At 36.1% G+C, this 51599-nt stretch carries 49 protein-coding genes and 1 pseudogene; 37 read left to right on the top strand and 13 right to left on the bottom strand.

Translation table 11 applies throughout. The annotated features are described in order from the left end of the window. Nucleotides 1–54: 54 nt before the first annotated feature. Nucleotides 55–447, top strand: a complete 393-nt coding sequence (locus KQI69_RS01770) for a TadE/TadG family type IV pilus assembly protein (RefSeq protein WP_216563565.1) — start codon at nt 55–57, stop codon at nt 445–447. A gap of 2 nt (nt 448–449) precedes the next feature. After that, nucleotides 450–1475, top strand: a complete 1026-nt coding sequence (locus tag KQI69_RS01765) for a DUF6382 domain-containing protein (protein ID WP_216563564.1) — start codon at nt 450–452, stop codon at nt 1473–1475. Here KQI69_RS01765 and KQI69_RS01760 read toward each other — a convergent pair. Then, the gene (locus tag KQI69_RS01760; RefSeq protein WP_216563563.1) at nt 1468–1905 is read right to left on the bottom strand and encodes a protease complex subunit PrcB family protein; all 438 of its coding nucleotides are present in this window, start codon (nt 1903–1905) and stop codon (nt 1468–1470) included. The two genes, KQI69_RS01765 and KQI69_RS01760, sit on opposite strands and share 8 nt — an antisense overlap. A 236-nt stretch (nt 1906–2141) precedes the next feature. Here KQI69_RS01760 and KQI69_RS01755 point away from each other — a divergent pair, with 236 nt between their 5' ends. The 3 genes from KQI69_RS01755 to KQI69_RS01745 all read left to right on the top strand — a co-directional run bounded on the left by KQI69_RS01755 (nt 2142) and on the right by KQI69_RS01745 (nt 6625). Further along, nucleotides 2142–4604 (top strand): glycogen/starch/alpha-glucan phosphorylase, encoded by a 2463-nt coding sequence (locus KQI69_RS01755; protein ID WP_216563562.1) that lies wholly within the window; start codon nt 2142–2144, stop codon nt 4602–4604. A 247-nt stretch (nt 4605–4851) separates the two neighbouring features. Then, nucleotides 4852–5871 (top strand): signal peptide peptidase SppA, encoded by a 1020-nt coding sequence (gene sppA, locus KQI69_RS01750; RefSeq protein WP_216563561.1) that lies wholly within the window; start codon nt 4852–4854, stop codon nt 5869–5871. After that, a complete protein-coding gene (locus tag KQI69_RS01745) occupies nt 5861–6625 on the top strand; it encodes an RDD family protein (protein WP_253288950.1) in 765 nt (254 codons plus the stop codon). Before sppA ends, KQI69_RS01745 begins: the two co-directional genes overlap by 11 nt. 243 nt (nt 6626–6868) lie before the next feature. Here the strand turns inward: KQI69_RS01745 and KQI69_RS01740 are convergent, their stop codons facing one another. After that, nucleotides 6869–9511 carry an ATP-binding protein gene (locus tag KQI69_RS01740; protein ID WP_216563560.1) on the bottom strand — a complete coding sequence of 881 codons (2643 nt, stop codon included), beginning with the start codon at nt 9509–9511 and terminating at the stop codon, nt 6869–6871. 402 nt (nt 9512–9913) lie between these two features. Between KQI69_RS01740 and KQI69_RS01735 the strand changes: the two genes are divergently transcribed. The 8 genes from KQI69_RS01735 (at nt 9914) to KQI69_RS01700 (ending at nt 20919) form a co-directional block, all read left to right on the top strand. After that, on the top strand, nt 9914–10360 hold the full coding sequence (locus tag KQI69_RS01735) for a MarR family winged helix-turn-helix transcriptional regulator (RefSeq protein WP_216563559.1): 447 nt from the start codon (nt 9914–9916) through the stop codon (nt 10358–10360). 35 nt (nt 10361–10395) lie between these two features. Further along, nucleotides 10396–12717, top strand: coding sequence for an ABC transporter ATP-binding protein (locus KQI69_RS01730; protein WP_216563558.1), 2322 nt, complete (start codon nt 10396–10398; stop codon nt 12715–12717). Next, nucleotides 12710–14563: an ABC transporter ATP-binding protein gene (locus tag KQI69_RS01725; RefSeq protein ID WP_216563557.1), complete on the top strand. Its 1854-nt coding sequence runs from the start codon at nt 12710–12712 to the stop codon at nt 14561–14563. Before KQI69_RS01730 ends, KQI69_RS01725 begins: the two co-directional genes overlap by 8 nt. Before the next feature lie 178 nt (nt 14564–14741). Next, nucleotides 14742–15509, top strand: a complete 768-nt coding sequence (locus tag KQI69_RS01720; RefSeq protein WP_216563556.1) for a MurR/RpiR family transcriptional regulator — start codon at nt 14742–14744, stop codon at nt 15507–15509. Between the two features lie 61 nt (nt 15510–15570). Continuing rightward, complete coding sequence (locus tag KQI69_RS01715; protein ID WP_216563555.1) at nt 15571–16326, top strand: MurR/RpiR family transcriptional regulator; 756 nt, start codon at nt 15571–15573, stop codon at nt 16324–16326. Between the two features lie 141 nt (nt 16327–16467). Further along, nucleotides 16468–17319 carry an HAD family hydrolase gene (locus KQI69_RS01710; RefSeq protein WP_216563554.1) on the top strand — a complete coding sequence of 284 codons (852 nt, stop codon included), beginning with the start codon at nt 16468–16470 and terminating at the stop codon, nt 17317–17319. Then, on the top strand, nt 17319–18980 hold the full coding sequence (locus KQI69_RS01705; protein WP_216563553.1) for an alpha-glucosidase: 1662 nt from the start codon (nt 17319–17321) through the stop codon (nt 18978–18980). The genes KQI69_RS01710 and KQI69_RS01705 overlap by 1 nt, the downstream gene beginning before the upstream one ends. A gap of 22 nt (nt 18981–19002) precedes the next feature. After that, nucleotides 19003–20919, top strand: a complete 1917-nt coding sequence (locus tag KQI69_RS01700; RefSeq protein WP_216563552.1) for a PTS transporter subunit IIBCA — start codon at nt 19003–19005, stop codon at nt 20917–20919. A 121-nt stretch (nt 20920–21040) separates the two neighbouring features. Here the strand turns inward: KQI69_RS01700 and KQI69_RS01695 are convergent, their stop codons facing one another. Then, complete coding sequence (locus tag KQI69_RS01695; RefSeq protein ID WP_216563551.1) at nt 21041–21394, bottom strand: hypothetical protein; 354 nt, start codon at nt 21392–21394, stop codon at nt 21041–21043. Between KQI69_RS01695 and KQI69_RS01690 the strand changes: the two genes are divergently transcribed. From KQI69_RS01690 to KQI69_RS01675, 4 genes are all read left to right on the top strand, one after another. Beyond that, nucleotides 21376–22023 carry an MFS transporter gene (locus KQI69_RS01690; RefSeq protein WP_253288949.1) on the top strand — a complete coding sequence of 216 codons (648 nt, stop codon included), beginning with the start codon at nt 21376–21378 and terminating at the stop codon, nt 22021–22023. The two genes, KQI69_RS01695 and KQI69_RS01690, sit on opposite strands and share 19 nt — an antisense overlap. Next, nucleotides 21989–22666: an HAD family phosphatase gene (locus KQI69_RS01685; protein ID WP_216563550.1), complete on the top strand. Its 678-nt coding sequence runs from the start codon at nt 21989–21991 to the stop codon at nt 22664–22666. Before KQI69_RS01690 ends, KQI69_RS01685 begins: the two co-directional genes overlap by 35 nt. Nucleotides 22667–22948: 282 nt before the next feature. Beyond that, complete coding sequence (locus tag KQI69_RS01680) at nt 22949–23884, top strand: peptidoglycan DD-metalloendopeptidase family protein (protein ID WP_216563549.1); 936 nt, start codon at nt 22949–22951, stop codon at nt 23882–23884. Between the two features lie 353 nt (nt 23885–24237). Continuing rightward, a complete protein-coding gene (locus tag KQI69_RS01675) occupies nt 24238–24918 on the top strand; it encodes a TIGR00266 family protein (protein ID WP_216563548.1) in 681 nt (226 codons plus the stop codon). A gap of 120 nt (nt 24919–25038) precedes the next feature. On the opposite strand, the gene KQI69_RS01670 is transcribed toward KQI69_RS01675, so the two are convergent. Next, nucleotides 25039–26088, bottom strand: coding sequence for a PD-(D/E)XK nuclease family transposase (locus tag KQI69_RS01670; RefSeq protein ID WP_216563547.1), 1050 nt, complete (start codon nt 26086–26088; stop codon nt 25039–25041). Between the two features lie 257 nt (nt 26089–26345). Between KQI69_RS01670 and KQI69_RS01665 the strand changes: the two genes are divergently transcribed. The 14 genes from KQI69_RS01665 (at nt 26346) to KQI69_RS01600 (ending at nt 38835) form a co-directional block, all read left to right on the top strand. After that, a complete protein-coding gene (locus KQI69_RS01665) occupies nt 26346–27665 on the top strand; it encodes a Na+/H+ antiporter NhaC family protein (RefSeq protein ID WP_216563546.1) in 1320 nt (439 codons plus the stop codon). A 132-nt stretch (nt 27666–27797) separates the two neighbouring features. Beyond that, nucleotides 27798–28322: a YcxB family protein gene (locus KQI69_RS01660; RefSeq protein WP_216563545.1), complete on the top strand. Its 525-nt coding sequence runs from the start codon at nt 27798–27800 to the stop codon at nt 28320–28322. A gap of 243 nt (nt 28323–28565) precedes the next feature. Continuing rightward, nucleotides 28566–29015, top strand: a complete 450-nt coding sequence (locus KQI69_RS01655; protein WP_216563544.1) for a MarR family winged helix-turn-helix transcriptional regulator — start codon at nt 28566–28568, stop codon at nt 29013–29015. Then, nucleotides 29008–30363, top strand: a complete 1356-nt coding sequence (locus tag KQI69_RS01650) for an MATE family efflux transporter (RefSeq protein ID WP_253288948.1) — start codon at nt 29008–29010, stop codon at nt 30361–30363. Before KQI69_RS01655 ends, KQI69_RS01650 begins: the two co-directional genes overlap by 8 nt. Nucleotides 30364–30868: 505 nt before the next feature. Further along, nucleotides 30869–31861, top strand: a complete 993-nt coding sequence (locus KQI69_RS01645; protein ID WP_216563543.1) for a Fic family protein — start codon at nt 30869–30871, stop codon at nt 31859–31861. Nucleotides 31862–32078: 217 nt separating this feature from the next. Next, a complete protein-coding gene (locus KQI69_RS01640; protein WP_216563542.1) occupies nt 32079–32714 on the top strand; it encodes a hypothetical protein in 636 nt (211 codons plus the stop codon). 271 nt (nt 32715–32985) lie between these two features. Further along, the gene (locus tag KQI69_RS01635) at nt 32986–33654 is read left to right on the top strand and encodes a response regulator transcription factor (protein ID WP_216563541.1); all 669 of its coding nucleotides are present in this window, start codon (nt 32986–32988) and stop codon (nt 33652–33654) included. A 2-nt stretch (nt 33655–33656) separates the two neighbouring features. Next, complete coding sequence (locus tag KQI69_RS01630; RefSeq protein WP_216563540.1) at nt 33657–34721, top strand: HAMP domain-containing sensor histidine kinase; 1065 nt, start codon at nt 33657–33659, stop codon at nt 34719–34721. Between the two features lie 137 nt (nt 34722–34858). After that, nucleotides 34859–35395, top strand: a complete 537-nt coding sequence (locus tag KQI69_RS01625) for a hypothetical protein (RefSeq protein ID WP_371818696.1) — start codon at nt 34859–34861, stop codon at nt 35393–35395. A 260-nt stretch (nt 35396–35655) separates the two neighbouring features. Beyond that, nucleotides 35656–35940, top strand: coding sequence for a hypothetical protein (locus KQI69_RS01620; protein ID WP_216563539.1), 285 nt, complete (start codon nt 35656–35658; stop codon nt 35938–35940). 120 nt (nt 35941–36060) lie between these two features. Beyond that, complete coding sequence (locus KQI69_RS01615) at nt 36061–36429, top strand: hypothetical protein (RefSeq protein ID WP_216563538.1); 369 nt, start codon at nt 36061–36063, stop codon at nt 36427–36429. 43 nt (nt 36430–36472) lie between these two features. Further along, on the top strand, nt 36473–37855 hold the full coding sequence (locus KQI69_RS01610) for an MDR family MFS transporter (protein WP_216563537.1): 1383 nt from the start codon (nt 36473–36475) through the stop codon (nt 37853–37855). Between the two features lie 403 nt (nt 37856–38258). After that, the gene (locus KQI69_RS01605) at nt 38259–38684 is read left to right on the top strand and encodes a cation transporter (protein WP_216563536.1); all 426 of its coding nucleotides are present in this window, start codon (nt 38259–38261) and stop codon (nt 38682–38684) included. Then, entirely contained in the window at nt 38653–38835 is a 183-nt protein-coding gene (locus KQI69_RS01600) for a winged helix-turn-helix transcriptional regulator (RefSeq protein ID WP_216563567.1), read from the top strand. The genes KQI69_RS01605 and KQI69_RS01600 overlap by 32 nt, the downstream gene beginning before the upstream one ends. Here KQI69_RS01600 and KQI69_RS01595 read toward each other — a convergent pair. The 4 genes from KQI69_RS01595 to KQI69_RS01580 all read right to left on the bottom strand — a co-directional run bounded on the left by KQI69_RS01595 (nt 38777) and on the right by KQI69_RS01580 (nt 42072). Beyond that, nucleotides 38777–39157 (bottom strand): helix-turn-helix transcriptional regulator, encoded by a 381-nt coding sequence (locus tag KQI69_RS01595; RefSeq protein WP_253288947.1) that lies wholly within the window; start codon nt 39155–39157, stop codon nt 38777–38779. The genes KQI69_RS01600 and KQI69_RS01595 overlap by 59 nt on opposite strands. Further along, nucleotides 39154–39795: a nitroreductase family protein gene (locus KQI69_RS01590; RefSeq protein ID WP_216563535.1), complete on the bottom strand. Its 642-nt coding sequence runs from the start codon at nt 39793–39795 to the stop codon at nt 39154–39156. The genes KQI69_RS01595 and KQI69_RS01590 overlap by 4 nt, the downstream gene beginning before the upstream one ends. 312 nt (nt 39796–40107) lie before the next feature. After that, nucleotides 40108–40677: a sugar O-acetyltransferase gene (locus tag KQI69_RS01585; protein ID WP_216563534.1), complete on the bottom strand. Its 570-nt coding sequence runs from the start codon at nt 40675–40677 to the stop codon at nt 40108–40110. Between the two features lie 153 nt (nt 40678–40830). Then, nucleotides 40831–42072 carry a tyrosine-type recombinase/integrase gene (locus KQI69_RS01580; protein ID WP_216563533.1) on the bottom strand — a complete coding sequence of 414 codons (1242 nt, stop codon included), beginning with the start codon at nt 42070–42072 and terminating at the stop codon, nt 40831–40833. 116 nt (nt 42073–42188) lie between these two features. Here KQI69_RS01580 and KQI69_RS01575 point away from each other — a divergent pair, with 116 nt between their 5' ends. The 3 genes from KQI69_RS01575 to KQI69_RS01565 all read left to right on the top strand — a co-directional run bounded on the left by KQI69_RS01575 (nt 42189) and on the right by KQI69_RS01565 (nt 45377). Beyond that, nucleotides 42189–43043 (top strand): hypothetical protein, encoded by an 855-nt coding sequence (locus KQI69_RS01575; protein WP_216563532.1) that lies wholly within the window; start codon nt 42189–42191, stop codon nt 43041–43043. 152 nt (nt 43044–43195) lie between these two features. Beyond that, entirely contained in the window at nt 43196–44563 is a 1368-nt protein-coding gene (locus tag KQI69_RS01570) for an MATE family efflux transporter (RefSeq protein WP_216563531.1), read from the top strand. After that, nucleotides 44556–45377 (top strand): MerR family transcriptional regulator, encoded by an 822-nt coding sequence (locus tag KQI69_RS01565; RefSeq protein ID WP_253288946.1) that lies wholly within the window; start codon nt 44556–44558, stop codon nt 45375–45377. The genes KQI69_RS01570 and KQI69_RS01565 overlap by 8 nt, the downstream gene beginning before the upstream one ends. A gap of 156 nt (nt 45378–45533) precedes the next feature. Here KQI69_RS01565 and KQI69_RS01560 read toward each other — a convergent pair whose 3' ends face one another. The 5 genes from KQI69_RS01560 to KQI69_RS01540 all read right to left on the bottom strand — a co-directional run bounded on the left by KQI69_RS01560 (nt 45534) and on the right by KQI69_RS01540 (nt 49367). Continuing rightward, entirely contained in the window at nt 45534–45770 is a 237-nt protein-coding gene (locus tag KQI69_RS01560) for a DUF6061 family protein (protein ID WP_216563529.1), read from the bottom strand. Nucleotides 45771–46201: 431 nt separating this feature from the next. After that, nucleotides 46202–46831, bottom strand: a complete 630-nt coding sequence (locus KQI69_RS01555; protein ID WP_216563528.1) for an AraC family transcriptional regulator — start codon at nt 46829–46831, stop codon at nt 46202–46204. Nucleotides 46832–46945: 114 nt separating this feature from the next. After that, nucleotides 46946–47113 carry a hypothetical protein gene (locus KQI69_RS01550; RefSeq protein WP_216563527.1) on the bottom strand — a complete coding sequence of 56 codons (168 nt, stop codon included), beginning with the start codon at nt 47111–47113 and terminating at the stop codon, nt 46946–46948. A gap of 15 nt (nt 47114–47128) precedes the next feature. Beyond that, on the bottom strand, nt 47129–47497 hold the full coding sequence (locus tag KQI69_RS01545; protein ID WP_216563526.1) for a metalloregulator ArsR/SmtB family transcription factor: 369 nt from the start codon (nt 47495–47497) through the stop codon (nt 47129–47131). Between the two features lie 163 nt (nt 47498–47660). Continuing rightward, entirely contained in the window at nt 47661–49367 is a 1707-nt protein-coding gene (locus KQI69_RS01540; RefSeq protein ID WP_216563525.1) for an AAA family ATPase, read from the bottom strand. A 360-nt stretch (nt 49368–49727) separates the two neighbouring features. On the opposite strand from KQI69_RS01540, the gene KQI69_RS01535 reads away from it, so the two are divergent. The 3 genes and pseudogenes from KQI69_RS01535 (at nt 49728) to KQI69_RS01525 (ending at nt 51378) form a co-directional block, all read left to right on the top strand. Then, entirely contained in the window at nt 49728–49946 is a 219-nt protein-coding gene (locus KQI69_RS01535) for a cation transporter (protein WP_216563524.1), read from the top strand. Between the two features lie 189 nt (nt 49947–50135). Beyond that, nucleotides 50136–50981, top strand: a pseudogene (locus KQI69_RS01530) (heavy metal translocating P-type ATPase); the annotation flags it as partial. A 79-nt stretch (nt 50982–51060) separates the two neighbouring features. Continuing rightward, nucleotides 51061–51378, top strand: a complete 318-nt coding sequence (locus KQI69_RS01525) for a hypothetical protein (protein WP_216563523.1) — start codon at nt 51061–51063, stop codon at nt 51376–51378. Nucleotides 51379–51599 lie beyond the last annotated feature (221 nt).

Raw genomic sequence — 51599 nt, 5'->3', positions numbered from 1 at the left:
CACTTGACACAAACTTGATATGCACAAAAAACATGTGCAGAAATGAGGATTAATATGAATAAGAGATACAGGATTTCTGCAAATTATACGGTCGAGGCAGCATTTATTGTTCCGATGATACTGGGAATTATTTTTGCAATGATATATATGTTATTTTTTTTGCATGACAGGGTGATACTGCAGGAAAATCTTAGGTGCAGTTTAATATGTGAAGAAAAGATAAATAAAAAGGATGTTTCACAAAATTTGAGAATACTTAAAATTACAGATATAAAATGTGATGTTGGGAAGATATATATAAAGGCAGAAGTTAGTGCTGTTTCAAAATTTGAAATTCCTGTTGTACATTATTTTATGAAAAGGACGAAGAAAATTTGCATTAAGACAAAGTATTTGAAGGTTAAACCGGATATTATGATTAGGTACAGGCAAAGAAATGAGGACTGACGATGGAAAGTAAAATAGAATATAAAAGAAAAGATGGCGTTTCAGGTTCTTATATTGTATTTGAAATTGATTGTATTTATGAAGAGTCAGTTGAGGTGAAAATGCTTCAGAATAACAATATTTCAGGTATACTTTCATGTGATTTCAGGTATGAGGACAACAGACTTTATCTTTATTATGATACTACTGATAAGACGGTAGTTTCTGATATTATGAAGGGGCAGGAAATGACATATGATCTGTTGTATGGATTATATCAGGCATTTATAAAAACGATGAAAAGATGTGAAAAATATCTTATATCAGCCGATTCAATTTTATTCAGAAAAGATCTGATATTTGGAAATCGAAAATGCAGGGAACTTGAATTTTGTGTTTTGCCAGGAATGAACAGCTCATTCAGGAAGCAGCTTAAAAGTCTGACGGAAGAATTTATGAAAATATCAGACCACGAGGATAGAAAGTGCGTTGAATTTATTTATGGCATATACGATATCGTGTCAGAAAATAATTTTCATGTGAGTGACATGGAGAATTTTCTGAATGAACAAGGCATTTTAGATACTGATGAGAAAAATAGAGTGAGTGGCAGCAGCAATGTTATAGAAGCTGAAAGTGACGATAGTTCTGAGATTAGATATAAAGATACGGAACAGAATATGGACAAAATATCTGATTATGATACAGGTGAATGTTTTTGTCTTGTAAAGAGAAACACAAAAAATATTTTTATTAAAGAATTTGTTCCACATATGATAAATGTAAAAAAATCTATATCATTTGGATGCGGTGCAAAAGATATTGTTCATATAGGGCGCAGTTCTGAAAATGAAGTTATGTTTCCACAAAATTACATAAGCAGAAGTCATGCTATACTTGAAGCAGATGAAAATTTTTTGTATGTTACGGATAGAGGTTCGCTTAATGGTACTTTTGTAAATGGAGAAAGAATTGCCACAAATGTAAAAACAAGATGCAGGGTGCATGATGAGATTACATTTGCGGATATATGTTTTGTTGTTACTTAAAGACGATTGATTTGTTAATATATTCTGTTTTTACAACAATGTATGGATAGCTTTTCGATTTGGACTTTGTTTCTTTTTTTGGTCCATACAGTTCAGTATCAAACACGATATATTTGTCAGAGAGATAAAGTTCATTGACAGTTATGCTAAATTCAGGAGAAAGCTGCTTGCCATATCCTTTGACGATATACAATTCGCCGTTACATGAGAAACTTAGCTGAAAGGCGGAATCTTTGCGTTCTTTTATCATTTTACGCAGCTCTTTTGGAATTTCGTTTCCGGTTACAACGGTATAGTCTATATCTTTTGTTTTGGGATAATCATCGGTTTTGGCACAGCCATTTAAACAAAATAGAGTGGAAATCGTTACTATAATGGTAAATATGACAATTTGAATTCGGTGAAATGAGGTTTTTTTTCGATTAAACATAAGGCTGCCTCAGTTTTATTTATCATTTAATAAATATGAATAAAAACAGGTGTTTATGTATGTTTTTAAGGAATTTGAGTAGTTAATTACAAAGAAGAAAGTGATATTTATTGAAAAAAATGTAGGGAATAAATATCCTACAGTGTTAGGAGATTCATTGATTTTTAAGGGTGTGTGGTTTATAATAGTAACTGTTAGATATAGTCGGTTGCAATAGCAGGAGGATAATAAAAAGTATGAAGGAATTGAATAAGGTAGAGTTCAAAAAGGAAGTTGAGGATTATTTAAAAGTTTTATTCAGAAAATCCATAAGTGAGGCTGATGACCAGCAGAAATTTCAGGCTGTAGCATATGCAGTTAAAGATTTTATAGTAGATCAGTGGATGGCTACACACAGAACTTATGAGGAACAGGATGTCAAAACAGTTTATTATTTATCTATGGAGTTCCTTACAGGTAGAGCTCTAGGAAATATCATCATTAACTTAAAAGGAAATCAGGCGATTAAGGAGGCAATTGAGGAACTTGGCATGGATCTTGATGTTATAGAAGATCAGGAACCTGATGCAGCACTTGGAAATGGTGGTCTTGGAAGACTTGCAGCATGTTTCCTTGATTCATTGTCAACACTTGGTTATCCGGCATATGGATGTGGAATTCGTTATAAGTATGGAATGTTTAAGCAGGTTATTGAAAACGGTTATCAGATTGAGAAACCTGATGATTGGCTCAAATATGGAAATCCATTTGAAATTAAGAGACCTGAGTATGCTGTTGAAGTTAAATTTGGCGGTTATGTTACTATCCGTAAAGATGAGTGTGGAAGAGATAAGTTTGTTCAGGAAAATTATCAGTCAGTAAGGGCCGTGCCATATGATCTTCCAATCGTAGGTTACAACAACAATGTTGTAAATACATTGAGAATATGGGATGCTGAGCCTATCGACACATTTAATCTTGATTCATTTGACAAGGGTGATTATCAGAAAGCTGTAGAGCAGGAGAATCTTGCAAGAACTATCTGTGAGGTACTTTATCCAAATGATAATCATATGGCAGGTAAAGAGCTCAGATTAAAACAGCAGTATTTCTTTGTATCTGCAAGTATTCAGCGTGCAGTTAAGAAGTATATGGAAAAGCATGATGATATCCATAAGATTCATGAGAAAGTTGTATTCCAGTTAAATGATACACATCCTACAGTTACTGTTGCGGAACTTATGCGTATACTTATGGATGAGTACAATCTCTCATGGGACGAGGCATGGGATATTACTACAAAGTCATGTGCTTACACAAACCATACAATCATGTCAGAAGCACTTGAAAAATGGCCTTTGGAACTTTTCTCAAGACTTCTTCCAAGGATTTATCAGATTATCGAGGAAATCAACAGAAGATTCGTTCTTAAGATTCAGGCTGCATATCCTGATGACAACAGCAAGGTTGAGAAGATGGCTATCATTTATGACGGACAGGTTAAGATGGCACATCTTGCAATCGCAGCAGGATTTTCAGTTAATGGTGTTGCAAAACTCCATACAGAGATTCTTAAACATCAGGAACTTAAAGATTTCTATGAGATGATGCCTGAGAAGTTCAACAACAAGACAAATGGTATCACACAGAGAAGATTTTTACTTCATGGAAATCCATTACTTGCACAGTGGGTTACTGATAAGATTGGTGATGAATGGATTACAGACCTTAAACATATAAATGAGCTTTCAGTTTATGTTGATGATGAGCGCAGCCAGAAAGAGTTTATGAACATCAAATACAAGAACAAAGTAAGACTTGCAAAATATATCAAAGAGCACAACGGAATCGAAGTTGATCCTCGTTCTATCTTTGATGTACAGGTAAAGCGTTTACATGAGTATAAGCGTCAGCTTTTAAATATTCTTCATGTAATGTATCTTTACAATAAATTAAAACAGAATCCGGGAATGGAATTCTATCCTAGAACATTTATATTCGGTGCAAAGGCATCAGCAGGATATAAGAGAGCAAAATCAATCATTAAACTTATCAATAGTGTTGGAGATGTTATCAATAATGATGCATCTATCAATGGAAAGATTAAGGTTGTATTTATTGAGAACTACAGAGTTTCAAATGCTGAGATAATATTTGCGGCAGCAGATGTTTCAGAACAGATTTCAACAGCAAGTAAAGAAGCATCAGGAACAGGAAATATGAAGTTTATGTTAAATGGTGCACTTACACTTGGCACAATGGACGGTGCAAATGTTGAGATAGTTGACGAAGTCGGTAAGGAGAATGCGTTTATCTTTGGTCTTTCATCAGATGAAGTAATCGCATACGAGCATAATGGACAGTACAATCCAAGAGATATCTACAATTCAGATTCAGATATCCGTGCCGTACTTACACAGCTTGTAGACGGAACATATTCACAGGGCAACTTTGAAGAGTTCAGGGATATTTACAACTCGCTTCTTGACGGACAGGGCGGCAGACCTGATATGTACTTCATTCTTAAAGATTTCAGATCATATGCAGAGGCTCAGGAAAGAGTTGAGGAAGCATACAGGGATGAAAAGAAGTGGGCTCGTGCGGCTATGTTAAATACAGCAAAGAGCGGTAAATTCTCATCAGATAGAACTATCGAAGAGTATGCAAAAGAAATCTGGCATCTTAATAAAGTTAAGGTTGAGGTTACGGATGCAGACTAGTGTATTGTATTAAAGCTTTAATTTTCGTTGTACTAATTGCAGAGTATAGATACAGGAAACTTCCCCGTTTTGACTGTGAGAAGCAGCATGCGGGGGAGTTTTTTTATTGTAAAGATAATTAGTGTAAAAAGGAGGCTTATATTTGTTTTTTTGACCGAAATGCTTTGTTGTGGTAAAATTAACCATGTTGCATACAATAATGCGTAAAAGTGCATACAGCAGGGATTAGTAGGGAAAGGAAAAAGTTATGAAAACAAAACAGATTATCAGCATCGTGGTTACAGGGGTTGTTGTAATAGCGGTTGGAATCACAGGTGTTGCATCAAATGTATTAGGTTCAAAACTTATGCAGAAAAACAAAGCAGAAACAAGCAGTATAGTAAAGGAAATGCTTTCTTCTGATGTTGGGGCAAGTATTGATTTGCCTGAGAAAGATTTTATAGGTGTCATAAACATTGAGGGGGAAATCGGTGCATCTTCATCTAATAGTCTTACATCAAGTAATACTTATAATCATGACTTGTACTTAAAGTATATTGAAAAGATGGAAAAATCTGATAAAAACAAAGGAATACTACTTTTTGTTGACAGTCCTGGAGGAGCTGTTTATGAGAGTGATGAAATGTATCTGAAACTTATGGAGTACAAAGAAAAGACTAAAAGACCTATATGGGCATATTTTGCATCACAGGCATGCTCAGGCGGATATTATATTTCTATGGCAGCGGATAAGATTTATGCAAATAGAAACTGTTGGACCGGTTCTATTGGTGTAATAGTTTCACTTACAAATTGTAAAAAACTTTATGATAAACTTGGTATAAAAGAAATTGATATAACAAGTGGAAAAAATAAAGCAATGGGTTCTCAGGGACTTGATCTTACGAAGGAACAGAGAGATATTCTTCAATCGCTTGTAGATGAAGCTTATGATCAATTTGTTGGTATTGTGGCCGAAGGAAGAAATATGGATACTGACAAAGTAAAAGAAATTGCTGATGGCCGTATTTATTCAGCAAAGCAGGCAAAAGAAATAAATCTTGTTGATGAAGTTGGTTCTTTTGAGGATGAGAAGAAGGCCTTTGCAAAAGAAGCCGGATTTTCAGAGGATATAACTTATTATACGCCGGAAAACAATTCACTATCAGGAATGTTTAGCAGTTTATTTGGTGCTGTAAAAGACATTGTTCCTAAGTCAGATATTGATCTTGCTGAGGATATTGTCGAGAACAATGGAAATGGGGTGCTTAAATATTATGCAAAATAGACCGGATAATCGCATATATGCAGGATTTTTCGTTCGTCTTGCAGCGTATATAGTCGATATTATAATTGTTTGGGCAGCTATGTTGATAGTCAGGATTCCGGTTTGGATTACTACTGTTGCAAGCCCCGATAATTTTTTGGTAAAAGATTTTATATTTCAATATTCAATCAAAGATATATTATTTTACCTGATGCAGGTGGCATATTTTATTCTGTTGACATATTTTACGGGTTCAACACTAGGAAAAAAACTTTTTCAGATAAGGGTAGTAAGTGCTGAGGATAGGAAAATGACATTTTTTGAAGTAACATTCAGGGAAACAGTAGGAAGATTTTTATCTGCACTTATACTTTCCATTGGATATATAATGATTGCCATTGATAAGAAAAAAAGAGGACTGCATGACATATTGAGTGATACAAATGTTGTATATTACCATGAAAAAAAGGTGTATACGCATGCAGATGTACATTACAGAAATATGGTTGATTCAAATGTGCAGGGTTCGCAGCCACACAATCCATATGAAAAAAGCGCAGGGCAGTCACAGAACATCAATCCATACGAAAAAAGTGAAATCAGAAAACAGCAGTCACAAAATGTTGATACAAATGAGGAGATATCAGAAGCTATAATGACAGATATCGAAAAGCCACAGATGAAAACGGTTCAGCCACAAAATATGCCAAGTGGATATTTCGCGGATAGTGACAAAACGGATGAGAAATCAACATTAAATGACGATTTAAAGTAAATAGATTTCATGATTGAAAATTAAAATAAAAATGGAGTTGTCATAAAAAGGAAATTTAACACTATCAAGGAAGTAGCAGAGCGGATTGCTAATATCCGCTTGACTACAAAATAAGGATGTTTAATAGTAACTATCCTGTGTTCTGTATCGATTTCCGTTAATGTGACAACTCCATTTTATATTTTTTGCTTTCTGCTATATTCTTGTCCTTTGGCCAATAAGTATCCATTATTTTCAGTTAGGTTAGTTATTATTTCTGAATTCTGATAATACTTTTAAAAGTTTGAAGATATCCACAGGTTTTGATAGATATTTATTCATTCCTGCATTAAGGCATTTCTCAATATCTTCCTTGAAAGCATTTGCTGTCATTGCGATAATAGGAATACTGTGTGCTTCTGAACTATCAAGGTTTCTTATTGCAGTTGTTGCGTAAAGTCCGTTCATAACGGGCATCTGCATATCCATGAGTATGGCATCATAAGTATGGCGGCTGGCAGATTTTAACATCTCGACGCATATTGAACCGTCAGCGGCGTGCTCACAGGTTATATTGTGCATTTTTAAAAGTTCGGATATAACTTCAAAATTTAATTCATTATCTTCTGCTATAAGCAGATGCATTCCTGAACAGATTTTTGAGTAATCATCTATCGTCAATGCTTCAGGGGCGATTCTTGAGCGTTCTTTAAGATATGGAATTTCCAAAGTTACTGTAAAAGTTGAGCCTTTTCCGAGTTCGCTTTCAACATCAATACGGCCATTCATTATGTCTGTAAGATATTTTACTATCGACAGACCGAGTCCATATCCCTGAACTTTATTTATTCTTGAATCTGTTTCTCTTGTAAATTTAGAATACATATTTTCAATATATTCTTTGGACATACCTATTCCGGTATCACTTATTTTAGCGATAAGGAATACATTTTTGCTGTTAGGTATCGTTTTCTGGTACAGTTCAAAAGTAATATCTCCACCGTCAGGAGTATATTTTACTGCATTAGATAAAATATTTGTGTATATCTGTTTTATGCGCAGCGGATCTGCAAATAATTCAGTGTAGGCAATATCATGTTTTATGCATTTTATATTAAGGTCTTTTCCAAATTTCATCTGTTCGAGTGACGGAGGAAATTCATCAAAAAGCTCAGAGATATTTACTTCTCTAGGATTGATTTTCATTTGTCCATTTTCGATTTTTGAAATATCAAGGACTTCATTTACAAGTTCAAGTAAAAAGTTTCCTGAAAGTTTTATTTTATCAAGTCCGTATTTCACTTTTTCAGGATCATTTATATGCTTTGATGTAATTTCAGTAAAACCCATGATAGCATTCATTGGTGTCCGTATATCATGTGCTATCTGTGATATGAACTCTGTTTTTGCTACATTAGCTTTGTTAGCTTCTTCTGCTATTGTTATCCAGCTTTGTTCACGGCGTTTGCTTGCACTTATTATCTGTGTAACATATAACACATCCGTAACCACATTATCTGAATTTCGCCGTCTTACTATAAATCTTGCGGTGTGCCAGTTGTTGTCTGTGGTAAGATATTCGGTTGCTATAGTTTCCTCATTTTTCAGACGCTCAGCAAGTGTTGAAATATCAAAGAATTGTCTAAGCCTTTCCTGGTATTCAAGTACTATAAATTCATTGCACAGTTTGTTCATCTCATAGGAGGCACATCCACTCTTTCCAGCGAGGCGGTGTGTACCACCTTCTCCTGATATTTCTTTGTATTGGTCTTTTTCAAGGTCTATAAGAAATATTGCATAATATATCTGGCTTAAAGCAGATATAACTTCATTTTTAAGGTTAGCTTCCGTTAACGCCTGTTCAAGTTCAAATTGTTTTTTCTGTTCAAGTGCAACTATATCGTCAATATGTCTGAAACCTAACAGAATCTTATAATTGTTATCATCAGATTCAGGCATTTTTATAATAAGTGTTTCAAAATACTGTTGTCTTAAAAGATTTGGTATACTCCTGTATCTGAAAGCAAATCGCTGTTTATGTCCCAGTTCTTTCTTTAGATTTTCAATATCCATTGTTTTTTTGAAAAAATCAATGCTTTCCGGTGCAACATAATTTTTAAGATATAACTGTATTGTTTGTGTGTAATCAAGTGCCTGAGAGCTTTTAGGAGAGATAAATGTGGCAGCATTTGCTATAGTATCGATCTTCAAAGGTATTGCAGTCTGGGAAAGTAAGTCAGCATAAAATACAGAGGTATAATCCTGACAGAGTACATCAAGAAATTGTTTTTCTCTTTCAAGTTCGGACTTATTTTCGTTAATTATATGCTGGCGCTGCATAAGTAGAAAATCCTTGTCAATATTTTCCCATATGCATCCAAGATGCATGCTTACTGTCTGCATGAGTCTTAAATGTGCAGGTGATACAGGAACTAAAAGATTATCAAGTCTTATATATCCAAGCAGATTACCAGCATATGAGATAGGAAATGCAGCGACTGAATTTACATTATAATGCAGAAGCTTTTTATATTCATTAGTCATACCGTCATCTGGTAAGTTTATATCAGGGACAATGATAAACTCATGATTTAACAGTCTTTTGTGCCAGTTATCGACTTCTTTGGTGGAAAACATAATAGGGTGTGTCTTTAACAAGGATGCATCATTCTGTGAGTGTTTAAATTTTAATTCGTATGTATTCTTGTTTACCAGTTCAAATATAAAAGCGGCACTGCTGTTTGTGCAATCGCAAAGCTTTGTAAGTATTGTTTCTATAATGGAAGTTTGGATTTCATTTGGTGACAGTTGTTCTAATTTGATCAATTCATTCATTATAGCATCATAAATGAGTTGAAAATCATTATTTTTGGAATACTCGCGCTCACTTTTTATATGTGTGTTCATAAAATTGGTTCTCCCTCAGTTCATTGCAAATAAGAATATTGTTTATTATTAAGCTTGTGCTGTATCAGCTTAAAAGTAGCATTATACAACCATTTTAACATTAAATAGAGTAAAGTCAATGATTTGCGGAGGCTGAAATCTTGTAAAATTTAGTTCTTAGTGCATAGCCTGACTGCTGGTGTCAGGTTTGCGGATGGACAGTAACCAATAATATTTCTGTCTGTGGAAATGATGAATTTGTAGTTGACATTTTTTGATTACAATGTTATTATTTCACATACACAATATATAACAATGTTAAATATTGTGTATGTTACATGATATACAATGTTATATTTTACATGTTGTCAGCATTACATTATAAGTGTTTTGCAATATAATGATTTTTTGTGAGGTGAGATGATGAATGATAAATTTGAAGAACTTTTTAAGGCTATGCATCAGTTTCATAAACTGAGACTTGGAGATATGATGCCGAATGTCAGCGGTGCTGATTTTTGGGCGATGCGAAATATTGTGGATAAGGGCGAGGATGGAAAGATAACGGTTTCTGAACTTGCCAAAAAGACAAATGTACTTCCGTCTGCAATATCAAGAACTATCAGAGGTCTTGAGGACAAAGGGTATGTTGAAAGGACTATAAATAAAAACGACAGGAGAAATACCTATGTTGAGATGACGGACAAGGGCAGGGAAGTTATGCAGATAGTCAGGGAAAATATGCATGATTTCGGAGAGGCAGTTTTGTCAAAACTTGATGGGAATGAACTTTCACAACTTATAGCATATCTGAATAATATATATGATATTGCTCAGAAGGAGATTGAGATCAGGAAAGTCAAGAAATAAAACTGAAAATTAAAAAGATAGAGAGGAAATGCAATATGGGTAAAATATTCAAAAACATGCTTCCGTACTGGAGGACGGTTATTATCATTATTGCTCTGCTGTTTGTGCAGGCGTGGTGTGATCTGTCGCTTCCGTCTTACACATCTGATATTATCGATGTGGGTATTCAGAACAGCGGTGTTGAACATATCGTGCCTGAGAAACTTACAAAGAGTGAGTTTGAGACGGTACAGTTTATTATGACGGATGATGAAGCAGATTTGTGGAAAGGTCTGTATAAGGCAGATGGGAAGTTTTATAAACTTAAGGATAAGTCAGATAGGGAACTTGATGAGGCTGACGAAAAACTTACCTTGCCGCTTATCATGAATTATCAGATGAGCACTTTAGAGGTCAGCAGTTTTAAAAAGACTATTGCAAGTCAGATGGGTAAGAAAGAGTCTGAACTTGAAAATATGAGCGTCGAGCAGCTTGGCAAGTCGCTCGGTGTTAAGCTTAAGAGCTTCAAACAGGAAAAAGAGGATGATGACGGAAACAAAGTCAAGGTTGACTGTGTTGATGCAAGACCGCTTTTTGTCGGAATGATGCAGAACGGTCAGATGGATAAAAAGAGCATTTTGTCTATGAGAGATAAGATGAGTGATACCATAGATGCTATGGGAAGTTCTCTTGTTAAGTCGATGGGTGTTGCCTATGCGGTTTCCTGTGATAAGGCGGCAGGCATCGATGTTGACCATATTCAGAAATCATACCTTTTGTTTGCGGGATTAAAGATGCTTGGAATGGCACTTCTCATGGGTGTTGTGACGGTGCTTGTCGGTTTCTTTGCTTCAAGAGTCGGAGCTGGAATCGGTATGACACTCAGGGAAAAAGTATTTAAAAATGTTGTCGGATTTTCAAATGCCGAGATGGATAAGTTTTCAACGGCATCACTTATCACGAGAAGTACAAATGATATTCAGCAGATACAGATGGTATCAGTCATGCTCTTAAGAATGGTTGCATATGCACCTATTCTTGGAATAGGTGGTGTGTTAAAGGTTATGCAGACAGGGGCAGGCATGGGATGGATAATCGTGCTTGCGATAATCGTGATACTCGGATATGTGATGATACTTATGTCAGCCGCCATGCCTAAGTTTAAACTTATGCAGAAGCTGGTCGACAATATCAACCTTGTTTCAAGAGAAATCCTTACGGGACTTTCAGTTATCCGTGCATTCGGCAGGGAGAAAAAAGAAGAGGAAAGATTTGATGTGGCAAATAAAGACCTCACAAAAACAATGCTTTTTACAAACAGGGTTATGACATTTATGATGCCGGGCATGATGATGATAATGAATATACTTACGGTCGGTATCGTGTGGTTTGGTGCTAAAAAGATTGACGGCGGAAATATGCAGGTCGGTGCTATGACTGCATTTATAACATATGCGATGATGATAGTCATGTCATTCCTTATGCTTACGATGATGTCGATAATGCTTCCTCGTGCGGCTGTCGCAGCAGAGCGTATTGACGAGGTTGTACGCACAGAATCTTCTATTAAAGATATTGACGAGCCCGAAAAACTTACAAGCCATGACGGTGTAATATCATTTGAACATGTAAACTTCAAATATCCGGGAGCAGAGGAAGATGTACTCCACGATATTGATTTTGTTGCAAAGCCGGGCGAAACAACAGCTATCATAGGCAGTACAGGATGCGGCAAATCAACATTGGTAAATCTTATTCCGAGATTATATGATGTTTCGGATGGAAAGATATTGCTTGACGGAAAAGACATAAGAAATATTTCAATGTCAGATCTCAGGGAAGAAATCGGTTTTGTACCTCAGAAAGGAGTTCTTTTCTCAGGAACTATAGCTTCAAATCTCCGTTTTGGAAATGATGATGCGACTGATGAAGAGATAAAAAAGGCTGCCGAGATAGCACAGGCAACAGAATTTATCGAAGCAAAAGATGATAAATATGAGAGTTCAATAGCACAGGGCGGAAGTAATGTTTCCGGGGGTCAGAAACAGCGTCTTGCAATAGCGAGGGCAATAGCCAAAAATCCAAAGATATTTATATTTGATGACAGCTTTTCAGCACTTGACTTAAAGACAGACGCGGCACTTAGAAAAGCATTATCTGAAAATGTAAAGGACAGTACGGTTATCATAGTTGCACAGAGGATAAGTACAATATTACATGCAGAGCAGATACTTGTTCTCGATGATGGAAAAGTAGTCGGAAAAGGCACACATGAACAGCTTCTTAAAAACTGTGATGTGTATCGTGAAATCGCAAAATCCCAGTTGTCAGCTAAAGAGCTTGGCATGGATGAAAGTGAGGTGTCAGACAATGAGTAATGAGGAACATTTTAAAAAGCCACAGCCACGCAGGAGAGGGCCTATGGGCAGAGGTATGCAGCCGGGCGAAAAGCCTAAGAACCTCAAGAAGTCATTAAAAACACTTGTAAAATATATCGCAAAATATAAGGCAGGAATATTTGTCGTAATGTTTTGTGCAGCCTGCTCAACAGTCTTTACGGTAGCGGGACCAAAGATATTAGGTAAAGCGACAACAGCATTATCTGAGGGACTTATGGCAAAGATAAGCGGGACGGGAAGCATTGATTTTGACAGGATAGGACGCATACTTCTTGTTGTACTTGGTCTTTATCTTTGCAGTGCTTTGTTTAGCTTTATTCAGGGCTGGATAATGACGGGCATCACGCAGAAAGTATGCTATAAACTTCGTCAGGAAATATCTGAGAAGATAAACAGGATGCCGATGAAATATTTTGAAAGCCGCACTTACGGTGAGGTGTTATCACGCATTACAAATGATGTAGATACGCTTGGACAGGGACTTAACCAAAGCATAACAACGATAATCACATCTGTTGCAACGCTTATCGGTGTCCTTGTAATGATGCTCAGTATTTCGCCACTTATGACACTTATCGCACTTATCATACTTCCTATATCACTTGCACTTATAAGCCTTGTGACAAAGAAATCACAAAAATTCTTCCGTGCACAGCAGGAGTATCTCGGTCACATAAACGGTCAGGTCGAGGAGGTTTACGGCGGTCATCTTGTAATAAAAGCATTTAACCGTGAAAAAGATACTATTGAGGAATTTGAAAAAACAAACAAGATTTTGTATGACTCAGCATGGAAATCGCAGTTCCTCTCAGGAATGATGCAGCCTATAATGATGTTTGTCGGAAACTTGGGATATGCGTCAGTTGCACTTGTGGGTGGTATGCTTGCGATAAAAAATGTAATTACGATAGGTGATATACAGGCGTTTATACAGTATGTAAAGAACTTCACACAGCCGATACAGCAGATAGCACAGGTAATAAACATGGTTCAGTCAATGTCTGCTGCATCTGAGAGAGTTTTTGAATTTCTTGACGAGGAGGAAGAACAGCAGATAGTAGAAAATCCTGCCGACATTTCAAAAGTAACAGGCGAGGTCACATTTGAGAATGTTCATTTCGGTTACAATCCTGAGCAGATAATTATTAACGATTTTAGTGCAAAGGTAAAACCGGGACAAAAGATAGCGATTGTAGGACCTACCGGTGCAGGAAAGACAACTATGGTAAAACTTCTCATGCGTTTCTACGATGTAAACAGCGGTGCGATAAAATTAAACGGCAGCAATATAAAAGACTTTAACAGGCGTGAACTCCGTGACGCATTTGGAATGGTGCTTCAGGACACATGGCTTTTTAAGGGAACGATAATGGAAAATATCCGTTACGGAAGACTTGATGCGACAGACGAGGAAGTAATCGCAGCGGCAAAAGCGGCGAGGGCGCATCACTTTATTCAGACACTTCCGGGCGGTTACCAGATGGAACTTAACGAGGATGCGAGCAATGTGTCACAGGGACAGAAGCAGCTTCTAACGATAGCGAGAGCCATTCTTGCGGACAATAAGATACTTATCCTTGACGAAGCAACATCTTCGGTTGACACAAGAACTGAGATAGAGATACAGAAAGCAATGGATAATCTTATGAAAGGACGCACAAGTTTTGTAATAGCACACAGGCTTTCAACAATCCGTGATGCCGACCTTATACTTGTCATGAAAGACGGAGATATAATAGAGCAGGGAAATCATGATGAACTTCTTGCGGCAAACGGATTTTATGCAAATCTTTACAACTCACAGTTTGAGGATGTTGTGGCGTAGGGAAGTTTTATTATCACTAATATTGATTGATATAAAAAGAGAAATGATAGTTCAGATTTATTTATGTACTGTCATTTCTCTTTATTGTTTCTGTGTTTTTATAGGAATAATATTTTATTATAAGTATGTGCAGATTTATGGTACAATAAAAGTGATTATAGATATGGAGTGAGGAAAGATGAATTTTAGCAGAATGGTAGATATGAATTATTTATATTTAACAGAAACAGAAAAAAATGCAGTCCGGAAAATAAGGCAGAATAAAAATGACATTCAACAGAAAAACAGTACGGAAACAGCAAAGCTGTTGGGAGTATCGAGAGCTACTCTTATAAGGCTTATAAAAAAACTTGGAATGTCATCTTATATGGAATTTCAGATTGTATTAAAACAGGAAATGGATATGACGGCAAAGAGCCGGGTTGATATGGAATCTGTTGCAAAAGATTATCATAATATGATAGAAACTATCAAAAAATATGATTATAACGAGATATGCGGGCAGATTTATATGGCAGATACAATATATCTCTATGGAACAGGAAATGAGCAGAAAGCTATTGCTGAGGAATTTAAACGCATTTTTCTTATAATGGGAAAATGGTGCGTTGATCTGTTTGATTATGGTGAGATAGAGTTTGCTGCCAAAAAATTTTCAGATAAAGACCTGTTTATTGCTATTTCCCTGTCAGGAGAAAATAAGGAAGTGCTTGACATTATGGGGATGGTATGTGAAACGAAAATTCACACGCTTTCTGTTACAAGGTGGAATAACAATTCACTTGCAAGGATAACCGAAAATAATCTCTATGTAGGAACAAAACTGTTAAGTAAAGATGAACAGGATTCATATGAGATGATTACGGCATTTTATATATTGCTTGATATATTGTCAGCTAAATATCTGGAATTAAAAGAAAACAAAACCAGTACAACGAAAAATTAATTATTCGTTGTATTAGTGCCGGAAATGATTTTAAGTGTATGGATAAGGATTGAGGTATTATATGAGGATTGAGGAACTGATCAATTTAAAATATAAAGATTTAAGTGAAAATGAGCGTTATATTTGTCAATATTTTTATGAGCATAAAAAAGAGTTTTGTAATTGTCCGATTGACAATATTGCTAAGAACTGCGGAGTATCAAAAACTATGATGGTTCGATTTGCGAAACATCTCGGTCTGTCAGGTTTTAAGGAATTAAAGGCGATGGTTCAGATGGAAGAACATGATACAGGGCATAGTGAAGATGATACGATAAACAGAATGACTGGGAGTTACCACAAGATGATAGATGATTTTAAAAAGCATGATTATACAAAAATATTTGATGCTTTATATAATGCAGAGCGTATAATCGTCTATGGAAGTGGTTCTTCACAGGCTCATGCCGCAAGTGAAATGAAACGCATTTTTCTGCCGCATAAAACATTTATAAATCTGCATGGACATGATATGGTAAATGCCATAGAAAAAAACATAAACAAAAATGATGTTGTATTTCTGTTTTCTTTATCGGGAGAATTGGAATATATGATAAATCTTGCTAAAAAACTTAGCATTAAAGGAGCATTTGTTGTATCAGTTACAAGGATGAGCAATAATACGCTGTCGACCTGCTGTACGGAAAATCTGTATATAGAGTCGGTCAGCATGAATATTAAAAACTATGGTGAATATGAATCGTCTACGCCATATTTTATTCTTATTGAACTGTTTTATATTGCATATAGAAATTATCTGGCAGCAAAACAAGTGTGAACAAAGTTTCAAAAAATGAAATATTGAACAAAATATGCACATACTTTTTAAAAGAGGCAATTTTATTGAATTGCCTCTTTTATTTTGCTACTATGACCTCAGATAAAATAAAGACAGCAAATAAAGGAGTGAACAGACGGTATGAAAATTATATATTTTGATATTGACGGAACATTAAGAGATGAAAATTCAGGCGTATCAGAAAAGACAAAGTATATGATAAATGAATGTAAAAAAAATGGCATATTCACGGTTGTGTGTACCGGAAGAAATGTCGGAAGTATTCAGCAGGATATATTTAATCTTAAAACAGACGGTTTAATATATGGCGGAGGATGTTGTGTAACATTTAAGGATAAACTTCTTAAAGAAAATGTTTTACCTGTTTCACTTGTCTTAAATATGCTTGATAAGATTGAGCGAAAACAGCTTAAAGGAATGACGATTGAAACTAAGGACAATGTTTATATGAATGAGTGGGCTGCTAAAATACATAAAAATTCATTTAATCAGAAAACAATGCAGCTTTCACAAAAAGAAAAAGAGAATGTTATGAGTGCAAACAGATTTTTGTATGAAAATAACATAAAAAGTTTTGAACCTTATGGTGAAGATGTATTTAAGATGTGTCTGGTAGATGATAGGGATACATTTGCTGAATTGAAAGAAGAATTGGAAGGCAGATGCAATGTTGTTCAGTTTATAAAGATTGATACGGAATGGCTGCTTGAGTGTACACCTCTTGATTGTGACAAGGGAAGTGCAATAAATTTTTTGAACGAATTTCTTGGTATTAAAAAGAATGAAAGTATGAGTTTTGGAGATGGCGAAAACGATATTACAATGTTTGAAGCAACGGGAACAGGAATTGCAATGAAGGACAGCAGTTCTAAAACGCAAAGTGCGGCTGATGCAGTCTGCGGTTCTGTTAAGGAAGATGGAATTTATAAAGAACTTGTAAACAGGAAATTGATAAAGGAGTGTGAGGAATAATGAGAGAAAAGAAATGGTGGCAGGAAGAAGTTGTTTATCAGATTTATCCAAAAAGTTTTTGTGATGGTAACGGTGATGGAATCGGAGATCTGCGTGGAATTATTTCAAAACTTGATTATTTAAAAGGACTTGGAATAACAATGTTGTGGATATGTCCTTGTTATCAGTCCCCTATGGACGATAACGGATATGATATATCAGATTATAAGCAGATTGCTGCTGAGTTTGGCTCTATGGAGGATATGGACGAACTTATAAAAAAAGCTAAAGAATACGGAATAAAAATAATTCTTGATTTGGTTATAAACCATACATCAGATGAACACAGGTGGTTTAAAAAAGCGGTGAGTGAGCCGGAAAGTAAATATCATGATTATTATATCTTTAAAGATGGAGCAAAAGAGCCTAACAATTGGCGTTCGGTGTTTGGTGGCAGTGTTTGGGAGAAAATACCTGACAAAGATGAATATTATTTTCATGCATTTGGAAAAAAACAGCCTGATCTGAATTGGGAAAACAGGGAGTTGAGAGAAGAATTATATAAGATGGTAAATTGGTGGCTTGACAAAGGTATAGCCGGTTTCCGGATTGATGCAATAACATTTATAAAAAAAGATTTGACATGGTCTGACAGAGAACCGGATGGTGCGGACGGTCTTGCAAAATGTACAAAAGCATCAAGAAATCAAAAGGGGATAGGCACATTTTTAAATGAATTAAAAGAAAACACATTTGACAGATATGATTGTGTCACAGTCGCTGAAGCCCCCGGTGTTTCATATGATGAATTGGATGAATTTATCGGGGATAACGGATATTTTTCAATGATTTTTGATTTCAGATATGCAGATCTTGATATTGCATCAGGAAGTGAATGGTTTAAGAGGATTTCGTGGACGATTAAAGATTTCAACAAAAAAATCATGGAGAGCCAGATGGCATTGCAAAAATATGGATGGGGAGCAAATTTTATTGAAAATCATGACCAGCCGAGAGCAGCGACAAAATATTTAAAAGAAAATCAGAACAATCCTGATGCAGTAAAAACATTGGCAGCAATGTATTTCTTTCTCAGGGGAACGCCATTTATTTATCAGGGGCAGGAACTTGGAATGGTTAATTTTGACAGAAAAGATATAGGAGAATTTAATGATATATCAAGCATTGACCAGTATTATCGTTCAATTGATGAAGGGTTGTCCGAAAAAGAAGCATTAAAAGTGATAAATCTCAGAAGCAGGGACAATTCGAGAACACCATTTCCATGGAATAATGAAAAATATGGCGGATTTTCAAAGTGTGAACCTTGGCTTGCGATGACGGAGGAATACCCGGATATAAATGCAGAAAAACAGATGTCACAAAAGGAAAGTATATATTCATTTTATAAAGATATGATCAGCTTCAGACAGAACGGGGCATACAGAGATTGTCTGATATATGGTGATATAGAACATGTTGAAAGTTCTGAAAATGTGATTGCATATAAAAGATATACTGATGATATTTCTATACAATGCTGGTTTAATTTTAGTTCGGAAACTGTTACAGAAAAAATCGGCAGAGAAGAAATTGAAGTTGTCTGGGAAAATATGCAGGAGGTTGAATTTAAAAATGGTTATTTAATTTTAAAACCGTTTCAGACGGTGCTGTTTAGATAGATAAAGAGAGGAGATTGAGGTTATGAATGAAAATGATTACAGAAATGCGGCAGAAGATATAATAAAAATCGTAGGAAAAGAAAATATAATATCAATTACTCATTGTGCTACAAGACTGCGTATAATAGTAAAAGATAAAGATTCCATAGATGTAAAAAAGCTGGAGAAACTGGCACTTGTTAAGGGAACTTTTTTCAATGCAGGGCAGTTTCAGATAATTCTTGGAACGGGAATTGTCAATAAGGTATATGAAGAAATAGAAAATCTGGGCATTAACACACTTACAAAACAGGAACAGGATGAAGTTATAAAAAAGCAGCAAACGGGAATAAAGCGTTTAATGCGTGTTCTTGGTGATATATTTATTCCTATAATACCGGTTATAGCAGCGACGGGATTGTTTCTCGGTTTAAAGGGATGTGTATTTAACGATAATGTGTTAGGTGTATTTGGAGCATCAACTGATGTGATTCCTGACTATATAGTTACGCTGGTAAATGTATTGACAGAAACTGCATTTTCATTTTTGCCGGCAATCATATGCTGGTCGGCATTTAAAGTGTTTGGAGGTACACCTGTGATAGGTATGGTACTTGGACTGATGCTTGTATCTCCGATACTTCCAAATGCGTATTCAGTGGCAAATCCGGACAGTGGTGTAAGTGCGGTTATGGCATTTGGCAAAATACCTATCGTTGGATGTCAAGGAAGTGTGCTGACAGCTATAGTTACGGCTTTTATAGGTGCAAAACTTGAGAAGAAATTAAGAAAGATAATGCCTAATGCACTTGATCTTATAATGACACCATTTGTAGTTATGCTGGTTACATTTTTAGTAGTTATACTTGGTGTCGGACCTGTAATGCACATTGTAGAATTAAAACTCGTAAGCATTGTGGAGTTTTTAGTACATCTTCCATTTGGAATCGGAGGATTTATAATCGGAGCAACATATCCGTTACTTGTTATAACAGGACTTCATCATACATATACAATGATAGAAACATCATTACTTGCAAATACTGGATTTAATCCGGTTATAACTTTATGTGCAATGTATGGCTTTGCAAATGTTGGAACCTGTCTTGCATTTTTCGTAAAATCAAAAAATACAACTGTCCGTCAGACAAGCATTGGTGCAATGCTGTCACAGTTGTTTGGTATAAGTGAACCTGTGTTATTTGGTATTCAGTTAAGATATAACTTAAAACCTTTATTGATAATGTTATGTACATCGGGTTTGGGAGCTGCCGCTTTATCAATATTAAATATACAGTCAAATTCTTATGGACTTGCAGTATTACCTTCTTACCTTATGTACATTTATGAGGGAAGACAATTGTTATGGTATCTTATTATTTCAATCGCTTCAGTGGCTCTTTGTTTTACTTTGACTTATATGTTTGGAATACCGGAGGAGGCATTAGCTGCGGACGAAGATGTGAACGAATTTAGCGTAAGCGGTGAAAAGACAGAAGAAATCTTAGAAAATAAGACGGCTGACGAAATAAAATCACCTGTTTCAGGAAAAATCATAGCATTAGAAGATGTAAAAGATCCTACATTTTCGGCAAAGGTACTTGGAGATGGATTTGGGATTGAGCCTGAAAATGGAGTGATAAAATCACCGGTTGATGGAACTGTTCAATTAATGTATGATACAGGTCATGCTGTTGGTCTTATGTCGGAAAATGGAACTGAAATCTTAATACATATAGGAATTGATACGGTTGATATGAATGGTACAGGATTTCGTGCAATTGCAAAAAACGGACAGAAAGTAAAATGTGGAGATGAACTGGTACAGGTTGATCTGCAAAAGGTAAAAGAAGCAGGCAAACAGACAACTGTTATTGTAGTAATTACATCAGGCGAAAATGTTGAAATTATTAAAATGGGAGATGTTTGCGATGGAGATAATGTTGCAAAGATAAAATAATAATCAGTCAGACGACAATGAATATTTAAATCCCCCTCTTGTATTGCGTAGAGCAATAGAAGTGGGGGATTTCTTTTTGAATATTTTTCAGCTTGAATAAAGTCTGCCTTATGTCTGAAATTTACTCACTCAAAAAATCCTGAATATACGGAAGTGCCGCACCTATAGTTATATTATGCTTTGGCATCTTGCTTATCTGCAAAAAGTCAGGAGATTCAGGAAATGGTGTCATTTTTCTTATCTCCTCATGGATATATGAAATATCTTTTTCCAAAAGATAAGGAGCAAGATAGCCGCCCAAAATAAAGTCGGTATCATAGATGAGATGGAGCATATTTATGGATTTTGCCAGATTATACAGGTATGTCTGCCAGCGTTTTGATGCTTCTTCGTCATCGTTTCTTACTTTTTCAAAAAAGCTGTCAAGCGATTCATCTTCATTAAGGAGTGCATTTATTGAGCATAAAGTGTCCATACAGCCATGTTTTCCACAGTAACATAACTGTATTATATTACTTTAAATATAATCTCGGAAGAACAGAGTGGCTTTCATTAGTTGGAATACTTGGAATCTTATCAGGACTTCCAATGTTACTTGCACTTCCTTCACTTGAAAAGAAATTCAGTAAGAGAAACCTTATGTTTATGAGCGTTGCATTATATATAGCAGGCGACCTTATGATATTTATCGGAAAAAATTCTGCCGTATTTTTACTTCTTGGACTTGTTATCACAGGTCTTGGAATATATGGAATATTCGGTATAACATTCTCGATGCAGCCTGATGTCATTGATTATTCAGAGTATAAGAAAAATTCAAGCGTTGCAGGTCTTATCGCTGCTTTTCAGGGATTTTTTGTAAAAGGTGGTATGGGACTTACAAGTTTTATTATCGGTGCATTTCTCAAAAATGGAGGATATGTGGCAAATGCAGTTCAGACAACAAAAGCACTTTCTTATATAGAAATCTGTTTTATATGGATTCCAATCGTGCTCTGCGTGATAATAGCAGTATTGACATATTTTTACAAACTTGATAGTATTCGTGATACGATGACACAGGAATTAGATGAGAGGAGAAGCAAACTGGCATATGAATCATAAAGGTGCGATTTTTGATATGGATGGACTGATGTTTGACACTGAAAAGGTTTTTCAGCAGACATGGCATGAGATAGCGGATGAAAACGGAGTAAAACTTAGTGATAAATTCGTAAAGGATATTTCGGGAACAAATGGAGAATATATGTGTCATGTAATAGAAAAACATTATGGTGTTGCAGATGGCAGTATCATCATGAAAGATTGCATGAGCAGAGTAAGAAAGAAGCTGGAAATATATGTGCCTAAGAAAAAAGGCATTGATGAAATTCTTGATTTTTTTCAGAAAAAACATGTTAAACTTGCAGTTGCAAGCAGCAGCTCAAAAGAACAGATAAGACAAAATCTCGTTAATTCAGAGCTGGAAAAATATTTTGATGAAATTGTAAGCGGAACAGATGTAAAACATGGAAAACCTGAACCGGATATATTTTTGCTGGCGGCAGAAAAAATCGGATGCAGGCCACAGGATTGTTATGTTTTTGAGGACAGTGAAAACGGAATACGCGCAGGTGTGGCAGCAGGCTGTATAACGGTAATGGTTCCCGACCTTATCTCACCGTCAGAGCAGATAAGAGAAATCTGTGGACATATATGTGATGATCTTATTGAGGCAATCAATATTTTAAACAATGATTTTGAATAAAAAAAATAAATCTGTTAATAATAATAACAGATACTATCAGACAACTTGATGGCATTGAGTTATTGTTCATTCGTATGCCTGACATTAGCTGTCAGGCATACGCCAATGAATGGGCTTTAGAGGATTTCAGCCCCATGCATCGAGGATGCATTTTGATTGGGCTGAAATCATTACTGGTCACACTGCAAGGGTGAACAGTAATGGCATTAAGGTGTCTGTTTTCTTAAATCGTTGCCAGTCACACCGTAGGTGTGAACAAGTAACTAATGGAGGGATTGCCGTATGTATGATAATAAGGAAAACAACTTTAAGAAAAAAGGGCTTTGTGTGTCATTATGTGCTGCACTTGTATGCGGCCTTGGAATAGGCGGGGTATATTACAAGATGAATAAAGCACCGCAGAATGACGGGACAAAGCTTTTTTCGGACTCATCAACAGGTACAAAATCAGCAGATACAAATGATAAGACAAAAACTTCATCAGATAAAAAAGATAATGCAGCAGGCAAAAGTACAGAAAATAAAACGGTAGCGGCAGGTTCGGGAGCTGTTAAAAATATTAAAAAGAAAACTGATATTAAAAGTGCAAGAGAAAAATTAAAAGATGCAAAAGCAGAAAGTAAAGCGGACAAGGACAACAGTAATGCTGGTGCAGATGATAAAAATGTAGCAGCTAAAACAGATGACAAAAAGAAAGGCACAGACGCAAAAGGTCAGGATAATAACATAAAAAATAATGAAGATACAAAGAAAAATAAAGCGGTAAGCACGATGTCAAAAGATGATTCTATTAAGTTTGACGCAGAAAAAGGTATGATATGGCCTGTCGGAAGCAGTGAAAAGGACATAATCCTTAAATTCAGTGACAGCAATACCGTTTATTTTAAGACACTTGCACAGTATAAAGTAAATCCTGCCATAGTTATATCAGCAAAAGCTGACGAAAATGTAAAAGCTGCGGCAGCAGGTGTTGTAAAAAGCATAAAGACAAGTGATGAAACGGGAACAACGGTAACCGTTGATATCGGAAACGGATATGAAGCCATATACGGACAGCTTAAAAACTTAAATGTAAAAAACGGTCAGAAAATTGCCAAAGGTGATATAGTAGGTCACATAGCAAAACCTACGAAATATTATACGGTAGAGGGAACTAATCTTTATTTTCAGGTTAAGGAAAACGGAAAGAGTGTAGATCCACTGCTGCTTTTGAAGTAAATAATTTTTTGGATTTTATAATATTTCTAACTGTTGCATTGTATATATTTTTTATGTACAGTGCAACAGTTATTTTTAATTGTGTCTAATTTTACAAATTTATTTATTTAGGCAAAGATTGACAGAAAATATAAGATTTGTGATTGAATGGTACTAATAAATATAATTTGGCAGGCATTTTATAAATCTCTTTTCATAAATGTTAATATCTGTTAATATAATAAAGAAGTTGGTTGAAAAAAGTTTCCATATATTGTGTTTGTTAGGCAGTAGATTATAGCCTGATAAAATCTACAATAATATTATTGGAAATAAAAATTTGATGCACTTAGAGTGCGGAAAGAGAGGGAGTTATGCAGTACAGATTAGTAGGAAACACAATGCCGGCAGTGGAGGTGCTTTTTGATTCACCGGGAGAGTCTATGTATACACAGTCAGGAGGTATGGCATGGATGACAGAGGGGATTAAGATGGACACAAATACGAAGGGCGGTCTTTTAAAAGGCGTTGGTCGTATGTTTGCAGGTGAATCATTATTTATGGCAACATATACAGCAACTAAAGCGGGAGCAGAGATTGCATTTGCATCGACAGTTGCAGGTGAGGTTCTTCCTATAAATATCGGTGAAACAGGTGGATTTATCTGCCAGAAAGGAGCATTTCTTTGTGCTGAGCCTACAGTAGACCTGTCGGTTGCATTTACAAAGAGATTTTCGTCAGGTTTCTTTGGAGGTGAAGGTTTTATACTTCAGGACATCACCGGAACAGGTATGGTATTTCTTGAAATTGATGGTGATAAAGTTATCAAGGAACTTGCACCGGGTGAAGTTATAAAAGTTGACACAGGTAATGTGGTAGGCTTTGAGAAGACTGTAACATATGAGATTGAGACAGTAAAAGGTCTTAAAAACATATTCCTCGGGGGAGAGGGCCTTTTCCTCACAAAACTTGTAGGACCTGGAAAAGTTATACTCCAGACGCAGAACTTTAATGATTTTGCGGGAAGGATTGCAAGCAGGATTCCGTCTAAGTAGTTTTTGTGGAGTTGGTATCTGTTAAAAAAAACTGCGGATTTTTATCTTTTAAGATTTTTAAAAGATAATTAAGTCCACAGTTTTTTAATTAGGGTATGGGGGTATTACAAAATAGTTATTTTAATCAACCGAAACTGGAATTTTGCCGGCTATGATAGCTTTTACATCATCAATTTTTTTGTTGGTAAAAGCAGCTATCTGTTCAGGAGTGAGTCCGTTGTTATGCATGTTTAGGACTATTTTGGCTTCAGCAGTTGCTTCGCCCTCAGCCCTGCCCTCAGCCCTGCCCTCAGCCCTGCCCTCAGCCTTGCCGATGGCAATGCCCACTTCTTTTATACCTTGACTTAAGTTGCACATAACATTCACATCCTCTCTTAAATTATTTTCGACAAGAATATCATATTCATTTCCTATAATGTCTAATTTTTCATTTACTGATAAATCTATTGAAAGTAATGCACTTAAAAGACGGTGCATTTCGTAAGTCTCATCATGCGGTGGGAGATCATTTGACAAACCAATCATAATTATATTTAACAGGTCAAGGTTTCCCTGCCAGTTGTGATTGGCGATTAGGTCATCTTTTGTAAGATGAATGTGGCTCATACTGTTTTCAGGCATATTCATGCAAACCCAGATTGAATAGACCTGTTTAATATTATTATAGTCTGAATTTTCAAAATCACGCTCTTTTTGCGAGGAAATCATTCTGCTAACATAAAAGATTGCCCTGTTTAAAATGTCGTATTTCTTTGGCTCTGATTTTTGAGCTTCTACATTTATGATTATTTGTGATAATTTGTTTTCTTTGTCTGCTGTATTTTTGTCTGTTGCGTTGTTTTTTGACGGCATCCGTACATAAAAAATAATGTCAAATCTTATCATGCCCTCGTTGATTTCTGCATTTTCACTGTTTAGACCTACAATGCGTTCACCGTTAATTTCTTTTTCGGTGTTTGTAAGTCCGATGTCAACAGGAACTGAGCTGATATACGGCTCGCCCTCTATGAGAGGGACAATATCTGTAGGTTTCATGTATGTAAATTCAGGGACTGTTTTTGCTAATATATGTGCAAGAATGATTTTCTGACCAAGTAGTCTTTTTGCACTTTCATCGTACTGAGCTTCTTTATCAGTAGCAGTTATTGAATTTTTAAGTTCTGTATTCAAAAATGACCTCCTCCCTTGTAGTTATTTAATAATAATATACACAAAAATTAAATTTAAGGCAAGAAATATCAAGTTTTGTGTATGTCTAATCTTACTAAACACGTTTTGTTATCGTCTGATTTCGATATTTGTATAGTTTTGAGATATTTGGCATAGATGGTTCTTTTTGTAATATCGCATCCTTGACAGAACAACCTAAAAATAGTTAAATATAAAAACGGAAATATATAAATTGTATTTAGAAATGAGGATAGAACATGAAAAGGAAAGCAAATCCTGTGGCACTTTTGCCGATTTTTGTATTTTTGGTATTATATCTGGGGCTTGGAATCGTATTTGAATATATCATGAAAATTCCTATGGGATTTTATAATATTCCGATAATCGTAGCTTTTTTGGTGGCGATTTTAACTGCCTGTCTGCAAAACAGAGAAGTATCTTTTGATGAAAAACTGGAGATTATGGCGCAGGGAATGGCAGACAAAAATATAATAACAATGCTGCTTATATTTCTGACAGCCGGAGTGTTTGTTGGTGTTGTAGGGCGGGACAGTGCGGAAAGTGTTGCATATTTTATGCTGCAGTTGATTCCTGCACGATTTGCAGTGATTGTTCTTTTTATTGTGGCATGTTTTGTGTCTGTCGCAATGGGAACTTCCGTTGGGACGATAACACTTATAACACCGATTGCAGTTGCGGTTGCGGACGCTTCAGGTTTTTCAGTGCCGCTTTGCGTGGCTGCGGTAATGGGTGGCTCTATGTTTGGAGATAATCTGTCATTTATTTCAGACACGACTATTGCAGCATGTAATGGACAGGGCTGTGCTATGAAAGATAAATTTAGGCAGAATTTCTGGATTGCATTTCCGGCGGCTGTTGTGACTGTTATTCTCATCGGATTTTTATCGTTGAATACCGATATAAACGGAAGTGTACATCATAATTACAATCTGGTACAGATAATACCGTATGTACTTGTATTGATAGGCGGGATAATTGGCTGGAATGTGTTTGTTGTACTGCTAACAGGTATCGTATCAGGGGCATTTATAATGTTAATTACGGGACAGACTTCTGCTGTGGAACTTGTTACAAATATGGGAAATGGTGTATCGGGTATGTTTGAAACCTGTATCGTGGCGGTTCTTGTAGCTGCTCTATGTGCGTTGATTCGTGCATATGGCGGTTTTGATGCTCTTTTAGAGGGAATACATCATGTATTCAAGGGAAAACGGGGCGGACAGCTTGGCATGGGAATTTTAGTCGGTGCTATGGATATAGCGACTGCTAATAATACAGTGGCTATCGTAATGGCAAATCCTATCGCAAAAGAAATGGCACAGACATATGAGATCACACCGAAAAAAACGGCATCACTGCTTGATACATTTTCCTGCATAACACAGGGGATTTTGCCTTACGGAGCGCAGATGCTTGTTGCAATATCGGCAGTTACGGAACTGGGAAAAAGTATATCAGCATTTGATATTATTCCATATATGTTCTATCCACTTTTTCTTTTAATTAGTTCTTTGATTTGGATTGGGATTAAGGTCCCTTCTGATATGCTGCGGTAGCAGCTAATAGTGTTATGAGCAGTAGCAGAGCGGATTGAGAATATCCGCTTGATTGGGGATTTTATCTCCATAGATTGCTGGCTGCTATTGAACCTTACAATAATATAAAAAACGAAAGCAGGGAGGTTTTTTATGAAGTATAACATTGATTTAAATGACAACGATTATATTGAATTTAATTACTCATATCTGAAACATTCAAAGATAGGAAAGTATTCTCTTTTAGCTACAAGAATTTCTTTTCCTGTTGCTATGTTTGTTTTTGTTTTGGCATTGCTCATTATCAATATTGAAACAGGGCTTATACTGACAGTGATTGGTATTGCGGTTTTAGTAGCTGTTTTATGGTGGTTTTTCGTGCCTTTGATGATGCGTAGGAATATCAGGAAGAATATCATAAAAATGAAAAGTGACGGAAAACTTCCTTATCATGATAAGGCTGTAATTGAGTTTTTGGATGATAATATCGTTGAGACTTGCGGACAGGATAAGACTGTAGTTAAGTATAATGATATTGTTAGTGTTTATGAGGAGAGAGGTTATATCTACATATTTTATGGTGCAATGCAGGCATTTATACTGCCTGAGAGATGTTTTGAGGATAATGAATTGAGGGATATTAAGAAAAAATTATCGCAATCATTTGTTAGGGCGTAAAATTAAATTCAATATGGAGATTCAAGGCTGAGCTGTTGCAATTTATTTAAAAATTAAAAAGTTTGTATTGACAAAATAAGAAAAAGTCAATATAGTTATCTATGGTAATTAACAGAGGTAATTATATTGGCTTTTTGTTTTTAAAAGACACATAGCATAACAGCAGAAGTACAGCTTGTTGATGAACGGTAATTAAAAAATTACGCTATGGATATTAAAAAAGCATAGGAAAGAGGTTTTATCATGACTATCGAAAAGATAAAAGCAATGTTTGATGCGTGCTATCTGGCAAAGCGGTCAAGAGATTTACTTCCTCCACTTCCAAAGGGGGTTACACCGTCATATATCCACTATCTGGATGTAGTTGAGTCATTGGGACAACAGGGTGTAAGTGTAAAGGTATCAGATATAAGTGATGCACTTGATATTCCGCGTCCGGGTGTGACACGCACTGTAAAAGAGATGGAGACAAAAGGTTATCTTCACAAACAGACTTCCGAGATTGACGGTCGTGTTACCTATATTACTGTTACAGATGAGGGAAGACATATGTTGCAGGTATATAGTGAGCAGTATTTTAACAGATTACTTCCGCTTCTTGAAGATATTTCGGAGGAAGATGCGGAATGTACGATAAGGACTATTGAAAAACTTTACAAAGTAATGTCAGAGAGGAGTGTTACGATTGAGTAGTAATGATAAAACAGATTTTACGCAGGGAAGTATATTAAAGAAATTGTTCTGGTTTATGCTTCCGATTTTAGGAGCACTTGTTTTGCAGGCGGCTTACGGTGCAGTAGACCTTCTTGTCGTTGGAAGATTTGGCTCGACAGCAGGACTTTCAGCGGTATCAACAGGAAGTCAGGTGCTTAATCTTGTGACATTTGTTGTTACACAGTTTGCTATGGGTATTACGGTTCTTATAGCAAGATATATTGGAGAGAAAAAAACGGAGCAGATAGGCGAGGTAATTGGCGGGGCTGCTGTTGTCTTTACGATAATATCAATAGGCTTGTTTATTCTTATGGTATGTTTTGCAAAACCTATTTCAGTTCTGATGCAGGCACCAACGGAAGCAGTCAGTCTGACAACGGTTTATGTCCGTATCTGTGGCAGCGGAATATTCTTTATAGTTGCCTATAATGTGCTTGCAGCTATTTTCAGAGGACTTGGTGACAGCAGGTCACCATTGATATTTGTACTTGTTGCCTGTATTGTAAATATTGTTGGTGATATGCTTCTGGTAGCAGGACTTCATATGGATGCGGCAGGTGCGGCACTCGCAACCGTTCTTGCTCAGGCAGTAAGCGTTGTATGTGCGATTGTGATGCTAGTCAAGAAAAAACTTCCATTTTCAATATCAAAATCAGATTTTGGATTAAACAAACAGTGCCGTAAATTCCTTGAAATAGGTCTGCCGCTGGCATTGCAGGAGTTCTTGACACAGCTTTCGTTTCTGGCACTCTGTGCATTTGTAAACAGGCTTGGTCTTGAAGCATCATCAGGCTATGGAGTTGCCTGCAAGATAGTAAACTTTGCAATGTTGATACCAAGTTCACTTATGCAGTCAATGGCTTCTTTCGTATCGCAGAATGTCGGTGCAGGAAACAAAAAAAGAGCAAGACAGGCGATGTTTACAGGAATTGGAGTCGGTGTTGCATTTGGATGTGTTGTATTTTGTATAGTAATGTTTAAGGGCGATATCCTTGCCGGATGCTTTTCAAATGATGCCGCAGTTATACAAAAGGGATTTGAATATTTGAAAGGCTTTGCACCTGAAACGATAGTGACAGCCGTATTGTTCAGTATGGTAGGTTATTTTAACGGAAACAATAAGACATTATGGGTAATGATACAGGGACTTACACAGACACTTCTGGTGCGTCTGCCAATGGCTTATATCATGAGTATCCAGCCTAACGCAAGCCTTACAAATATCGGACTTGCAGCACCAACATCAACGGTTGTGGGAATTGTTTTGAATGTTATATTTTTTATATATATGAGTAAGAAAGAGAGTGCTGTTCAATCGCAGAATTGAATTTGATTTTGGGCTTGCGGTTTTATGAATGTAACAAATGAAAGATTGAACTGTTATAAAAAGAGGATTTGATATAAAAGTGGTATTATTCGATACCTATAATTATCATATGGCGGATAATCAAGGTTCTGTGGTTTTAATATTCTGAGAATTTGTGTATAATTGAGAAAGAAAGTACGCAAGTTAATATGTATGTTAATGTGTAAGAAAGTATGCAAGTTAGTGTGTATGTTAATGTACAAAAAAGTGCGTAAGTTAGCACATATGCATATTTTAATATACATGAAAGTGTGTAAGTTAGTATGTATGTTAATATGTAAGAAAGTACGCAAGTTAGTATGTATGTAGTGTGAAAAATCCATATATGCAGGATTTTATAAAAATCCGATTTTTCACACACAAGATTTGTGTCTGCGCACACTTGACACAAACTTGTTATGCAGGAAAGTATGTAAGTTAATATATATGTTAGTGTGCAAATTAGTACACAGGCTGGAGGTGTAGTATGGGTGATTATAATCCGCCATTTACAATTACGAACAGTATGTTATCTTATGTAGCGGCTATTTCTGAGAAGATTGGACGCATTACATTTATAAGTGACATGGAAGCAAAACCACATCTTAGAAAAAATAATAGGATCAGGTCAATACATTCTTCTTTAAAAATCGAGGCAAATTCGCTTTCTGTTGAACAGGTCAGGGATGTTATAAATGGAAAACTTGTATTTGGAGAGCTAAAGGAGATACAGGAAGTAAAAAATGCTTATGATGCATATGAAAAAATTTCAGAAATAAATCCGTATAGTATTGCAGATTTAAAACGATTTCATGGAATTATGACAAAATATATTGTAGATGAATCAGGTGAATTTCGTCATGGGGAAGAAGGAGTATTTAATGGTGAGCAGTGTATTTTTATGGCTCCGCCGGCTCATTTGGTTCCACAGTTGATGACTCAGCTTTTTGATTGGATGAAAAGGGTTCGTGGAGAAATCCATCCATTGATATTGAGCAGTATATTTCACTATGAGTTTGTATTTATTCATCCGTTCTCAGACGGCAATGGCAGAATGGCAAGATTGTGGCATACTGCTATATTATCAAAATGGAAAGCAATGTTTGAATATATTCCTATTGAAAGTCAGATTGAAAAATTTCAGGATGATTATTATAATGCAATTACAAAGTGCCATGTCGATGGTGAGTCTACTTTTTTTATTGAATTTATGTTATCTCAGATTGATAAGATATTAGATGAACTTTCATTGCAGATTGATGATGATAGTATGCAGATTCCAGAAAAGGTAGAAAAACTGCTTGAGATAATGGATTATGATGTGCCATATACAAGCAGTAAACTTATGGAAAAACTTGGACTAAAATCAAAAGATGGTTTCCGCAGGAATTATCTTCATCCGGCAATGGAGTTAAATTTGGTGCGAATGACTATTCCTGATAAGCCTAAAAGCAGAAACCAGCGTTATGTAAAGGTCTGAAAAGAGTGTTATGAGTAAGTGGCAGAACGGATTGCGAATATCCGCTTGACTTTTGGGTTAGTGGGTTTTAATGTTCTAAAAATTTGTGTATAATTGGGTAACAAAGTACATAAGTTAGTGCGTAAGAAAATATATAAGAATTAACAATTCTGAAACAAAACTCAAATATAAGATAAACATAAATTTCCTATGATATATGCTAAAAGAGGTGCATATCATGGGAAATTTTTTTATTAGAATAAAAAGTATCAATAATAAATATTCTTTACATATAACGGGGGCTGCCTGTATTGGAAATTTCGTTGTAGGTTTAGGAAAGCTGATAGTTGGATTGATTTCATTATCATTTTTTACCTGTGTTAGTGCTTTTTACACATTTGGCATGGTAATCGCAAAAATGTGTGCATTAAAGGGAATAGGTAAGAGCAGGGAAAAACAGTATGCACATTATCGGCTGACTGGTATAATATTGATTGTGGCAAGTGTGCTTTACGCCATATATTCAACAAGACTTTTATTTAAGCCGGAAGTTCCACATTATGGGATTAACGTGGGACTTGCGATTGCAACATTCACATTTACTGAAATAGGACTGAATATCCGTGGTGTTATCGTTGAACGCAAAAATAAAGAATTATTATATCATGCGTTAAAGATGGTGAGCCTTGCAGCTTCATTGATTTCACTGGTGTTGACACAGACTGCACTTCTTTCTTTTACACATGAAGATGTTGCAGACTATGACCCATCATTTTCAAATGGAATAATGGGACTTTTGATGGGGTGTGTCAGTACGATAATAGGGATATTCATGCTGCTTCGGGTGCGAGGGATACAATGCAAAAAGCAGTAAAATGTAAGAATTGAAAATGTTATAAATTTTACAACGCAAAAGGCAATAATGAGATTTTGCTATGTATAAGACGATAAAGTTTGTAAAGTAAAATGTAACAAAACAAAAAGACCAAACAATTATAAATATTGCAAGACAAGCGAATATTCACAATTCGCTCTGTTACTTGCTCATAACACTATTAGTTGCTATTACAGCATATCAGAAAGAGGCTTGTTCTCCTCTTGATAGTGTTAAAAAATAATAAACAAAAATTCACAGGGAGGAAAAAATGGTTCACATATTAGTTGTTGATGATGATGAAAAATTAAATAAAACAGTATGCACATGGTTAAATGATTGTGGATTTGAAACAAAGGGAGTGTTAAATGCAAAGGACGCATTTGACGAACTTTATAACAGTTTATATGAGATAATTATTTCCGACATAATGATGCCGGGTGTGGATGGTTTTGAGTTTGCACAAAAGATAAGGGAGATAAATAAACATATACCTATTCTTTTTATGTCGGCAAAAGATGACCTTAGTTCCAAACAAAAGGGATTTCAGATTGGAATTGATGATTACATGGTAAAACCGATAGAACTCGCAGAACTTGAAATGCGTGTGAAAGCACTTTTAAGACGGGCAAATATTGAGATGGAGCGTAAACTTACGATAGGCAATCTTGTGCTTGATGCGGATGCGATGACTGCTGAGATTGACGGGGAAGAAATACCTGTTGCAACAAGAGAATTTAACATTCTTTTTAAATTGCTTTCATATCCTAAGAAAACTTTTACAAGAGTACAGCTTATGGATGAGTTTTGGGAAATTGACACAGATACAAGTCTTAGGGCGGTGGATGTTTATATAACGAAACTCAGGGACAAATTTTCAGCTTGTGATGGATTTGAGATTAAGACAGTGAGAGGACTTGGGTATAAGGCGGTAGTGTGAGGATGAAAAAAAGAGAAGAAAAAGATACAAGAATAAAGAAAAAAATATTTCCGGCTTCTATATTTATTATTTCATTTTTGTTTTTAGCAGTTATTACAACAATACAGATGAAAATAATCGGAAATTACATAAATTATAAAAGTATTCCTGCTGTTGGGATTGCGTCTGTTATCATTTTTTGGTTTCTTGGCTCAATTGTGTTTACTTTTTTTATAAGCTGGCAGATAAGAAAAAAATATCAGGAGCCATTGGAAAAAATATCGGATGCAGCAAGAAAAGTTGCGGAGGGAGATTTTTCTGTTTATATGAAGCCGCAGCACACACAGGACAAGGCCGATTGTCTGGATGTGCTTGTGCAGGATTTTAATAAGATGGTGGAGGAACTTGGAAGTATTGAAACTTTAAAGACGGACTTTTTTTCAAATGTTTCCCATGAATTTAAGACTCCGCTTTCTGTTATATCAAGCAATGCACAGATGTTACAGCGAAAGAAACTTGATGATAAGGAAATGGAATATGTTGATAATATCGTAAATTCTAGCAGAAGAATGGCTTATCTGATTCAAAATATGCTCAAATTAAACAAACTTGAAAGGCAGACGATAAAACCGGCTAGGGAGAGATATGACCTTTGCGCACAGCTTTGCGAGTGTGCGGTGCAGTTTGAGGAAAGCTGGGAAAAGAAAAATATTGAATTTAATGTAGAGATTGAGGACAGTGTTTATATATCTGCCGACAAGGGACTGCTTGAACTTGTCTGGAACAATCTCTTTAACAATGCGATAAAATTTACTTCAGAGGGTGGTTCGATTACATTGTCACAGACAAGTGATGATAAATATGTCAGGGTATCGGTGGCAGATACAGGATGTGGAATGAGTGATGAAGTGATAGGGCATATTTTTGATAAGTTTTATCAGGGTGATAAAAGCCATGCTACATTTGGAAACGGTTTAGGACTCGCTTTGGTAAAGAGGATAGTTCAGTTGTCAGATGCGGAGATAGCGGTAGAAAGCAGTCCAGGAAACGGCTCAGTGTTTACCGTTACTTTGGAGAAATCAGAATAAATAAAAAATGTGGCAGATGAAATTAGATAGTAAAAAATGACTTATATTATGTATTATTTTTCGTGTGTAAAAATGTAAATATAATTATTTTAAACAGGCTTGTGCTTTTAAAAAAATTAGGATAAGGGGTGGCTATATTGGAGAGAAAAAACAACATAGGGCATAGGGAATTTACTTCATATGAATATAAGGAATTAAATGTAAGAGATGATATGGCATCTTTTTATCTTGACTGTTATGAAAATTTTGGCTGGCAGCAGGACGAAAATTTTCCGGTACAGCAAAATGGTGGAATGTTAAATATCAAATTAAAGCGTAACAGAAAACTTGTAAATAAGGTTGAACTTACAAGATTGCAGCGGCATTTTGAGGCTGATATGGAAGATATATTTTCTTTGGAAAATTCAAAAACAAGTATGGCAACTTTAATTGCACTCTCTGTCGGAATTGTCGGAACGGCATTTATGGCAGGCTCAGTATTTGCAGTTACGGCATCTCCGCCGATCATATGGCTGTGTATTTTGCTGGCAGTTCCAGCATTTGCAGGCTGGATATTGCCATATTTTGTATATAAAAAAGTAAGGGAAGAAAAAACAAAAAAAGTAACTCCTTATATAGAAGAAAAATATGAGGAGATTTATAAGATTTGCGAAAAAGGACATTCGTTATTGTAAGAATAAGTGTAGTTAGCCGTTTATTTTAAACCAGATAATACAAGTTAATTTTTTGTATAAATTATTTGGCAGATTATAAACAGTTTACTGCGCTTTTTATTATACGGAAAACTTTGCTTTATATAAAAAATAGTCAGTAAATATTCATTTTTAACAATTCTGAAACAAAACTCAATCATTAGTTAAACAATAGTATATTAAAATGGGTTCATAAAATAAATCAGTAAGAAATTTTACAGTAAAAACGGAGGTAAAAGATTATGAAGGAATATCAGTTAAAACCGGGGAAAATAGGAAACAAGGTAATAGGAGGTTATAAGAAAATAGAAGAAAAATTCACTGATGCTTTTTTGGAGAAAGATGAAAGCAGCAAGACAGGCTATACTCTGAAAACAGGTAAAACGGCAGAGAAAGTAACAGGAGCATACAAAAAAATCGAGGATGGAGTAGTTGGAACATACAAAAAAGTTGAGAATGGAGTAGTTGGTACATATAAAAAGGTTGAAGACGCTTTTGTGGACAGATTTCTTGAAGAAAAAAAGTAATTGTCGTGTTTAAAATAAAAGAAATTTATTTATTACATAAAAAAGCTGAGAGTTTTTATTTTTAAATCAAAATAAAAGATTATATAAAAATAACGATTAAAAGAAACGAGGTATAAATATATGAAGAAAAGTAATTTTGTGGCGATGATAATGGGAACGATAGGAATGGTGTTTTTTGCACTTGGAATGTGTATGGCTTTGATTCCTGAATGGGGGATGTTCAGACAGGGAATCGTTGCGGGAGCGATAGGAATTGTGATTTTTTTGCTTACTTTAATTGTGTGGAGAAAAATGGAAGGAAAAGAGCCGATAAAATTAAATGGTAAGACTGTTGGAACAGTTGTGTTTGGTATTTTCGGAGCATTGCTTTTCGGTGTTGGAATGTGTCTTAGTATGGTATTTGGAAAGATGGTTCTTGGTGTTGTAATAGGTGTTGTTGGAATTGTGGCATTGTTGATGCTTATTCCGATGACTAAAGGTTTGCAATAAGTTAAAGATTTTGTTATGAAAGGGACAGAAATGGAGTTTTAAAATGGATACCAGAAAACGAACAATAATAATGTTTAATCTCATCATCACCTGTATTGCGTCATCATTTTTGCAGACGGCACTTACGACTGCTCTGCCGCCTATCATAAATGACCTGCATATATCAGTGTCGGACGGACAGTGGCTTACAAGTGGATATTCACTGGCAATGGGAATTATGATGCCGCTTACGGCATTTTTGATAACAAGATGCCCGACAAAAAAATTGTATATCAGTGCAATAGGTATTTTTCTTGGAGGTCTGGCAGTATGTATTTTTGCGACCAATTTTCAAACTATGATGATAGGCAGGATTTTGCAGGCGTGCAGCAACGGAATTACAACATCAATGGCGCAGGTGGTAATTCTGACGATATATCCACCTGAAAAAAGAGGAACGGTAATGGGATGGTACGGACTGTCAGTCGGTGCAGCTCCTGTTATCGCACCGACTATAGCGGGGATGCTTGTTGATACGCTTGGCTGGCGCATGATTTTTATAATAGCATTTTTGTTTTTAGCTGCATCATTTATAATGGCAATCTGCATATTTGACAATGTACTTGAAACTCATGTTAAAAAGTTTGATGTGTATTCATTTATTTTAAGTGCTTTTACATTTGGCGGCATTACTTTGGGAATTGGAAATCTGAGTTCACTTGGAATTACTTCCGTTATGACATTTTGTCCGCTGCTCATCGGAGTAGTGGCAGGGGTATTGTTTACTCAAAGGCAGTTTAGCCTAAATGAACCGTTCTTAAATCTGCGTATCTTAAAAATACACGATTATCGTCTAAGTGTTATAGGAAGTATGATGCTTTATTTTGTGATGATGGGTTCATCTGTGATAATGCCTTTGTATGTACAGACGATAATAGGAAAAAGTGCAACAATATCAGGTCTTGTGACACTGCCGGGTTCGCTTGCGATGGCTGTTATAAGCCCGTTTGCCGGAAAGATTTATGATAAGTTCGGAATGAAACGACTTGCTGTGGCAGGTACATTTATGATGATGCTTAGCACATTTGGAATGAGTTTTATTACCGCAGAAACGAGTGTCATAATACCATCACTTCTCAATGTTGTCCGTTCAGTTGCAATTGGCTGTCTGATGATGCCGTTTGTCACATTTGGAATAAGCAGTATGGAAACGGAAAATACGGCACATGGAACGGCTCTCTTAACTTCGCTCAGAACAATAGCCGGAGCGATAGGAACGGCAGTTTTTGTTGGAATTTTGAATGTATTTTCAACAGACAAAATGGCTGTCGGACATCAAAATCATGGAATTTATGGGCTTCATATCACTTTTGGGTGTATGACGGCGGCAACGGTTGTGATGTTATTTATTATAATTTTTGGAATGAAAAAGCGTAAAGCGGCATAGTAAAATTTTGAATAATTTAACACCATCAGCTAGTAGTGTTATGAACAAGCAGTATAACGGATTGCGAATAGCTGCGGTGGAAATTGGAATGGTAAGCAATCTTATATTGCAGAAAATAAGTTTAGTATGATATAAAATATAAAAAAATTGACTTTTGAAAAATTTTTGGAGGTCAGTTTTTTATTATTTGTATCATAATTATGTCTCATTTTTGCACACATAAGATTTATGTCAATCGTACGCATATACATATCTTGGAGGTGTATCCCTTTTAGAAATAAAATTATCCCAAATGGAAATAACTAATTCATATACCTTGACATACCAATATCAATGTGATAACTTACGATTTGTAAATACCTCATAGGGGTATATGAAAACCGTAGGAAAGTGAGGATGACTTATGAAAAAAGAGACATTTGACATTACGGGAATGACTTGTTCGGCGTGTGCCAATCGAATAGAAAAGACTGTCAAAAAAGTATCGGGATTGCAGGATGTATCTGTTAATCTGTTAAAAAACAGTATGGTGGCATCCTATGATGAGTCAGTTGTAAATGCGCAAGCTATTATAGAAGCGGTGGAAAAAGCCGGATATGGAGCAGCATCGCATACAAATGACGCAAGTGGACAGAGCAAGGAGGCTTCCGGAGAAAGTAAAAGCGTAGAGCAGGAACAGTATAAGGCTATGAAAAAGCGTCTTGTTTACTCTCTGGTGTTTACCATTCCGCTTTTTTACATTTCAATGGGACATATGCTTGGATGGCCGCTTCCGGCAGGTTTGCTTGGAATGGAAAATGCAGCTATTATTCTGGTTATGGAAATATGAAATTATGCACTATGGCGAAATTAAACGGGCTTTAGATGGTATTACACATAAAATGCTATCAACTAAGCTGAAAGAACTGGAGTCAGATGAACTTATTGTCCGTCATGAATATCTTCATCACTGTTGCTCCTATCCGGTAATTCCGAGGTAATACTGACTGCTGTTTGTAAAACGGAAATCAACAATTCAAAACTTTTCATATCCGGATCAAAATAATAGTAATTTTTTGTTGATTCCCGTCTCATTTTTAATATTCCTGCGTTCTTTAGGATTTGTAAGTGATGGGATACTGCTGGTCTGGATAAATGTGTTTTCTCTGCAATCTCATTTACACGCACTCCATTGCAGTTTCCAATTTTCATCATTTCCAAAATCATGTGCTGTCTGTTTTCATCTCCAAGAGCAAGCAGGATTTTTTGACATTGACTAAAATCTGCAGTAAGTTTATCTATATCTTTCTTTGTATGCATCATTTTACCTCATGTCCTGTTACTGCTTCAAAGTGATATTTTGCAATTCCAATGTCAATCTTAGAATAAAAACCACCAAGATTTTTTGCTGTTACAATTCCATTTTTCAGTTCAAAAAAGAACTTCTGCTGATTTACTGCTGTTGGTGCAAGACTTACCGCTTCCATGCCTTTGGCAAACCATTCTGTATTTTGGTCTGCTTTTCCAAGTTCTGCTATGCTCTTGCTTTTATGCGGAACACCCTGCGTTTCTCCATAGCCCAAAGAAATGATAATCAGTAGTTTTTGTCCTCTTTTTATTTCTGCTTTTGATTTACCATGTGTCATTGCTACCCAGCAGGTATTAAGCCCAAGTTCCTGACATTTCAGCACAATCTTCTCACCATAATATCCAGCCTTTTCCTGCTCATTTTTATTTCCAACAATCGCAATATAATTCTTTACATTTTTAAACTTACCATAATGAGCCATAAACGAATTAAAACATTTTGGTTCATCATAAAAAGCCTGTATAGACAGTTTACTTTCTGCATTGACAGATTTTATAAATGAGTTAATTTCATCTCTCTTAGACGGTTCGATAGCCTGATTTTTATATTGTCTTACGCTGTGTCTTTCTTTCATGATTTCTAATATATTCATTATCGTATCCTCACTTTTGTTTAACTGATTATATCATAAATTCGCAAGATAAGAGAGCTTGTTCTCTTATACGGAATTTATGAACGACAAAATCATTAAGCACGAAGTGCGACAGATGCAAAGCATCTGGATTTTGGAGTTATTATATCATAAATTCGTGCAAAAAATTCAATGGTAAAGAAAATCAAGACGATTAAAAACAGATAACCTAAAAGATGGATTATTTATTCTTAATTTCTGATTTATTCAGTTTTAGAGATGGAAAGTTTTAGTTTTATAAACTGGAATTTGAGTTTGTCTTTAAACCAGTTATTATTTATTGTCTTTGATTACTTTACATGGATTTCCTACTGCAATGGTGTCATCTGGAATATCTTTTGTGACAACGCTACCGGCACCGATTACAACATTTTTTCCTATATGAACTCCCGGAAGAATTGTGACATTTCCACCAATCCATGTATCATCATCAATTCGTACAGGACTTGCCTGTGTTTGAAAATAGTTTCCCTCATCTGATGAAGTAAAACGGTTTGCGGTATGTGTTGGGTGAAATGTGGTATATATCTTCACATCAGGTCCGATTAAAACCCGACTACCAATAAAAATATCCGCAGCATCCAAAAAAGTACAATTCAAATTTATTACAGTATCACTTCCAATATGTGTATGACATCCAAAATCAATATAAAATGGGCGATTTACTCTTACATTTTCTCCAACTTCAGAAAATAACATTTGTAAGATTGTTTGCTGTTCACCTTGGTTTTCACAAGAATTAAACTGACGCACCAAATCTGTTCCATATTTTCTCATCGTACAAATGTCACTGGCAGTTGGGTTATATAATTGTCCATGACTTTGTTTTTCTCTGTCTGTCATACATTAAACCTCCAAATTTCGATTTATCTACTAACATTTTCTACTTTCCCGATTTTTCAAGGCTTTCATAGCTTGAAACAGTGAAACTGTATGTATTTTCCCTTGTGTTTGCCCTTATGAGATAATCACAAGGGAAATAAGGGAAACTTATTTTTAGTCGTTGCCCACAACTTTGTCAAGAAGCCTTGCGGAAGTCCGTTTTGCTTCTCTTGTAGCATGAGCGTAAACATTCATTGTGGTACGGACATCGGAATGACCTAATAACTCCTGCACATCTTTTGGCTGTGCCCCATTGGATAGCAGATTGGTGGTGTAGGTGTGCCTTAGTGTATGGAAGTGGAAGCCCTCAAGCTCAGGCACTTTCCGACTGGCACTTCTGCACGCTGTTTCAATTGTGCTTGGAAGCTCCAAACACCCGTCTGACCTTAAACATACAAAGAAGATTTCTGTATAGTCCTCCGGTACTTCCTGTGTGCCGTCAAAACTGTAATACTCATAATGCACACGATTCTTTTCCTGAACCTCTCTGTAATAGTTTCTGTGGTACAGTTGTCCATACTGAAAGCGTTGTCTGTGCTGCTCCTTTTTTGCTGTCCTCAGGATTTCTGCGAGTGTATCTCCGAAATCAACAACACGAACTTTTTTACGCTTTGTCGGTCCAATCTCTGTTTTATGCCTTGTTCCGTTGTAGCGGACACTTCTTCTTACTGTCAGATACTGCTCCTCAAGATTTATGTCCTGCCATGTCAGTCCTGCCACCTCTCCGAGTCTTAAGCCTGCAAAATAGGCTATCTGCACCGGAAGGATTGCATCCCTGCTTCTTTTTGAGAGCTGTCCTATCAGTTTCTCATACATTTCAAAGGTCAGCGGCTTTGCACCGGTTTCCTGTTCATCATCTCCTGCAAATATATCCACATTTTCCGTCTTTCTCCGTAACACCACATACTGCATGGGATTAAATGTGATAAACTGTTTTGGAAATACTGCAAAACGGAATGCCTGTTGTAATACAGCAGAGTAGGAATGGATGTAGTCCTTTGAATAACCTTTTGAAACAAAATTTCCTGCCGTACCTCCAAAAGCAAGCAAATCCATAAACTGCTGTAAATGCTCCGAGGTCACAGTTTTCAGTTTCCTATTTCCAATAGGGTGCTGTTTAATCCTGCCCACAGCCTGAAGATAATTTGCCACAGTCCCATTGCTGAGTGTTCCGACCTTTAATTCTTCCTCTGCCCATATATCAAGCAGTTCTCCGAGGGTAATGTTGTCGGCTCTTGCAATGAATTTCTTACTTTCGTAATCCTCCATTGCCTGCCGGAGCATTTTCTCCGTTTCACTCTTGCTTTCCGTTCCGGTAAATTCTTTCTGTACCAGATTTCCGCTGGCATCCTCCACATAGAAGCGGTAGTACCATTAAGGTATTTGAGAAAGAGGGATTATATCTTGCAACCAAGAAAATAGGAAAAAATAATCCGAAAGCAGAACAGATAAAGGCAGACAATGAAGTGCGTATGCGTTGGAATCAGGAAGTTGACAGAGCCATTGTAAGTGAAGTACCGGAGAATAAAATACGACAGATAAAGCAGGAATATATCACTGACAGGGTTAAACATTCCATTGAGGTATGGGGCAGGAAGCCGGAATTGTTTTCCGGTTTTATCACTACGGCAACCATGTGTCTGGCACTTTTAATTTCTGAGGTTTTAAAAGCAGCAAGGGAACTAAAAAACAAGCTCTTCCACGAATCTCTTGAAAAAGAATACGGAAGAAAAATTGATTTTACAAAAGAAATCTATGGAGAATCCGATACAAAGGAGCATACTGAAAATACTGTGTATGAAACTGCTTCTGACAGCAAAGAAGAAATCACAGAATTTTATGAACCTGCCGTTATTCAAACACCGGAGAAAATACCGGAAATAAAGGAAATACCAAAGCCACAGATACCGCCAAAACCGGTTATGCAACCAATAGCCGCATTTTATCCGAAATACAAAAAGATAAAGACTGAGCTTGACCGGATGAACGGACAGATTTTCGATGCAGAGCGTGAAAAAGCCAAACTCGAGATACAGCGTGATGATTTAAGAGGTATAGCAAGACTTACCAAGAAGGGCGAACTGGACAGGCAGATAGCCGCTAAGGAAGAAGAAATATCCATCCGAAAGACCGGATTTGCCAACACTGTAAAAAATCATGGATTCGCCAGTGTTAAGGAGTTCTACGATACACTGTATGCTTCAAAAGCAGCCTATAACGAATACCTGAGGGAAGAAAGAGCATGGGAAGAAGCCTATGGCGAAAAAGCTTCAAAAACAGAAACACTTACAGCGGTATCAGAAGGAAACCGACAGGCAGTATTCTGAAAAGGATTATAAAGACAGAGATAAAGGGGCGAGATGATTCGCCCCATATCGTTATTTAAGATATTGTATCATTTATATTGAAAACACTTGACTCTACAACAGTTGGAGAGTTTATAATAACAGGATTGATAAATCAAGGAGGTTTCTTATTCATGGAGAAAAATTTGACCAGTGGCAGTGTGTTTAAAAATATCTTGATTTTCTCGCTGCCATACTTGCTTTCGTATTTGTTGCAAACTTTATATGGTATGGCAGACCTTTACATCATCGGACAGTTTGGTACAGTTTCTGATACTACGGCTGTTTCCATCGGTTCTCAGGTCATGCATATGCTGACGGTTATGATTGTAGGGATTGCAATGGGTGCAACCGTCTTTATCGGGCAGTCGATTGGTGCAGATGATAAAAAGAAGGCTGCGAAGGGTATTGGAAACACCATAACCATTTTTATGTTAGTTTCTGTGATATTGACAGTTATTCTTGTTGCATTAGTAAAGCCGACTACGACGCTTATGTCTACTCCGGCAGATGCAGTTTCCGGAACGATTGATTACCTGACCATCTGTTTTATTGGTATTCCGTTTATTACTGCATATAATGTAATCAGTGCTATTTTTCGTGGCATGGGCGACTCCAAAAGTCCTATGTATTTTATAGCGATTGCCTGTATTGCCAACATAGGATTAGACTATTTGTTTATGGGAGTATTTCATATGGGACCTGCCGGAGCGGCTCTTGGTACAACCCTTTCACAGGCTGTTAGTGTGCTTGTCTCCCTTGCTGTTATTTTGAAGCGAAAAATCATTTCCTTAAAAAAAGCTGATTTTAAGCCTTATCGCCCTGTTATGGAAAACATCTTAAAAATTGGTATCCCGGTTGCCTTACAGGATGGACTTATTCAGATTGCCTTTATCATTATTACTATAATTGCCAATAACCGGGGACTTAGTGATTCTGCCGCTGTTGGCATTGTGGAAAAAGTGATGAGTTTTCTATTTCTTGTTCCATCTTCTATGCTTTCCACTGTTTCGGCTTTGGGAGCACAGAATATTGGTGCAAATAAACCAAAGCGTGCTGTTGATACATTGCGTTATGCTGCTTTTCTTGCCGCAGGATTCGGCTGTATCGTTGCAGTAGTCATTCAGTTTTGGGCTGAACCGGTGGTGTCCTTGTTTACAGACGCAGCTACAGCAGAGGGAGCAGAAGTTGTCCGACTGGGTGGTCAATATCTTCGTGGTTATGTATGGGATTGTATTTTTGCAGGTGTACATTTCTGTTTCAGCGGATATTTTTGTGCTATTGGAAAATCAGGTATATCATTTTTACATAATATCATTGCCATCGTAGTAATGCGTATTCCGGGTGTGTATCTGACTTCCAAGTTATATCCTGCAACTCTATTTCCTATGGGGCTGGCTACTGCATCGGGTTCTGTTATTTCTGTTGTGATTTGTGTTACTGCGTTTACAATTTTAATGAAGAAAAACAGACAGAATGAAACGGGAGTTTGGCATGGATAAACAAAAACTTTTTTCTATTGGAGATGTAGCAAAACTTTTTCACTTGAGTGTCAGCAGCCTGCGGCATTATGAAGATGTGGGACTGCTTGTTCCGGAATATACCGATCCTGACAGCGGTTATCGTTATTATGGGGCAAGACAGTTTGAAGTCCTTAACAGCATTCGTTATCTTCGTGTATTGGATATGCCATTAACGGAAATTGCAGACTTTCTAGACAATCGAGATGTGGAACGAATGGAAGAAAAATTGCTTCTTCAGAAGCAGTCAGTAATTGCAAAACAAGAAGAATTGAAACGGATTGAACGCAAAATAGATAACCGCCTACGAGCGATTGAAGATGCAAAAAATTCCGTATTTGATATGGTGCAATTGGTTTACAAAAATAAATGCCGCATGGTTTGGGTGGGAGATTCGCTGAAAATTCGTAGTTTTATGGATATGGAAGCACCTATGCGCCGCTTGGAGCAGGAACAGGCAGAAGCCGTTGTCTTTCTTGGCAAGGTTGGTATTGGAATTTCTATAGAAAACCTAAAAAAAGGGTGTTTTGACAGTTATGACGGTATTTTTCTGATTTTGGATGAAGAAGATTATTTTGAGGGTGAAATTACAGAAATTGCAGAAACACTGTGCGTGTCCATCCGTTTTCATGGAAGTCATGCGGAAGCTGCTTTACAGTACCACAAACTACTGGATTATATTGCAGAGCATAAGTTGAAAATCAATGGTTTTTCACGCGAAATTACCATGATTGACTATGGACTTACCAATGATTTAAGTAAATTTGTTACGGAGATTAGTATTCCGGTAAAATAGAAATAACGTTCTAAATATAGCTATGAAGTTATGTTTTGCTTGAAATGGCATCAAATATTGAAAAAGAACCTAAATCACCCACTTGGATTGAGTTAGGTTCTTTTTTGTATGTAATTTATGGTATCTGTATTGACTTGTATATAAGTATATCTATTACTAGATTTCCAATGAATCCTCTGCATCTACCCACATCTGCATAGTGCCATCAAGATATAACCTTGCATATTCAAGCGGATTGTCTATCGCAAGAGCATCTAAAGCACATTGCGAGTTAGGTGTTGTTTTTAATCCATCTTCTGCTTTCCCACAGTCTATACGCAGAAGATATCCGGCATAGGTGCATATATCAATGCTATTGTGATACATATTATATTCAGCATAAATTATCTTCATTTTATCTGTTCTCCTTTGCATTTCAGGTTATAATATAAAAAGCATTTCAAACAGTTCACCATGTCATTGTTATTTTGTGTTATACTATGTTATAGAATTTTCTTTCCCTCATTTTTTCCCTTAACAGAGTTCATAAAATACTATGGGAAGTTATAATACAAGGGAAAGTCTAAGTGAAAGCACACCTGTCACAAATTTAGTGTTTTCAAGGGTTTGCATGGAATTTGATAACAAAATATAATAGTTATTAAATTCCATAGAAAATGTGTTTTTACAATCTGGATTTGTTCTAATTCTTTTCAGTTCCATCTTCTTGCCATACGGACAAGAAGCATCCCTCGCTCCAAAGAGCTGGGTCAATCTCGATTTTTTAACTATATTCTAAGCTACCAGATTTTTGCTATTCGGTCAATTTTATTTTTTACAAAAACCTACAACCTTTTCCTATATTCAGAGGGAAGCATATTATACTTTTCCTTAAAGGAAGAACTGAATTTACTCTGACTGTCATAGCCTACCTGAAATGCAATATCAGCGATACTTTCCTGTGTGTTTATTAAAAGTTCGGCGGCTTTTTCCATGCGGTGTGTTTTCACATGGCTGGCGATTGATGTACCGTAGACAGTCTTAAAAATATTTTTGAGAGTGGTTGTGTTGATGAGATATTGCTTTGACAATGCGTCTATTGTAAAGCGTTTATCTAAATTGGAGATAAGCTGCTCGTGGATAGTGCGTATGAGTTCTACCTGTTCTGACTGATATTCGGATAACTGGTTTTTGTCTGAAATGTCAAGTTCACAAAGATACAATAACAGCTCCAAAGGTTTTACTTTATAGTATGAATTTTGAAGCTGTTTTGGTTTGTTATAGAAATCACGAAAAATGCTTTCCGTTTTTGAATTTCCTGAAAATGAAGAAAACATATGATTTTTGCAAAATTTATCATATAAAAAGCTGCCTGTGATATTTGCATCTTCAAGTAATTCAGGAATTTTTTGAGTTAATTTATCTAAGTCGATACAAATCGTCAGCCCGTCATAGTTTTCATTAGGAAGTGTCATAACAGACTCCGCACAGGTTTTCATTGTATGAATTGAAAAATCCCCTGAACCAACATAAACAAAATTTCCGTTTGCAAGCTGCCAGCCTATACGACCGCTGTGGCAGTAGTTTATCTAAAGTATATTGTCAAGTGCATCATGATGAAAATCAATCTTATCTGTTTCAATATGGATAAATGACAGCTCAATACCGTCAAACAGGGTAATGGTTTCAAAATTGCTGTCATTTTTAAGCTGTTCTATTCTTTTCTTTACAGGCAAAAAATTGTTATTCTGAGTCATATTTCTTCCGTAGTATTAGTCCTGTGGACAGATTATCTCCATCAACTGTTCGATTGTTGTGTGAAGCAGTTTACTCTGTTTTGTATCGGCTGCTTTGTAGTACATTTCTTTTCCGGAGCGTCGACAGGTGATAAGTCCGGCGGATTTTAATTGTTTTAAATGGTGGGACACGGCGGGGCTTGACATATTTACCATTGCACTGATATTTAAAACACAGTCCTCACAGTGGCATAAGAGCCAGAAGATGCGAAGTCTGCTTCCGTCACCAAGTTGTTTGAAAACATCGGCAGTCATGGTGAAATCTTCAATGGCTGCAACACGAGCGAGAGTTTTTTCGTGATTTTTGTCATGGTTATGGTCATGCGGTAAATGTATTTCAGACATAAAAATCTCCTTTTTATTTTGCTGACTTAGTACTGTTATGATTGAACGGTAGCGAGAGCGTGCCTGTACTAGTATTTGTTATATATCTGTGCAATCAGCACCACATATAATTAGTTTAGTAATTACATATAGTAATAGAATATAGCAGGTTATCGTAAGCACCCTAATTGCCATTTATTATTACGGTTTTACCTTCAAAAGCAAATCCGTAATGGTGAATGTTTTCTTTTTTAACTCCACGGTTTATCAGTTCCGCATCATAATTCTTTTCTTCTATCTGTTTTAACGCAGCTACCACTGTTTCTTCAAGTGATGTTTCTTTTCTTGGATTTATCACTTTAAACTCTATGACAATTCCCGGATATTTAACATTATTTTTATCTCTTGGTTCAAGCATTATGTCATAGCGTCCGAACCCACTCTCACGGTTTGAGGTTATGATATAGTTTTCCGATTGGTCTACCATAAGACCTAAAACAAAGCCGTGGTAGAAATTCTCAGGTGCTTTTTTCTCAGATGTATGTTTTCCTGAGTCAAATGAACTGAATGTTCGTAATGCAACATCATTCATGTACTCATTCATGCTTTCTATATCTCCGGTTATAAGTGCCTTTATAAATTCGTTTGTCTCACTTTTTGCCGGACTGAACCATCTGAGTATCATTTTTTTGAACATAAACAATATCTCGCGGTTTGTCAGAGCAAGTTCATACTCATTATCACTTTCTCTTATCAGATTTAATTCTTCTGACGAAATAACTTTCAAATAACCGCTTGCAAGCATAAGACTCCATACGGCATCTTCTGAATAATCAAGTTCAGAAAATACAATCTGTTCATCTATTACCACATTGATAGTTGAGCCATTTATAAGTTCTTCAATCATTATCTTTATATTTGAACTTCCCTTTTGCACTAAGCTGTTTATCAAACCGTTTGAACTTGACTCCGCCCAATATAATGCAATTTTTTTCTTATCCAGATAATTAATTATCGACCACGGATTATAAATATCATTTTTACTGCCAAACCTAAAACCGTCATACCATATCTTAACATCATTCTTTTTGTCAGAAAGCCCCTGTTCATCTAATGCTTTAAACACTTCTTCTTCTGTAAATCCAAATGCAGTTTCATACTTTGGAGTCAGTGTAGTAACTACTTCAAGGTTGTTAAGGTCAGAAAAAATACTTTCCTTAGATACTCTCGTAATTCCGGTCATTATTGCACGTTCTAAATATGGATTTGTCTTAAATGTTGAATTAAAAAGGCCTCTTGTAAAGGCAACAAGTTCTTTCCAATAACCGTTGACATATGCTTCCTGCATCGGCGTGTCATATTCATCAAGTAAAATGATTACTTTTTTTCCATAGTATCTGCTGAGATAGTTTGACAAATCATTTATAGCTCCCTGTGCTATAACATCGTTCATATCGCAATCAATATTTTTGAAAGCTATTCTTTCTTTTTCAGTAAGACCATCCCAATCTTTAAGAAAATCATATTTTTGATATAGATCAAAAATTATTTTTTTTATTTTTTTTACTGTTTCATCGTATGCAATTTGCTTTATGTCAGCGAAGCTAATAAATATCACAGGGTATGTTCCCTGAATATCACGATATTTTTCGTCTTTCCATATTTCAAGTCCCTCAAATAAATCCCCTCTGTCTGCATATTTATTTGAGAAAAAACAGTTCAACATACTCATATTTAGTGTTTTTCCGAAACGGCGGGGGCGTGTTATAAGAGTAACTTCATCTTCATTGTCCCACCATTCTTTTATAAAACTTGTTTTATCTATATAAAAGCAGTTTCTCTGTATCATTTTTTCAAAGTCCTGATTTCCTATGCTTACTGTTCTTGCCATATACACCCTCCTTTTTGTTTGATGAACTCTCGGTATTTTTCGCTCAGAAGATTTCAAGAGTTCATTTTGTGATTAAAATATAGCATATTCTCGTAAAAAGCTCAAATATGAATAATGATTATCCCAAAAGGAAATATCTTTATCCCGAATGGAAGACAATGCCTGATATGTATTGATTTTGGGGAGAGTGGAGGTTACTATAATGTCACAACGATTAAACAATAGTTTAATTGTTCGGTGCTATCAAGTAGTAGAGCGGATTGCAAATATCCACTTGACTATAATCAGATGGAATACATAAGAACAGGATATTCTATCAGATAATAGACATATATTTAATTAAGAAAGGAAGTATTCATTATGAAAAAGACTTATGAAATCGAAGTAGACTGTGCTAACTGTGCAAATATGATGGAGGATGCAGCAAAGAAAACTACCGGAGTAAAAGATGCAGTAGTAAACTTCATGACACAGAAGATGATTGTTGAATTTGAGGACGGACAGGATGCAAAGAGCGTAATGAAAAATGTATTAAAGGCGTGCAAGAAAGTTGAGCCTGACTGCGAGATTGAGCTTTAAACATAAGGTGATATGCTCGCTTGAAATCAGCCCCTCATAGTTTGAGTAAAAGATATGAGGGGCGAAAATAATAAATAACATATGAACGAATAAACATATGATAAAACAACACTGTTAAGCAAGTAGCAGAGCGTACCACGAATATACGCTTGACTAAATAATAACAAACTGCGGAAAAGAGGAACTATTATGAGTAAAAAACAGAAAAAAATGTTGACAAGAATAGTCATAACGATTGCACTGCTTATAGTATTACAGTTTATTCCGGTAACAGGGCTGGTTCAGTTAGGACTTTATCTTGCGGCTTATCTTGTGATTGGGTACGATATTTTAAGGAAAGCCGGAAAGGGTATTTTAAACAGGCAGATTTTTGATGAAAACTTTTTAATGGCGGTTGCCACAGTCGGAGCATTTGCACTTGCAATTTATGAAACGAGCGGTGATTACAATGAAGCAATCGCAGTAATGCTTTTCTATCAGATAGGTGAGTTGTTCCAGAGTTATGCAGTAGGAAAAAGCCGTAAAAATATCAGTGCGCTTATGGATATACGCCCTGATTATGCAAATGTGGAGCACAATGGAAAACTGGAAAAAGTTGCTCCTGATGAAGTGGGAATAGGAAGTATAATCGTAGTCCAGCCCAGCGAAAAAGTACCTCTTGACGGTGTGATAATCGAGGGAAGTTCAAGTCTTAATACAAGTGCACTTACAGGTGAGAGCCTGCCAAGAGATGCAAAAGAGGGAGATGAGATAATAAGCGGCTGCATCAATATGACAGGAGTCTTAAAGATACAGACAACTAAAGAGTTTGGGGAGTACACTGTTTCAAAAATACTCGAACTTGTGGAAAATTCAAGTTCAAGAAAATCAAAATCAGAAAACTTTATCTCAAAATTTGCCAAGATTTATACACCAATAGTATGTTACAGTGCATTGGCACTTGCAATTCTGCCGTCGCTTGTAAGAATGTTGTTTATGGGACTTGACGCACAGGGGTATATCTGGATATACAGAGCACTTACATTCCTTGTAATAAAGACTTAAAAAAATCCATTCAATCAGTTTAAAGACGATCATAACGGCATCTGTTGTTCTGACAGGAGTTTGTATTGTGATGGCACCGGTTACGGTTGGATTTTTTGCAGGACACAATGAAAAAGTATATGAGATGGCATTGCATGGATTTCGTATTTTCTCAGTAAGCTGTCTGCTTGTTGGAATAAATGTCTATGCGTCAGCATTGTTTACGGCATTAAACGACGGCAGAACATCAGCGATACTTTCTTTTTGCAGGGCAGTTGTGTTTTTTGTAATTCCAGTGCTTATACTTCCAAACTTTATTGGTTTGGATGGAGTCTGGGCTTCGATACCGGTAGGAGAGTTTATGGCACTTGTGATGGGAGTGTATTATTTTAGGAAATTAAAATTTTAAATAGAACTTGGGGACTTCCTTGATAGTGTTAAAAAATATAAATGGTGAGCAATGAAGCGGTGGTTTGTTTTCTGACAGTAATTTTAAAAGTTGAAATTTAAAACAAATTTTTTGACGGAGTTGATAAATTAGCTAATTTTAGGTATAATAATTTTAGCTAATATAAAGTCCAGCTAATAAATGTCAATAGAAAATGAAAAAAATTTTTTCTTAAAAAAGGG

Source organism: Eubacterium sp. MSJ-13, assembly GCF_018918235.1.
Lineage (GTDB): Bacteria > Bacillota > Clostridia > Lachnospirales > Lachnospiraceae > Butyribacter.
Note: the sequence above shows the minus strand (reverse complement) of the source record. Positions and strands in the feature narration are given on the sequence as shown.

What these genes read in the sequence shown, in the direction of transcription:
- KQI69_RS01725 (WP_216563557.1), top strand. Translation starts at nt 12,710, where the DNA reads ATGAGTAATGAGGAACATTTTAAAAAGCCACAGCCACGCAGGAGAGGG.
- KQI69_RS01765 (WP_216563564.1), top strand. Translation starts at nt 450, where the DNA reads ATGGAAAGTAAAATAGAATATAAAAGAAAAGATGGCGTTTCAGGTTCT.
- KQI69_RS01615 (WP_216563538.1), top strand. Translation starts at nt 36,061, where the DNA reads ATGAAGAAAAGTAATTTTGTGGCGATGATAATGGGAACGATAGGAATG.
- KQI69_RS01540 (WP_216563525.1), bottom strand. Translation starts at nt 49,367, where the DNA reads ATGGCAAGAACAGTAAGCATAGGAAATCAGGACTTTGAAAAAATGATA.
- KQI69_RS01745 (WP_253288950.1), top strand. Translation starts at nt 5,861, where the DNA reads ATGCAAAATAGACCGGATAATCGCATATATGCAGGATTTTTCGTTCGT.
- KQI69_RS01665 (WP_216563546.1), top strand. Translation starts at nt 26,346, where the DNA reads ATGAAAAGGAAAGCAAATCCTGTGGCACTTTTGCCGATTTTTGTATTT.
- KQI69_RS01585 (WP_216563534.1), bottom strand. Translation starts at nt 40,677, where the DNA reads ATGACAGACAGAGAAAAACAAAGTCATGGACAATTATATAACCCAACT.
- KQI69_RS01620 (WP_216563539.1), top strand. Translation starts at nt 35,656, where the DNA reads ATGAAGGAATATCAGTTAAAACCGGGGAAAATAGGAAACAAGGTAATA.
- KQI69_RS01735 (WP_216563559.1), top strand. Translation starts at nt 9,914, where the DNA reads ATGAATGATAAATTTGAAGAACTTTTTAAGGCTATGCATCAGTTTCAT.
- KQI69_RS01645 (WP_216563543.1), top strand. Translation starts at nt 30,869, where the DNA reads ATGGGTGATTATAATCCGCCATTTACAATTACGAACAGTATGTTATCT.
- KQI69_RS01655 (WP_216563544.1), top strand. Translation starts at nt 28,566, where the DNA reads ATGACTATCGAAAAGATAAAAGCAATGTTTGATGCGTGCTATCTGGCA.
- KQI69_RS01640 (WP_216563542.1), top strand. Translation starts at nt 32,079, where the DNA reads ATGGGAAATTTTTTTATTAGAATAAAAAGTATCAATAATAAATATTCT.
- KQI69_RS01685 (WP_216563550.1), top strand. Translation starts at nt 21,989, where the DNA reads ATGAGAGGAGAAGCAAACTGGCATATGAATCATAAAGGTGCGATTTTT.
- KQI69_RS01590 (WP_216563535.1), bottom strand. Translation starts at nt 39,795, where the DNA reads ATGAATATATTAGAAATCATGAAAGAAAGACACAGCGTAAGACAATAT.
- KQI69_RS01755 (WP_216563562.1), top strand. Translation starts at nt 2,142, where the DNA reads ATGAAGGAATTGAATAAGGTAGAGTTCAAAAAGGAAGTTGAGGATTAT.
- KQI69_RS01660 (WP_216563545.1), top strand. Translation starts at nt 27,798, where the DNA reads ATGAAGTATAACATTGATTTAAATGACAACGATTATATTGAATTTAAT.
- KQI69_RS01630 (WP_216563540.1), top strand. Translation starts at nt 33,657, where the DNA reads ATGAAAAAAAGAGAAGAAAAAGATACAAGAATAAAGAAAAAAATATTT.
- KQI69_RS01570 (WP_216563531.1), top strand. Translation starts at nt 43,196, where the DNA reads ATGGAGAAAAATTTGACCAGTGGCAGTGTGTTTAAAAATATCTTGATT.
- KQI69_RS01635 (WP_216563541.1), top strand. Translation starts at nt 32,986, where the DNA reads ATGGTTCACATATTAGTTGTTGATGATGATGAAAAATTAAATAAAACA.
- KQI69_RS01675 (WP_216563548.1), top strand. Translation starts at nt 24,238, where the DNA reads ATGCAGTACAGATTAGTAGGAAACACAATGCCGGCAGTGGAGGTGCTT.
- KQI69_RS01600 (WP_216563567.1), top strand. Translation starts at nt 38,653, where the DNA reads ATGCAGCTATTATTCTGGTTATGGAAATATGAAATTATGCACTATGGC.
- KQI69_RS01720 (WP_216563556.1), top strand. Translation starts at nt 14,742, where the DNA reads ATGAATTTTAGCAGAATGGTAGATATGAATTATTTATATTTAACAGAA.
- KQI69_RS01535 (WP_216563524.1), top strand. Translation starts at nt 49,728, where the DNA reads ATGAAAAAGACTTATGAAATCGAAGTAGACTGTGCTAACTGTGCAAAT.
- KQI69_RS01730 (WP_216563558.1), top strand. Translation starts at nt 10,396, where the DNA reads ATGGGTAAAATATTCAAAAACATGCTTCCGTACTGGAGGACGGTTATT.
- KQI69_RS01610 (WP_216563537.1), top strand. Translation starts at nt 36,473, where the DNA reads ATGGATACCAGAAAACGAACAATAATAATGTTTAATCTCATCATCACC.
- KQI69_RS01710 (WP_216563554.1), top strand. Translation starts at nt 16,468, where the DNA reads ATGAAAATTATATATTTTGATATTGACGGAACATTAAGAGATGAAAAT.
- KQI69_RS01555 (WP_216563528.1), bottom strand. Translation starts at nt 46,831, where the DNA reads ATGACACTTCCTAATGAAAACTATGACGGGCTGACGATTTGTATCGAC.
- KQI69_RS01550 (WP_216563527.1), bottom strand. Translation starts at nt 47,113, where the DNA reads ATGACTCAGAATAACAATTTTTTGCCTGTAAAGAAAAGAATAGAACAG.
- KQI69_RS01695 (WP_216563551.1), bottom strand. Translation starts at nt 21,394, where the DNA reads ATGGACACTTTATGCTCAATAAATGCACTCCTTAATGAAGATGAATCG.
- KQI69_RS01740 (WP_216563560.1), bottom strand. Translation starts at nt 9,511, where the DNA reads ATGAACACACATATAAAAAGTGAGCGCGAGTATTCCAAAAATAATGAT.
- KQI69_RS01525 (WP_216563523.1), top strand. Translation starts at nt 51,061, where the DNA reads ATGGCACCGGTTACGGTTGGATTTTTTGCAGGACACAATGAAAAAGTA.
- KQI69_RS01565 (WP_253288946.1), top strand. Translation starts at nt 44,556, where the DNA reads ATGGATAAACAAAAACTTTTTTCTATTGGAGATGTAGCAAAACTTTTT.
- KQI69_RS01605 (WP_216563536.1), top strand. Translation starts at nt 38,259, where the DNA reads ATGAAAAAAGAGACATTTGACATTACGGGAATGACTTGTTCGGCGTGT.
- KQI69_RS01560 (WP_216563529.1), bottom strand. Translation starts at nt 45,770, where the DNA reads ATGAAGATAATTTATGCTGAATATAATATGTATCACAATAGCATTGAT.
- KQI69_RS01680 (WP_216563549.1), top strand. Translation starts at nt 22,949, where the DNA reads ATGTATGATAATAAGGAAAACAACTTTAAGAAAAAAGGGCTTTGTGTG.
- KQI69_RS01595 (WP_253288947.1), bottom strand. Translation starts at nt 39,157, where the DNA reads ATGATGCATACAAAGAAAGATATAGATAAACTTACTGCAGATTTTAGT.
- KQI69_RS01760 (WP_216563563.1), bottom strand. Translation starts at nt 1,905, where the DNA reads ATGTTTAATCGAAAAAAAACCTCATTTCACCGAATTCAAATTGTCATA.
- KQI69_RS01700 (WP_216563552.1), top strand. Translation starts at nt 19,003, where the DNA reads ATGAATGAAAATGATTACAGAAATGCGGCAGAAGATATAATAAAAATC.
- KQI69_RS01715 (WP_216563555.1), top strand. Translation starts at nt 15,571, where the DNA reads ATGAGGATTGAGGAACTGATCAATTTAAAATATAAAGATTTAAGTGAA.
- KQI69_RS01575 (WP_216563532.1), top strand. Translation starts at nt 42,189, where the DNA reads ATGCGTTGGAATCAGGAAGTTGACAGAGCCATTGTAAGTGAAGTACCG.
- sppA (WP_216563561.1), top strand. Translation starts at nt 4,852, where the DNA reads ATGAAAACAAAACAGATTATCAGCATCGTGGTTACAGGGGTTGTTGTA.
- KQI69_RS01770 (WP_216563565.1), top strand. Translation starts at nt 55, where the DNA reads ATGAATAAGAGATACAGGATTTCTGCAAATTATACGGTCGAGGCAGCA.
- KQI69_RS01545 (WP_216563526.1), bottom strand. Translation starts at nt 47,497, where the DNA reads ATGTCTGAAATACATTTACCGCATGACCATAACCATGACAAAAATCAC.
- KQI69_RS01705 (WP_216563553.1), top strand. Translation starts at nt 17,319, where the DNA reads ATGAGAGAAAAGAAATGGTGGCAGGAAGAAGTTGTTTATCAGATTTAT.